The following is a 40,794-nucleotide window of genomic DNA, read 5'->3' as shown; positions in this document are numbered from 1 at the left end:
ACGGATTGGTCTTCAATCCGGTAGGTGGTTCGTAGTCTGCACAGCGACTTGACTTTTATCCCACGTTTTCACTATTTAGGTGCGTACATCAAAAAGAGAGTTTGGGACAAGATACTTATGTCCCAAACTCTTCCATCGTTAAGGAGATTAGATAAAAATGGGCATTCTACCTAAAGCGTTGAAGGTGAATGCATAGATCCATTTTGTAAGGACTCTGTATGCTGAATTCTGCTATCCCGTTCTACTATCTAAAACTGTTAAAGCGTGCCATATTCTGTCAAATCATAAAAAGAAAAACTCCTACCAAGCGGTTTATGACGCTGCTTGGCAGGAGTTGTCAATGATAGTAAGGAGAGTACAGGAATTGAACCTGCGCGCCGCTTATAAGGCGGTTCGACGGATTTCGAGTCCGTTGCATTACCACTCTGCCAACTCTCCATGGCATGTCGCAACTAACAGTATACCAAGCTAGAATTTGACTGTAAAGCGGTCAGCGGTTAAAGTTAACAAGGCACTATTGAATGCCAGACACACGTTAATGAGAAACCTTAAAAAGGATGATAAACATGACCATTGGAATCGATAAAATGGGGTTTTACACGCCTCACTATGTGTTGGACATGACAGATTTAGCAAATGCACGGGGGGATGATCCTGCCAAGTACCATATTGGGATTGGCCAATCTGAAATGGCTGTTGTGCCACCTACACAAGATGTGGTGACAATGGCAGCAAATGCGACAGAACAAATTTTAGATGCGACAGATCGTGACCAAATTGACCTCATCTTGTTTGCGACTGAATCTGGGATTGATAATTCAAAAGCTGGTGCGGTTTACTTGCAGCATCTGCTTAAATTATCAGAACATAGTCGTGCCATTGAGATCAAACAGGCTTGTTATTCTGCCACTGCGGCTTTACAACTAGGCAAAGATTATTTAAAAGCACATCCCGGCAAACGCGTCTTGGTAATTGCCGCCGATATTGCGCGGTATGGGTTAGAGACCGCTGGCGAAATTACTCAGGGTGGTGGTGCTGTTGCCATGATTATGAGTGAGAATCCGCGAATTCTTGCAATCAGCGATGAAAGTACTTACCTCACGCGTGATGTGATGGATTTCTGGCGACCTGTCTACGCAACTGAGGCGCGGGTGGACGGTCATTATTCGGCCAATGTTTATACGGATTTCTTCACAGATGTTTGGACTCGTTTTAGTGATACCTATCATCATGAAATCAGTGACTTCGATGCAATGTTATTCCATTTACCATTCTCAAAAATGGGGCTAAAGGCACTGCGTACAGTATTGCCAGAAGATCAAACTGTGGCTGATAAATTAACGAGCCAATTTGACCAGGCGCGTTTATGGAATCGCCATGTTGGGAATCTCTATACGGGATCACTGTACTTAAGTTTGCTATCGTTACTGGCTCACGGTGACTTACATGCAGGTAGTCAGCTTGGCTTGTTTAGTTACGGTTCCGGAGCTGAAGGCGAATTCTTTACTGGTACCATTCAAGCAGACTATCAAGAAGGCTTCGATAAAGCTGCCATTCAAACACTACTAGATAAAAGAACGCCGGTGTCCGTTGCTGAATATGAACGGATCTTTAAAGATTCACTGCCCACAAACGGACAAGATCGTGCGTTAGACATTAGCCATGATTCTGCGAAATATGTTTTAGGCGGAATTAAAAATGAGCAACGGCAGTACCTAGTTCAATGATTTTGGCTCACTTGTTCACTAGTTAAATCTTTAAATCAAGAAGCGTGTTTGAGAGATGACTGATGTCTCAAACACGCTTCTTTTTTGACGGTTGCTTATATTTAGGTGTACTGTGTACATACACACAAAAAGAAGGTATTAGTGATGAACAAAACATCTAAAACAATTATTATCACCGGAGCTACTAGTGGCATTGGCAAAGCAACAGCGATTGCAGCGGTTAAGCAAGGGCATTCGGTGATGCTTGCTGCCCGCCACGAAGCAGCGTTACAGAAATTGGCACATGATCTGACCGACTCATTTACTGGTGAAGTCGCTTATCAAGTCACAGATGTTAGCGACAAACAATCGGTGGCCAAACTAATAGCCGCAACGAGTGCCACATTTGGCCAGATCGACGTGCTGGATAATAATGCCGGTATCATGAAGTTTGGTCGGTTAGCAGAGACGCATTCGACAGACTGGGATACGATGATCGATATTAACGTGAAGGGTGTTCTATATGGCATCGAGGCAGTGTTGCCCATTATGCATCAGCAAGGTTACGGCCAAATCATCACCACTGATTCAACTGCAGGGCATCAGGTTGGTCAGAATAATGCGGTTTATTCAGCAACAAAATTTGCCATTCAAGCAATCATGACGGGACTTCGACTGGAAGAGGCAAGCAATCACATCAGATCGATGATGGTTTCACCAGCCTTCACCGACACAAATTTCTTCAACGAAAGTGATTCTGAACCGTTCAAAGATACACAACGGTTATCGCCAGATGATGTGGCTGCTGCAGTATTGTACGCGATTAACCAGCCAAATAACGTTGATATCAACGAAATTATCTTGCACCCGACGTTATAGGAGGCATGAAAATGGCACATACGTTTTATACAGATTGCTCGTATTTTACGGCGGCAAAGTATACACGGGAGATTACCCGTATTGCTAACCAGGATTTCAAACCGACTGGTATGCCGGCCGCGTATGCGTATATTTTATTGACGTTAGAGGATTACGACGAACTTTCGATCAACGACCTGGTAGATTTATTAGGATATGAACGTTCTAGTTTGATGCGTATGTTAGATAAATTGGCTAAGCAGCAGCTGATTGAAATTGATCAGGTGAGTCATAAAAATCGGATCCGTTTGGCGGCGGGGAGCGCGGACATGCTAAAACTGGCCAACGAATGTTTAACGACTTATTCCGCTCACAGTCAACAATTGTTAGGAGCAACGGTTTCCAAAGCATTAACGTCTGGGTTAGTTGCAGCAACCAGCCAATTGCAGAAATAAACCGAGTGGCATCTAAGTGTCGCTTGTCATCTGCACGGCAGAATTCATAAACGCGACAACATAATAAGGGTTCGAAACAAGCAGCGCGCTTGTCTCGAACCCTTATTAAAGTTCAAATTAAGTTAATTACTTTGTGAAATCGGTGGTTACATTGCCGTTTGTTGCGCTAAACAGAACCTTACCGTCTTGATCAGGACTTAACAGGGCGATGGTGTAGTCGGCCTTCAAAGATTGGCTGATATTCTTCGAGGATTTTTGTAAGTTGTCTGCCAGAGTTGACCAATGAGCCTCTTTGGCATCTTCCGGTGTCTGCTCGAGTTGCGTCAACGCTTTAACTGTATCTGAGTTGGTCGGATGTACCGTGTAAGTTTTTGTATCAGCATCAAAAGAGATGGTGCCCAAATTTTCAAAAGAGCTGGAAAGCTGCTTCGTCATTTCTGACTCAGCATTTGCGCGTGCGACTTTTTGTTCAGAAGCAGTTTGTCCGTTAATGGCACCTGCGTTTGGATTGAATTCAGAAGCTGCTTTAGCTAGTGAGGATTGTTCTGCCGCACTTTCTTTGGTGCCATGTTTAGGCGCACGTGGTTGTTTAGTGTTTTGTGGTCGTGTGGGGTGTTGAATCAAGTTGGTGACAGCGTAGCCGGTTAGAAGGGCAAAGACAATTAATAGCAAGCCTGCCAATTTCCAAGTGCCATAGTTTTGAATCGAATTAATTAAATAGAAGATGGCTAAGATAAGTGCGATACCACCAAAGACTGCAATGAAAATCATGAACGTTCTCCTTAGCTGTGTTTAGCTATCAGTGTACCATGGTCGTGCCATCGGAAAAAGTGACATCATTTATCCATAATGAAATTCAAATAGTTATTATAAGCTTTTATATTGATTTTGAAAAAGGTGTGCGTTACGATATTGGTACATTAAAAATGTTGTACATAACGAGACCAAGGAGGAACCGACCATGGAAAAAGAGGTAATACCAGGTGCTATTATTCGCTGTCAGCAGTGTGACGATTTACAGAAGCCTTTTTTAGGCAAAGTCTTAGAACGGTTACACCAACGATTGATCGTACAAATCATTAATTTTGATCCTGTCGATCGTTACATGGTCGATGTGCTCGGCGGTCAGGTTGCGGTCAGTACACAACAGATTAGTCCGCTACGAATGATTAAAATCAACGTTCAGAATAATCGGGAAGTTCGTTAATAAGTGAAAGATTCTGTGGCTGTGAATTTTGTGGTGGGCTATACTTGAGGTACTACATGAAGGAGGTCACCACCCGTGAAATCGATTTACTTAGCAAGCCCATTTTTTGATGAGGACCAATTAGACCGTGTGAAGCGCGTAGAAAAGGCGTTGGCAGACAACAAAACCGTCGGCAATGTCTTTAGTCCCCGGACATCCCAATTTCCTGAATTGACATTTGGTAGTCCTGAATGGCAAACGACCGCTTATGAACATGATTTGGCAGAATTGACTGCTGCCGATGTGATTGTGGCGGTAGCAGACTTTACTGAGGATTCAGTGGATAGTGGTACCGCCTTTGAAATCGGATATGCGGCTGCATTGAAGAAACCAATCGTGTTGTTACATGAGAAGGACAGTTTGGTAAACTTGATGTTAGCAAAAGGGGCCGTTACTTTCACAACGAAGGCAGAAGAGATTGCCGACTTTGATTTTAACGAGCTACCTGCTTTGCCATATCCTGGTGAAGTGCAGTAAAAAGCAAAAATCTACAGAGAGTGGGGCAAAAGTCGGGAAGTCGTGAGCACGATCTAGAACAATCGTACGGATTGGTCTTCAATCCGGTAGGTGGTTCGTCCTCTGCACAGCAACTTGACTTTTGTCCCACGTTTTCGCTATTTATATTTGTAAATCTAAAAGGGGCGTACGAACAAATTTATTTGTTCGTACGCCCCTTAAGTTTTGACTGTTTTAGTAGATTGAATCGCGATATAACCCAACGACTTTACCAAGAATGGTTACCTGGTTCAAGATAATTGGGGCCATCGTGTCATTTTCAGGCTGTAGTCTGAAGTGATCTGATTCCTTGAAGAATCGCTTACACGTGGCTTCATTTTCATCCGTCATCGCGATTACAATGTCGCCGTTGTCAGCATTTTGTTGACGGCGTACGATGACTCGGTCACCAGTTAAGATCCCCATGTTGATCATACTTTCACCACGAATGGTTAGCATGAATAGGTCACCATCATATTCGGTTAGCTCTGGCGGAATGGGGAAGTAGTCGGTAGCATCTTGAACAGCTAAGATGGGTTCACCGGCAGCAACGACCCCAAGCAACGGAATCTCGTTTGGCGTTGTGGAAACGCCCAGCATTTCCAAACCAGCATCTGTTAATTCAATGGCACGTGGCTTAGTAGGGTCCTTCACCAATAAGCCTTTCTTCTGTAAGCGATCGATGTGCCCATGGACCGTTGAAGTTGATGACAGGTCAACGGCTTCTCCGATTTCACGGACGGTCGGCGGATAACCTTTTTCATTAACACGTTCATGAATGAACCGTAAAACGGCCATTTGTTTACTTTCTGAGCTTCTCGACATGCCTTGTCCACCTCATTAATTATTTGTTCAGTAAGTCGCTGTCTGTAAAACCGGTTACTTTCCTTGTGCAGCACAGCTTTAATACTTAAAATTTAGCACAAGTGAGCGCCTCGGTCAAACAAATGTTCGCGTTTGAACCAATTTGTTCTCTTTTTTTGAAAAGTCCTGTATACTAATCACCGAAGTTCTTAATGGGAAGTGATTAGTTATGGATGCAGAAAAGTTGCGCGCTCGGATCAATGAGTTGGCGCATAAACAAAAAGAGACCGGTTTAACAGAGGCTGAACAAGCTGAACAAAAGAAACTACGTGCAGAGTTTTTAGCGAATTTCCGTAAAGCTTTCAAATCTCAAGTTGAGATGATGCAAGTGTTCGACAAAGAGGGTAAAGAAGTTACGCCTGAAAAGGTACGGGAAGTTCAACGTAAAAAAGGATTAAGAGACGATTAAGCAAGATCACGCTATTATTTGGGGATTTTTATTTTAGTAAAGGGTTTTCAAGCCCAGTGATGTTGTGTAATATAAGATAATGTAATTAATAAACCGTAAAGGAGGGTCTTTCGATGTCAACAGGGTTGTGGATTTTAATTGTCATCTTAGCGGCAGTGGCTGGCGTTGTCGGCGGCTTTTTCTTCGCTCGCCGTTACATGCAAAACTACCTTAAGAATAATCCTCCGATTTCTGAAGAAATGCTTCGGACGATGATGTTGCAAATGGGCCAAAAGCCTTCTGAAAAGAAGCTTAAGCAGATGTTAGCAACGATGCAAAGTCAAGCACGCAACAGTTAATCTAGAATTGCTAGCAAACGGGCGGGATTCATTCCAGCCCGTTTTTTGTATTCTCATAAATAATGAAAGTCGGTGAGCTTTTGTCAATTTTTCGAAAATTATCCTGGTACTTTAAAGATGAGTGGCGTGTGTATATGCGTGGTCTTTTTGGGCTGTTTATGACAGCTATCTTAGGAATTGTACCGCCCCGTTTGATTGGGGAATTAGTCGATATGATGAGCAAGCGGACGTTAACAGCCGTGAAACTTGCCTGGGCATTGGTCATCATGGTTGTCGTCGCGTTATTGGCATATGGGGCGCGCTATATCTGGCGAACGGCCATTTGGGGTGGCGCTGCCAAGCTTGAAAAAACGTTGCGGGCGCGGTTATACGAACATTTTATGCAAATGGACACTGCGTTTTACCAACGATATCGCACAGGAGATTTGATGGCCCATGCGACAAATGATTTAACAGCCATTCAACGGGTGGCCGGCGGCGGGATTCTGCAGTTTGCCGACTCCATCATTACAGGTGGCACCACGTTGATTGCCATGTTTGTTTTAGTTAATTGGCGCCTAACGATTTTAGCGGTTTTGCCGCTACCCTTGATTGCGGTCGTTGCACGCTATGTGGGCACGAAGATTCATGTGGCTTTTGGTGAGTCGCAGGCGGCTTTTTCTCGGTTAAATAATAAGGCACAGGAGAGTATCGAAGGTATCAAGGTCATCAAGACGCTTGGTCAAGAACGTCAGGATGAGGCTGATTTTGAGCAACAAGTAACGGAAACAATTAAAATCAATCGCTACACGAATTTCTTGGATGCCTTATTTGATCCGCTGATTACCTTAATCATTGGCTTGTCGTATGTAGCGACCATCGTTTTAGGTGGACGGTATGTTACAACAGGCGTTATCACATTGGGCCAATTGGTGACGTTTATCGCCTATGTTGGCATGCTCGTTTGGCCAATGTTTGCCATCGGCCTATTGTTTAACACGATGGAACGTGGGAACGCCTCGTATGATCGAGTCAACTTCTTGTTACAGGAAAAATCGAGCATTATTGAACGACAGGATGCATTGGCAACGCCTGCGCAGGGACCCATCAATTTTGACGTGACGAGCTTTAGTTATCCTGGTGACCAAACGGCGCGGCTGCAAAACGTTTCTTTTGAACTAAAGGCTGGGCAAACACTAGGCATCGTTGGTCGTGTGGGTGCTGGTAAATCTTCAATTATCAAGCTACTGCTGCGGCAATTTGATGATTATGATGGGCAAATCACGATGGGCGAGCATGATATCCGCGATTATCAATTGGATGCGTATGTTGGCCGAATCGGCTATGTCCCACAAGACAGCTTCTTGTTTTCGACATCCATTAAAGACAACATTGCCTTTAGTAATCCTGAAATGACACAAGCGGCCGTCACTGCAGCAGCGCACACAGCGGCCTTTGATAGCGAGGTTGCTAAAATGCCAGAAGGGTATGCAACTGAAGTCGGTGAAGAAGGCGTTTCGTTGTCTGGTGGTCAAAAACAACGGTTAGCGATTGCCCGAGCGTTAGTGATTGACCCCGAACTCTTGATTCTAGATGATGCGCTATCCGCAGTTGATGCTAAAACGGAAGCACAAATTTTAGAACGTTTGGGAAGTAATCGTGCTGGTAAGACGACAATCATTGCTGCCCATCGGTTAAGCTCGGTCGTGAACGCAGATCAAATATTAGTGGTTGATCATGGCGTTGTGACTGAGCGGGGGACACATGCACAGTTGATGGCGCAGCAAGGCTGGTATAAGCGAATGTATGATCAGCAGCAGCTCGCTGATGCGATTGGAGGTGGCAACAACTAATGGCAGAAAAACATGAGTCTGCGTGGGCCAAGAGTATGACCTTCAAGGAACAACGCACGGTTATTAAACGTTTGTTACCTTATGCAGCACCATATAAATGGGATTTTATTTGGGCCTTGGTTTTGGCCTTCTTGGTTAGTTTAATTAACGTAGGTTTACCACGGTTGATGCAGATTTACATGGATCAGTATTTACGTGTTCATAATGCTGGGCTACGCATCGTCCTATTTTTCGCTGGCTTTTACTTTTTAGGGACACTCATTAAAGCGATTTTTCAGTTTGGACAGGAGTTTCTGTATGCCATGGGTGGCGAACGCATGTTGGAAAACGTGCGGGTTAGGCTGTTTCGTAAATTGCACACTTTGGGGATGCGCTATTTCGATCAGGTGCCAGCCGGGTCGATTTTATCGCGGCTAACCAATGACACCATGTCGTTTCAAACATTCTGGTCATTATTTGCCGCAGCCATCGTCGCGTTGTTTTCGATTATTACGTCGTTTGTGGCGATGTATCGCACAAACGCACAAGTGGCATGGATGGTGTTGGCATTTTTACCGATCCTGATGTTTGCGATTTGGTATTACCAACACTTTAGTAGTCGGGTGTACCGTACGATGCGGGAGCGACTGAGTGAGTTGAATGCAAAATTGGCTGAATCCATTAACGGAATTTCTGTCATTCAAGAATTTCGGCAGGAGCACCGCATGAATCGTGAATTTGCGACAACTAATGATGCTTACTTCGAGACCCGGCAGGCAATGATTCATACGAATTCACTGCTGTTAGGGCCGATTATTAATTTGCTGTTTGCACTGGGTGAAGTGGGTGTTTTATGGCTGTTTGGTATTAATGCCATGAACCATTTTGTGTTAGCCGGGACGATTTATGCGTTCATTCAATACCTCAACAACTTCTATAATCCGATGTCGAACATGATGGATTCACTGTCTGATTTTCAAGATGGGGTCGTTGCTGGATCACGCGTTTTGCGAATCATGGATGATGAAACATATGCGCCGCAGCAGACGCCTGTTGACGGGGCAAAAATCACGCGCGGTGAAATTGAATTTCGTCATGTGAACTTTAGTTATGATGGCAAACATGATGTGCTACATGATGTTTCATTTACAGTGAAGCCAGGTCAGACACTAGCATTAGTCGGGCACACAGGGTCTGGTAAATCGTCGACAATTAATGTATTAATGCGTTTTTATGAATTTTCTTCTGGTGAAATTTTAATCGATGGTCGGGACATTCGTGAATATGACTTGGCTGAATTAAGACGCCACTTTGGGTTAGTTCTACAGGATTCCTTCATGTTTTATGGCGATATTGCGTCGAATATTCGCATGTTTGATGACAGCATCACAGATGAACAGGTGGAAGCTGCGGCAAGATTTGTGTCAGCAGATCACTTTATCGATCAACTACCTGGCAAATATCATGCTAAGGTACTGGAACGAGGTGCGAGTTATTCTGGCGGACAACGACAATTATTGTCCTTTGCCCGGACGGTTGCGCATAATCCAAAGGTGTTGATTTTGGATGAGGCAACAGCGGATATCGATACAGAAACTGAAGCCTTGATTCAGGATGGTTTGCAGAAATTGCGGCAAGGGCGTACGACAATTGCGATTGCACATCGGTTGTCAACAATTCGCGACGCTGACCAGATTCTGGTGTTAGACCAAGGTCGCATCGTTGAACGTGGCTCGCATGATGAACTATTAGCTCAGCGAGGGCGTTATTATGACATGTACCGTTTGCAAACCGCAGTTGATGCCGATAAACGTGAGGCGTTGCTAAAAGAAGAGAGCGAAGTATAAACTGGGAAGCCGCGAGCAAGACACGAAACGACCGAATGGGTTGGGGTTTAACCCAGTAGGTGGTTTCAGGTCGGCGTAGCGGTTTGGTTTATATATGAACGCATAAACAGGAAAAGGCACTCGCAATTTTTTTGCGAGTGCCTTTTTAGCGGACAAATGAGCTTAGTCTTTATGATCTGGTTCCTGTAGTTTCTTTAACCGTGTGGCTTCACTTTGTGCGATTTCTTTTTCAGCCGCTTGTTTAGCAACGTAGGCTTCGTGTTTTGCTTGATCGGGATCAACATAATGAAAATTTGGGTCAATGTCGTGATCCAGTGCATCAAAGGCGGCTTGCATTTGATCATCCAACTGCTTTTGACCGGCATCGTCAGTTTTGAATTTTCGATCGATATAAATGGGATCGCCAAAGCTGACGGTTACGCGCTTGCGTGATAACAGACCGCGAAAGGTAAGTGGCCCTTGATAAACAGTTGGCACTAAAGGCACACCAGCAAGCTTAGCGATGACTGCGGCGCCACCTTTCATTTCGCTGGAGTGACGCGTGCCGGAGGGAAAGATGATGGTGGATAACTCACCTTGTTTTAAAATTTTAACCGGCGTTTTAATTGCGGAAGGACCAGGATTGTCACGGTCTACTGGAAATGCGTTGGCATGAACTAAAACAAAACGAATAAGCGGGTTCTTGAATAATTCTTTTTTTGCCATGAATGAAAATTTACGTGGGGCACCGGCCAATGCATAATAGATTGGATCAAACCAAGTTCGGTGCGGACCAACTAAGATGTAAGTGCCTTCGGGTAGACGGTCGCGATGTTCGTAGTGAGGGCGACCGTTAACCACCCAAATGATGACGCGAACTAGGCCGCGCATAAATGAATAAAACACGTGTGTGCCTCCTAAATAATGTGGTTGAAATTAATGAGGCGGGTAAAAGTGAAGTACCCCCTTGATTAACACAATAGACTGAACGACTGTCGCAGGCGTAAATAACGTTGACTTAACTGCGCGTTCTCGCTCATAATGTCTGTTAGAATTATGACCAACTCACAAAATGAATGCAAGTAAATCACAGAGAAAAGGAGGTTGCTTATGGCTGAAGTTATGTTGAAACCTGGCGAGCGCATCGATCAGTTGTATGGTGCGGACATAAAAATTATTCAAAGTGCGAATGTGTTTTCCTTTTCTTTGGACGCGGTGCTGCTGGCCGATTTTGCCAAGCCAGATCGAACGCGACGTGGTCTGACTGTTGACTTATGTGCGGGCAATGGTGCCGTGGGACTTTTTTTCAGTCATCAAACAAAGGGACCAATTAAGTTGGTGGAACTGCAACCGGCGTTAGCTGATATGGCTGAGCGGTCAGTGTCGTTGAATGAACTGACGAATCAAATTGACGTCTTAAATATGGATTTAGCTGACGCACCAACAGTGATTAAACAAGACAGTGCCAGTGTTGTGACCTGCAACCCACCATATTTTGTAGATGAACCGCAATCACAGAAGAATCCAAATGATCACTATGCCATTGCGCGCCATGAATTGACCACCAATTTAGAGCAGGTCGTTGCTATCAGCGCAAAGTTACTTAAAATGACCGGGCACGCTTACTTTGTTTTTCGGCCAGATCGTTTTTTAGAAATGATGGCAACGTTGCAAAAACACCGCTTAATGCCAAAACGGGTGCAGTTTGTTTATCCAAAGCCAGGACGAGAAGCTAATATGTTTTTGGTAGATGCGATTAAAGACGGGAAACCAGGTGGCCTGAAGATTTTACCGCCATTGTTGGTGGCAGATGATCAAGGTGACTACATCGGGCATGTGCATGATTTGTTGTATGGAAATCAGGCGGCTAAATGAGTAAACCGTATTACTTTTATGTACTATTATGTGCAGACAATACATTATACGGTGGCTTCACAGATGATGTGGGGCGTCGGTTCGCAACGCACCAAGCAGGGCTGGGGGCAAAGTACACCCGACCGGCATCACGCCATCCGTTAAAGTTATTGTATGCAGAAGCATTTCCCGATAAGTCAGCCGCTCTAAAAGCTGAATATGCGTTCAAACATCAACCGCGTCCGAAAAAAATTGCGTTTTTACATGCGCATGGGATTACCCTCTGAATTTGTTGGCGAAAAATGTATGCAAAGCCTTGTCACGGTAAGGGACGTTTGGTATACTAATCAACGGCTCAAAACCAATTCACACCTCACTGGATGTGAGCCTAGGTGCCCAGGGATGGGTTAGGCGAGCAGATGAACGTGGGGGAGGAAAAAACACTTTTATTTGGAGGAATTAACACATGGCTGTTATTTCAATGAAACAATTGCTTGAAGCCGGTGTCCACTTTGGTCACCAAACGCGTCGCTGGAACCCTAAGATGAAGAAGTTCATCTTTACTGAACGGAATGGTATCTACATCATCGACTTGCAAAAGACGGTGAAGATGGCTGATGTTGCTTATAACTTTGTGAAGGACGAATCTGCTAAAGGTGCTAACATCTTATTTGTTGGTACTAAGAAGCAAGCTCAAGACTCAATCGAAGAAGAAGCAACTCGTGCCGGTATGTACTTCGTAAACCACCGTTGGCTTGGTGGTACGTTGACTAACTGGAACACCATTCAAACGCGGATCAAGCGGTTGAAGGATTTAAAGAAGATGGACGAAGATGGTACTTTCGACCGTTTGCCAAAGAAGGAAGTTGCTTTATTAACGAAGCAACGTGAAAAGCTTGAAAAGTTCCTTGGCGGTATCGAAGACATGCCTGGTATTCCTGACGTAATGTTCATCGTTGACCCTCGTAAGGAACAAATCGCTGTTCAAGAAGCACACAAGTTGAACATTCCGATTGTTGCTATGGTTGACACGAACACTGACCCAGACGACATCGACTACATCATTCCATCAAACGATGATGCAATCCGTGCTATTCGCTTGATCTCTTCTAAGATGGCTGATGCTATCATCGAAGGCCGTCAAGGCGAAGACCAAGGTGACGACCAACAAGCCGCTAAGTCAGGCGACTCAATGGAAGACATCGTTGAAGCCGTTGAAGGCGACAACACTAAAACAAACAACTAAGCATAAACCTTAGGCTGTCTATCAGTTAAGACCGTTGTGGCCTGAGATTGATAGGCAGTTTTTTTCTGGATTTGTGGTAGGATTTAATCATATAAAATATGAGGAGGCCATCAAACATGGCAGTTACAGCAGCTCAAGTTAAGAATTTACGTGAAAAAACCGGTGTCGGTATCATGGACGCTAAGAAGGCCCTCGTTGCCACTGATGGTGACGAAGCCGCAGCTTTGGATTTCCTGCGTGAAAAGGGAATTGCAAAGGCCGAAAAGAAGAGTGGTCGGATTGCTGCTGAAGGATTAACAGAAGTTGCCATTCATGATGACAGCGCTGCAATCGTTGAATTGAACTCTGAAACAGACTTTGTTGCCTCAAACGACACATTCAAAGACTTACTAAAGACGGTTTCTGACCAGATTGCTTTAGAAAAGCCAGCTTCTGTTGATGACGCTTTGAAGTTAAAGGCTAACGAAAACGAAACGTTAAACGATGCTGTTATCTCAGCAACACAAGTAACTGGTGAAAAGATCAGCTTACGTCGTTTCGAAGTTGTTTCAAAGACTGATGACCAAGTGTTTGGTTCATACTTACACATGGGTGGTTCAATTGCTTCATTGGTTGTTCTTGAAGGCGGCGACGCTGAAACTGCTAAGGACGTTGCGATGCACGTTGCCGCAATCAACCCTGAATATGTTGACCGGACAGATGTTCCTGCTGACCGTTTGGCTCACGAAAAGGAAGTTCTTTCTAATGAAGACGACCTTGCTGGCAAGCCAGACAACATCAAGGAACGCATGATCGAAGGCCGCTTGAACAAGTGGTTGGCTGAAATTTCATTGAATGACCAACCATTCGTTAAAGATGGTGACCAGACTGTTAACCAGTACGTTTCATCGAAGAATGCTAAGGTTGTTTCCTTCGTCCGTTACCAAGTTGGTGAAGGTATGGAAAAGAAGGGCAACGACTTCGTTGAAGAAGTTATGGGCCAAATCAAGTAATTAAACGGAGGCGTACTTTAATGTGCGCCTTTTTTGTGGATACCCATTAGTGGTTAATGTCAGGAGGAAATGACCAATGGATGATGTGAAGTATAAACGTGTCATGCTGAAACTGAGTGGTGAAGCATTGGCTGGTGAACAAGGATTCGGAATTTACCCACCTAAAATCAAAACTGTCGCTGAAGAATTGCGAGAAGTGTACGCTTTAGGGGTACAAATCGCGATTGTCGTCGGTGGTGGTAATATCTGGCGTGGTGAAGCTGGTTCCGAAATGGGTATGGAACGCGCCCAGGCTGACTATGTTGGGATGCTCGCAACGATTATGAATGCTTTGGCATTACAAGATAGTTTAGAAAGTATGGGGGTACCGACGCGGGTCCAAACCTCTATTGAAATGCGTCAAATCGCTGAACCATACATTCGGCGGAAGGCTGTTCGTCATTTGGAAAAAGACCGCGTGGTTATCTTTGCTGGTGGGACTGGCTCACCTTACTTCTCAACTGATACGACAGCTGCTTTGCGGGCTGCTGAAATCAACGCCGATGCAATCCTGATGGCCAAGAATGGTACGGATGGAATTTACTCTGCTGATCCTAATGAGGATCCAGCCGCTGTTAAATTTGATTCATTGACGCACTTAGACATCATCAACAAAGGCTTACACGTCATGGACACGACGGCAACGTCATTATCCATGGAAAACAACATTCCATTGGTTGTCTTCAATTTTAACGAACCTGGTAACGTACTGAAGGTTGTTAAGGGTGAGAACATCGGAACAACCGTTAAGGAGGACTAAAAATGGCTGTTAATGAACCTATTTTAAAAGATGCACAAGAACGAATGGCTAAAGCAGGCGACGCACTGACACGTGAGCTTGGTAATATTCGTGCCGGCCGTGCCAATGCGGGTCTACTGTCAGGTTTGACAGCTGACTACTATGGCGCACCAACGCCAATTAACCAAATGGCTTCAGTCACAATTCCTGAAGCCCGTGTGTTATTGGTAACGCCATTTGATAAATCAAGTTTGGATGCCATCGAACATGCGATTTTGACGTCTGACTTAGGGATCAACCCGGCCAATGATGGTTCTGCCATTCGGTTGGTGATCCCTCAGTTGACTGAAGAATCACGTAAGGACCTGGCTAAACAGGTGCATGCTAAGGCTGAAGAAGCTAAGGTTGCTGTGCGTAACGTCCGTCGTGATGCAATGGACTCATTGAAGAAGGGTCACAAAAATGGTAACTTCACTGATGATCAATTGCATGACTTAGAAGACCAAACGCAAAAAATTACGGATGCTGGCATCAAGCACGTTGAAGAAATTGCAGCAGATAAAGAAAAAGAATTAATGACAGTTTAGAACAGAGCGAAAGAAGACCCCGTTTTGAATGCACAGCATTCAAAGCAGGGTCTTTTTTTAACTCGCGCGTAAGTAAAAAAACGAGCCCACTTTTAAAACAAACATGTCGCTATGCAGCCAGTAGAAATTGAAAATGAGTGTTGCTTGGCGACATTGTCTGGTCGTTTTAATGTAAAACGATTGTGTTTTTGGTAAAATGAATGAATGTGAATGAACGGAAAGGTGGACAAAGTTTTGTTTGGACGAAAAAAAAGTGTACCGCAAACTTCTGAAGTGACCGTTGATGCGACTCGAGTTCCCAATCACATTGCGATCATCATGGATGGCAATGGTCGCTGGGCGCAGCAGCGTCATCTACCACGGGTTGCCGGACATAAAGAGGGCATGAACACCGTTAAAAAAATCACGATGGCAGCCAGTCATTTAGGCGTGAAAGTGCTGACACTGTATGCTTTCTCGACGGAGAACTGGAAGCGGTCAAGTACTGAAGTGAATTACTTGATGCAATTGCCAGTCGATTTCTTCGATACGTTTGTACCAGATTTGGTGAAAGAAAACGTTCGCGTGAACGTGATGGGTTACATTGATCAATTACCAGAAAAAACGCAACAGGCGGTCAACAATGCGATGGCAGATACAGCTGCCTGTACCGGAATGGTGTTAAACTTTGCGTTGAACTATGGCGGCCAAGCAGAAATTGTGACGGCAATGCAGACCATTGCGACGCGTGTCCAACAAGGCGAATTGCAGCCTACAGATATTAATCAGGAGACGGTTGCTGGGGCTTTAATGACAGCTTCACTTGCACCATACAATAACCCTGAATTATTGATTCGCACGAGTGGCGAAGAACGCATCTCTAATTTCTTGCTTTGGCAAATTGCCTATAGCGAACTTGTCTTCACAGATGCATTTTGGCCAGACTTCGATGAGACACAGTTAAAAGCCGCAATTAGTCAGTATCAACAACGTGACCGACGTTTTGGCGGCGTTAAGAAATAATTCAAACAAACGTAGGTGACTATGTTAATAAGGAGTTTTAAAGCATGCGTACACGAGTAATTACAGCAATTGTTGCATTATTGATTTTTATTCCCGTCATTATCTATGGTGGGTGGTTGATTCAGTTAGCAGCCATCGTCTTAGGCGGCGTTGCGATGGGCGAAGTTTTGGTGATGAAAAAGAAGCTAGTGGTTTCACCAGAAGCCTTTATTAGTTTTCTAGGCTTATTGGTTCTGTTAGTACCTGATGTTTGGCTCTCATTTATGCCAGCATTTTTAAACCGTCACTTTTTGTTCTTCATCATCGTGATGATGCTACTGTTGCACACGGTGTTTACCCGTAATCATTTTTCCTTCGATGATGCAGGGGTTTTGACGCTAGCAATGTTGTACATTGGAACAGGTTTCTACTACTTTGTACAGGCACGTTATGCCGGTTTAAGTACGCTGTTCTACATTTTATTTGTGATCTGGACAACTGATTCTGGTGCCTACATGGTGGGCCGGAAATTAGGGCGGCACAAGTTGGCACCCCAGGTCTCCCCAAACAAAACCTGGGAAGGTTCCATTGGCGGAACAGTTGTTGCAGTAATTGTCGGGACTGTGTGGGTTTACTTCTTCCCACAACACTATAGTTTGCCTGTAATGGCTGTTTTGACCTTGTTATTTAGTATTGCTGGGCAATTGGGTGATTTAGTTGAATCATCATTGAAACGTTTTTATGGTGTTAAGGATTCCGGTAAAATCTTACCAGGACATGGTGGCATTTTAGATCGGTTCGACAGTTTACTGTTTGTACTGCCATTGTTACATCTTGTTGGTCTATTTTAGGCTTCTGTTAACAGCGTACAGAAAGGATGCATGTGAATGCTGAAAACTATTCTTGCTTTTATTGTTGTTTTTGGGATTTTAGTGATTGTTCATGAATTTGGACATTTTTACTTTGCCAAACGGTCAGGCATCCTTGTGCGTGAGTTCTCCATCGGGATGGGTCCCAAATTGTTTTGGACGCGTCGTAACGGCACGCTATACACCATTCGATTATTACCATTAGGTGGCTACGTACGAATGGCCGGCGCTGCTGAAGATGAAGATGACCAGCTGCAGCCAGGCACCCCCATCAGTATCATGACAGGAACGGATGGAACCGTTAATCGCATTAATGCTAGTGATCAAACTACATTGTTTAACGGCATTCCCGTGATTGTTACGAAAGCGGATCTGGTCGATGAGCTGGTGATTGAAGGTTACGAAAATGGTGACGAATCAGAAGTGCGTCGTTACCCAGTTGATCATGATGCGACCATTATTGAACGAGATGGCACAGAGGTGTTGATTGCACCGCGTGATGTGCAATTTCAATCAGCAACGTTATGGAATCGAATTTTAACGAACTTTGCTGGCCCGCTGAATAACTTTATTTTGGCATGGTTGGTATTTGCGATTATGGGCTTTACGATGGGTGGCGTGGCTAGTAACCGTAACGTTATTTCGGGCACGCTGGCAGATACCCCGGCGCGTGCAGCAGGATTACGCAGCGGTGATCAAATTACAGCTGTGAACAACCATCGCACCGATACCTGGCAGTCTGTGACGACCGCGATTACGGGTACTGATAAAAAGACCCTGACGCTAGCCGTTAAACGTGCTGGTGGCACGCATAACGTGACAGTCAAACCTAAAATCAGTCAAGTGAATGGTAAAAAAGTGCGGACAGTTGGGATTAAACGTGGTTTGGATACCAGTCTAGCGGCTAAGTTATTCGGTGGCTTCTGGAGCACGACAACGATGCTGTTTGCAGCGTTGGGGCATTTGTTTACACACTTTAGTCTGAATGATTTAGGCGGTCCAGTGGCCATTTATGCAAATACTGCAACGGCAACGCAGGCTGGCTGGAGCGGCATCTTATATTGGTTAGGATTCTTATCCCTTAACCTGGGGATCGTTAATCTGTTGCCAATTCCCGCATTAGACGGTGGTAAACTGTTATTGAACCTTGTGGAAGCCATTCGCAGAAAGCCAATTTCACAACGAACAGAAGGGGTCATTACCATTATTGGTTTTGGTTTCGTCATGTTCTTGATGATTCTGGTTACCTGGAATGACATCATGCGGTACTTTATTCACTAAATTTAGCAATTAAGAGAAAATCGGGGGCACTTGTCCCAAAAACTGAGGAGATCGTATCCATGAAACAAAGCAAAATGTTGATTCCTACTTTAAAGGAAACGCCAAGTGACGCAGAGGCATTAAGTCACCAGATGATGCTGCGGGCCGGCTATATTCGGCCCGTTGTTGCTGGTGTGTATGCTTATCTGCCATTAGCATTTCAAGTAATGCGTAACATTGAAAACATCGTTCGTGAAGAAATGGCAAACATCGATGCTGTCGAAATGTTAGCACCTGCGTTATTACCAGCTGACTTATGGAAGCAGTCTGGCCGTTATGATTCATACGGACAAACGATGTATAAGTTGAAGGATCGTCATGACCGTGACCTGATCTTAGGACCAACCCATGAAGAAACTTTTACGAGTTTCATTCGTGATGAAGTTAAGTCATATAAGCGGTTGCCACTGGTTATGTTCCAAATCCAACAAAAGTATCGTGATGAAGATCGCCCTCGTTATGGTTTGCTACGTGGTCGCGAATTTATGATGCTCGATGTTTACTCATTCCACAGCGACAAAGACAGTTTGGATAAGGTCTTTAAGCAGATGGAAGTTGCCTTCCGTAATGTGTTCAACCGTTGTGGCTTGGATTATCGGGAAATTTTAGCTGATTCTGGTGCCATGGGTGGTAAAGAATCACGGGAGTTCAATGCGATTGCTGCCGTTGGTGAAGATACGATTGCTTACTCAGATGGCAGTGATTATGCGGCTAACATTGAAACGGCAACGAGTTTGTATGTTCCAAAGAAGTCACATGAAGAAGTGCATGACTTAGAAAAGATTGCGACACCAGGCGAGAAGACAATTGAAGAAATTGCGACGCGTCTAGATATCGATCCAGCCAAAACGTTGAAGTCAATGTTGTACATGGCCGATGATGAACCAGTCTTAGCGCTGATCCGTGGTGATCATGAAGTCAACGAAACGAAATTGACCCATGTGGCTGAAGCAACTGAATTAGTAATGGCAACAACTGAACAGGCTGAGCAATTCTTAGGTGCTGACTTTGGGTCACTGGGACCTGTTGGTGTTGGGGAAGATATTAAGATTATCGCTGACCAAGATGTTGCTGATTTGAAGAATATGCCAGTCGGTGCCAATGAAAATGGTTTCCATTACATTAATGCTAACTTGGATCGCGATTTCCGCGTTGATCAATATGCTGATATTCGCTTAGTTTCAGAAGGGGATGTTTCACCGGATGGCCAAGGTGTCTTGAAATTCACTCGCGGGATTGAAATCGGTCATGTGTTCAAATTAGGAACACGCTACTCGAAGTCATTAGGTGCACAGGTCTTGGATGAAAATGGGCGTCAACAAGATGTCATCATGGGCTCATATGGGATCGGGGTTAGTCGCTTGCTGTCTGCGATTGCAGAACAGTCAGCTGACGAGAACGGTTTAGCATGGCCGAAGTCGATTACGCCATTTGATATTCATGTCATTCCAGTTAATAGTAAGAATGACGAACAACGTGAATTAGCTGATGAACTAGAAGCAAGCTTGACCGAAGCAGGGTATAAAGTTCTGCTAGATGATCGGACTGAACGTGCTGGTGTTAAATTTGCTGATTCAGATTTGATTGGCTTGCCACTGCGCGTAACGGTTGGTAAGAAAGCTGCCGATGGGATTGTTGAAGTGAAGTTACGTAAAACTGGTGAAACAGTTGAAGTTCGTAAAGAAGAATTAACTGAAACACTCGGGATTTTATTTAAGGGGATTGCTTAGTCATTTTTTGACAGCGGCAATGCCCTTTGTCGCGCTTTATGTCGCTTAAGTATTTACAGATGGGGAGGCCGCATTCACGTGGCGCTGAATCAACACGAATTATTTCAAAAGCTGCTGGAGCAACTTAATTTAGAAGAACAAACACAAACAGCCGCTTTTGCACAAGGCGAGATCCGCAATTTAACGGTTCATGAACAGCGTAAGGCCTGGAGCTTTGTGTTTCATTTTGCAGATATCTTACCGTTTGAGGCTTTCAATGTTTTTGCGCAACATTTAAACCAGGCGTTTGCTGAAATTGCTGCTGTAGAATTCACTATCGAAACAGATCATCCTGCAACTGACATTGAAAACGTTGATCGTTATTGGCGTTGGGCGGTTAGTCATAGTGGTTTGAACGAGCAATTTGCCCGTCAACTGTGTGAAGGTGTGGAACCTGCGCTAAATGGGGATCAGGTCGTCATTACAGCGCCTAATCAGGTAGTCGCTGACTTTTTGAGCGGCGCAACTTTGGATGCGTTGACCAGTACTTACCGCCGTCTCGGATTTGGCAGCTTGGCGTTCACGACGACAGTTGATGAGGCTGCGTCAGCTGAGCGATTAGCAGCGTTTCAGGAAGTCAAAGCAAAACGTGACGAAGAAATGGTGACGAAGGCTGCAGCTGTGATTGCGAAAAACAAAGCCAATCAGTCGAGTGCACCAACTGTCAACGGTCCAGTTTCGATGGGGCGCAAAATCAAAGATGACGAACCCACTCGGCGGATGGACGAAATCACTGAGGAAGAACGAAGTGTGACCGTTTCTGGATATGTATTTGCCAAGGAAATCCGGGTCTTGCGTTCAGGACGGCAGTTATTGACCTTAAAGATCACGGACTACACCTCTTCATTTTTAGTGAAGAAATTCTCACGTAATGAAGACGATGAAGCTAACTTTGCGGCAATTCCCGAAAAGGCGTGGGTTAAAGTTCGCGGTTCTGTTCAAGAAGATAATTTCTCCAGAGATTTGGCCATTATCGCCAATGACCTGCAGGTAATTACGCATACTGAACGAGAAGACACTGCGCCAGAAGATGGTAAACGAGTCGAACTACATTTGCACACACAGATGAGTACCATGGACGCCACCAATAATATCGGTGACTTTGTGGAACGCGCTGCAAAATGGGGACATAAAGCATTAGCCATTACTGATCATGCTGGGCTACAAGGCTTTCCGGACGCCTTTCATGCTGCTGAAAAAGCAGGCATCAAGATGTTATACGGGGTGGAAGTTAACCTAGTGGATGATGGGGAACCCATCGGTATCAATGATGCACATGAGGAACTAAAGGGTCATGAGTATGTCGTCTTTGACGTGGAAACCACGGGATTATCCGCAATTTATGATAAAGTCATCGAATTATCAGCGGTGAAGATGCGCGACGGTAATGTCTTAGAGCAATTTGAAGAATTTATCGATCCAGGATTCCATTTATCAGAGACAACGACTAATTTGACGAGTATCACCGATGCCATGGTGGCCGGTTCAAAGACGGAAGAAGAAGTCTTTAAACTGTTCCGCGAGTGGTATGGTGACGCAATTCTGGTTGGTCATAACGTGACGTTTGATGTCGGCTTTATGAATACTGGGTATGTCCGTCATGGCATGCCTGAAATCAGTAATCCGATTATTGATACGTTGACGCTGGCACGATTCTTATACCCAACCTTGAAGGGGTATCGGTTAAACACATTGGCTAAAAAATTCAATGTGTCTTTGGAACACCATCACCGTGCCATTTTTGATGCAGAATCAACTGGTTACCTGGCAATGATTTTCTTGAAAGATGCTGAGAAGCGTTACGACATTGTGTACCATGATCAATTAAATGAGCACATGAGCGATAACGACGCTTATAAACATGCCCGTCCATTTCACGCAACTGTGATCGCCCAAACGCAGACTGGTTTAAAAAATCTGTTCGAGCTGGTTTCCTTGTCGAACATTAAGTATTACTACCGGGTACCGCGGGTGCCGCGTAGTGAACTGAATCGTTTACGAGAAGGACTGTTGGTTGGTTCGGCTTGTTCTTCTGGTGAAGTGTTTGAAGCTGCGATGCAAAAAGGTAAGGAAGAAGCTTTGAAGCGGGCGAAGTATTATGACTACCTGGAAGTGCAACCTAAGCCCCTTTACAAGCCTTTAATCGAAGGCGAATTGATTCATGACAACGCCAAGTTAGAAGAAATCATTCAAACCTTGGTTGAGGTAGCTGATGAGTTGGACAAACCGTTGGTTGCGACCGGGGATGTTCATTATTTGGATCCACATGATGCTGTTTATCGAAAGATCCTAATTAGCTCTCAAGGTGGTGCCAATCCACTGAACCGTCATTCCTTACCTGATGTCCATTTTCGGACGACTGATGAAATGCTAAAGGAATTTAGCTTCCTAGGCGACGAAAAAGCGACTGAATTAGTGGTGACGAATCCGAATAAGATCGTTGATATGGTCGATGATGTGCATCCGCTGAAAGATAAGCTGTACACACCACGAATGGAAGGTGCCGAAGATGAAATGCGGTCGCGGACAATGAACCGTGCGCATGAGTTATACGGTGATCCATTGCCAGATCTTGTTCAAAAACGTGTTGATCGTGAGTTGAAGTCAATCATTGGGAACGGGTTCTCCGTTATTTACCTGATTGCGCAACGGTTGGTGCATAAGTCTAACAAGGATGGGTACTTGGTTGGGTCGCGTGGATCAGTTGGGTCTTCTGTGGTTGCCACTTTTGCTGGAATCACGGAAGTTAACCCATTGGCGCCGCATTATCTGTGCCCAAATCCAGAATGTAAACACAGTGAATTCTTTACACATGGGGAATACAGTTCGGGGTATGATTTGCCCGATAAAAAATGTCCCGAATGTGGTACGGAATTGACTAAAGATGGTCAAAATATTCCGTTTGAAACGTTCTTAGGATTCAAAGGGAATAAGGTGCCCGATATTGATTTGAACTTCTCTGGTGACTATCAACCCATTGCCCATAATTACACCAAGGTCTTGTTTGGTGAGGACAATGTGTATCGTGCCGGAACCATTGGTACCGTGGCAGATAAAACAGCCTATGGTTATGTCAAAGGTTATGAACGTGATCATGAAGTGACCTATCGACAGGCTGAAGTAGATCGACTTTCGAGTGGTGCCACCGGGGTCAAACGGACGACGGGTCAACATCCAGCCGGGATTATCGTTGTGCCAGACTATATGGATATTTACGATTTCACGCCGATTCAGTATCCGGCGGATGATCAGGATGCGGCTTGGAAAACGACGCACTTTGATTTCCATTCGATCCATGACAACATTTTAAAAATCGATATTCTGGGACATGATGATCCAACCATGATCCGGACATTGCAAGATATGTCTGGTATCGAACCAAAGACCATTCCAACCGATGATCCTGGGGTTATGCAACTGTTTTCCGGCACCGAGGTCTTAGGTGTGACCGAAGAACAGATCTTCAGTAAGACAGGGACGTTAGGGATTCCGGAATTCGGAACGCGGTTTGTCCGGGGGATGTTAGAAGAAACACATCCGAAAAACTACTCTGAGTTACTACAAATTTCCGGATTATCACATGGGACTGACGTGTGGTTAGGAAACGCGGAAGAGTTGATCAAAGACGGTACGGCGACGATTGCCAACGTGATCGGTTGTCGTGATAATATCATGACCGATTTGATCAACTACGGCCTAGACTCCGAAATGTCCTTCCAAATTATGGAACACGTGCGTAAAGGTCGTGGGATTCCTGATGAATGGCAAGATGCCATGCGGGAAGCAAACGTACCACAGTGGTACATTGATTCATGTTTGAAGATTAAGTACATGTTCCCACGGGCCCATGCGTCAGCGTATATTTTGATGGCATTGCGGGTGGCTTACTTTAAGGTTTACTTCCCAATGCTGTATTACGCTGCCTACTTCTCTGTGCGGGCGGATGACTTTGATTTAGTTTCCATGTCTCGGGGTAAAAATGCGGTTAAGGCTGCCATGAAGACAATCATGGATAAAGGGAATGACGCTTCCACGAAAGAAAAGAATTTGTTAACCGTCCTTGAGTTAGCAAACGAAATGTTGGAACGTGGTTACTCATTTAAGATGATCGATGTCGAACGTTCTGATGCGCAAAACTGGATTATTGATGGCGAGACATTAATCGCACCGTTTAATGCCGTTCCAGGACTTGGGGATAACGTTGCTAAACAAATCGTTGCTGCTCGTGAAGAAAAGCCATTTCTGTCAAAGGAAGACTTGAGTAAGCGTGGTAAAGTTTCAGCGACAATCATTGATTTCCTAACTGAGAATCATGTGCTTGATGATCTACCTGATGAAAATCAGTTGAGCTTGTTCTAACATTTGTGCCTGCGATAGCGCAGAGACAAACTACTCAGTGCCCAAAAAACTTAGTAAAGTTAAAATCGTCGTTGCTTCAGCCTGTATTCAGGTTGAGGCAGCGACGATTTTTTATATGTGAGAAGAAAATGCGCCTGCAATGCGTATGTACTTATTGACGAGACTAAAAGTTGATGAGGTGCAGTGCGATGGTAACGTGGGTGGTGGTCGAAGGTTTAGTAACAAGCGGCTGGGAACAATCCATTAAGGATGATTCTGAGTCATTTGAAGTAACGGATTTTGAAACACGGCGGAAAAAACATCGCTTGGATGCTGAACAGTATGTTGATCAGTGTTTGAAGTATGTATTTAGTGACATTAAAAAAGGCCAGGGTCACAAAAAGGTAGCGATTTTTTCGGCCGGTACGCCAGGATCAGGTAAAACAGAGTTGTTAGACTACTTGTATCCACGGTACCAACATATTTATGCACGCTTGGATCCAGATGATTTTAGACATTATTTTTCAGAATATACGGGTGATAATGCTGCTGAGTTTCAGCCGGCAATTGGTTATTTGCTAACGAAATGTTTCAACTATGCGAAGAAACATAAGTATAATTTTATTTACGACTCTACGTTTGTTGCCCATAGTTCACTTGAACGTGTACAGAAAGTTATCAATGCTGGCTACGTGGTTAAAATTGTGTATACTTATAGCCAACCTCGCGACGCATGGAATATTATTCAAGGCCGCTATCAAGTTATGTACCTAAAACATTTTTGATTCATTCTTATGAGTCAATAAATGTGAATTTAACGTATTTGACAAATTGGCATATCAGTCACCTAGGCATGGCATCTGAGAAAATAAGCTACTTGCTGGTTCTTTGGGAACAGCAACAACGTAAAATGACTGAATTCATCAGTGCTCAGGATTTTGCAGACAAACGACCCTTAGTTCCAGATACGACTCATTTGGAGGATTGAGAATGACGATTAAAAATAGTGAAGAAATGCAGATAATGAATGAACTTTGGCAAAAATATGATAATAATTCACTGCTTTTCGAAAAAACAGCGTCTTTAGAAGAAAAAAACAGAATGCTACGAGCTGCTGCACTTGCAGCACGTCGCGATCAAATTGCCATGCTTGGACATAATCTCGAAAGCGAAGCAGCACGTGTAAGAATGACTAAACAGTTGGAAGAAGCAAAGAAGGAATATGGTATCTAAGGCAAAGTGATTTTGGCTCGGATTCCGTTTCAATTATTTGTGGATTTAAAAACGTAGTGACATTCGAGACTCATTTGGAGGATTGAGAATGACGATTAAAAATGGCAAAGAAATGCAGATAATGAATGAGCTTTGGCAAAAATATGATAATAATTCATTGCTTTTCGAAAAAACAGCGTCTTTAGAAGAAAAAAACAGAATGCTACGGGCTGCAGCAATTGCCGCGAGTCGCGATCAAATTGCCATGCTCGGACATGAACCGGCAGATGAAGCAGCACGGTTAAGAATGACTAAACAAATCGAGCTAGCGCAAAAAGAGTACGGCATCTAAATCTAAAGAGCGTGGGATAAAATTCGGAAGTCGTGAGTCAGACCTAGAACTGCCGTACGGGTTGGGCTTCAACCCGGTATCACTCGTCCTCTGCACAGCGACTTGACTCTTGTCCCACGTTTCCGCTATTGAAAATCAGAAAACAACATCAAAGAGGCACCTAAGACAAAGTAACGTTTGTCTTAGGTGCCTCTTTAGTTTTGGTTGTACTTTAGTTCATCGGTGCGCCGCCAAAGCGGGCCACTTCGTCAAAATGGACGTCATGGTCGGCGTACCATTTTGTGACCGCGGCGGTTTGGTCAGCAAAGTGTGGCGGTAAGGACAATTGATTACCCATTGTTTCAGCTGGTTCTTCTAGGTTAAAACCAGGTGTGATGGTGGCGAGCTCAATCCGGTTATCGGCAGCATCACGCACGTAAATACTTTGGAACCAGCCACGGTCACGATACATTTCAATGTCTAAGCCAAGCGCTTGGGCTTTTTTATAGTAAGCAAGTAACGTATCGCGGTCGGGTACCTGCAAAGCAATGTGATCGACACTGCCACGACCCATTCGCGAGCGATGTTTCGGATCAGGCGCATCAGCGAAACGCAGCTGCGCATTTTCAGCTGGCAATGTAATTTTGTGATCAGTTAAATCTAGTCCGAGCCAGTCGTGATAAAAGGCGATGCTGGCTTCACGGTCAACGTCGACCACGGTGGTCCCTAATAAACCGGTTAGTTGATAATCAGCGGGGATGTCATTATTAACGACTTGATTGCCAACAAGGCGTTTTGCAGTTTCGGTAAACCGAAGGGGGGTGTCATCGGGATCGTTTACGGTGAGTCCGTTGTCGACACGCACAGGCGTATAACCAAACGACCGTAATCGGTCAGCCCAAAAATCTGTGGTGCCAGTAGGAATCCCTAATTTGATGCCAATCAGGCCATGATTTTTATCCTGGCGTTGACCCAGTAGACCGAGTACAAAAAAGGTCACGACGCTGCCAGGCTCGCCAAGATTGTTTCCATAGTATAGATGGCGAATATGGACATTTTCTTGGTTGACTGAATTTTTGACCAATCGCAGGCCTAATACCTGGATGTAAAATTGAGCATTTTTAGTGGCGTTGCCAGTCAAAAGTGAAATGTGATGTGGTGCAAACATAAGAACACCTCCGGAGACACTTTAATTAGCTACAGTGTACGACACTGTCGTTAAAAATGCAGACATTTGTGCCAGCAGTTAAGATGGCGAACCTGCACCGGTGCCAGGACTGTCCTGACAGTTGCGCTGACGCTTGTAGCATGCTACAATATTAACTGTAATTTAAGACTCTTAATCTAAGAGTGAGCCGGTTTCCGGCTCGCTCTTTTTTCAGGACAAAATGAGGAGGTGGACAACTTGAGCAACGTGACAGAGACGGTCACCGAAATGGTGCAACCCATCGTTAGCGAACATGATTTCCAATTAGTAGATGTCGAGTTCGTTAAGGAAGGCAAGAGCTGGTACCTGCGTGTCTACGTTGATAAGCCTGGTGGAATTACGATCGATGATTGTGTCATCGTGAATGATGCCCTGAGCGAAAAGTTAGACCAAGCGCAGCCGGACCCCATTCCCCAAGCGTATTACCTGGAGGTTTCCTCACCGGGAGCTGAACGGCCGCTGAAAAAAGAGGCGGATTTTCAAAGTGCTGTGAATCAGTACATTCACATTTCATTGTACCAACCAATTAATAAAGTGAAGGTGTTTGAAGGCACCCTTGCAAAGCTAACGGACACTGAACTCACTTTGGACTACAAAGTGAAAGGTGTCGCTAAGACATTGACGATTGCACGAACAGCGATTGCCAGTGCACGGTTAGCAATTGATTTTAGTGGGATGTAATTTCAGTGCACGTAAGCGTGACTAAAGGAGTACGAGGAAATGAGTAAAGAACTAGTCGGAGCGTTGGATGCTCTGGAACAAGAAAAGGGCATCAAGAAGCAAGTTGTGATCGATGCTTTGGAAGCAGCGTTAGTGTCTGCCTACAAGCGCAACTACAATCAAGCTGCTAATGTGGATGTTGAATTCAACGATAAAAAGGGTGACATCAAGGTTTATGCAGTTAAAACCGTTGCCGAAACAATCGAAGATCAACAACTACAAATGAGCTTGCAGGATGCTGTGGCAATCAACCGGGCCTACGAAATTGGCGATGAAATCAAGGTTGAAGTAACGCCGAAGAACTTTGGTCGGATTGCTGCCCAAACAGCCAAGCAAGTAATCATGCAACGGGTTCGTGAAGCAGAGCGTGGTTTGGTCTACGACGAATACAGCCAGTACATGGATGATGTCGTGACTGGTGAAGTTGAACGTCAAGACACGCGCTACATGTACGTGACATTAGGTAGTGGCGCCAACACGGTGGAAGCCGTCATGGCACCTTCTGACCAAATGCCAAACGAAAGCTACAAAATGCATGACAAGATCAAAGTCTATGTGGCGCGTGTTGAAAACAACGCCAAGGGCCCACAAGTGTTCGTCAGTCGGACACATCCTGAATTATTGAAGCGTTTGTTTGAAGACGAAGTTCCTGAAATTTATGACGGAACTGTCGAAATCGTTTCAATTGCACGGGAAGCCGGCGATCGGGCAAAGATCGCAGTTAAGTCTAACGATCCTAACCTGGATCCTGTTGGTACCTGTGTCGGCCCTCGTGGGCAACGTGTTCAAACCATCGTGAATGAACTTGGTGGTGAAAACATGGATATCGTCGAATGGGTTGATGATGAAGCACAGTATGTTGCTAACTCATTGAATCCAGCAGAAGTCGTTGACGTTGTGTTCGATTCTGAAAATGATCGTGCCTGCACGGTGGTTGTTCCTGATTACCAATTGTCATTAGCAATCGGTAAGCGTGGACAAAATGCCCGTTTAGCAGCTAAGTTAACTGGCTTTAAGATTGATATCAAGTCAGAAACAGAAGCTGCTGGTCTCTTTGAAGATGCTGACGACGAAGAATACGTTGAAGCAGGCTCTGACGTTGAAGTGACGAAGCCCGACTTTGAAAAGACTGAAGACCAGTAAGCCAACGGTTTTTCTATAGAAAAGGGGGAGTTATGATGCACCAACGTAAAGTACCCATGCGAAAAGACATTGTGACCGGTGAGATGTTACCCAAGAAGGATTTGATTCGGGTGGTTAAGAACAAGGAAGACGAAATCACCATTGATCCAACTGGGAAACAAAACGGCCGCGGTGCCTATGTCGGCATCAACGTTGAAACGGCTAAAAAAGCGCAGAAAGAACACAGTTTAGATAAGGCGTTTGGGATGAAGGTGAGCGACGAATTTTATACCGAATTGGTTGAATTCGTGGATCACCAACAAGCAAGACGTGAACTGTTCGGTGACAACGCTAAATGACACCTGAGCAGCGCCTACTAAACCTACTGGGCTTGGCCCAACGAGCAGGTAAACTTGTGTCTGGTGAACCCATGGTTCTTGCTGCAATTAAGGAACAAAAGTTAAACCTATTGTTTCTAGCAAGTGACATGGGTGCCAGCTCAATGAAGAAGTTATCAGATAAAGCAACATACTATGAGGTCCCGCTTAACACGACATTAACTGTCGAACAATTAAGTCAGGCGACCGGCCGCCAGCGGTTCGCAATCGGTGTCAACGATCGCGGGTTTGCACGTAAAATGCAGACACTGCTGGACAATATGAAATGAGGAGCGTGAAAGGATGGCCAACAAGCGAATCTACGAGCTCGCCAAAGAACTGAACGTATCTAGTAAGGATCTTTTGGCAACCGCAAATGCTAAGGGTATGAATTTTAGTAACCACATGGCAACGGTTAGCGACACGCAAGAGCAACAGTTACGTGGTAAAGCTGCACCTAAAAAGGCAGCTGCCACGACTGAAAAAACAACAACACCAACGACAACCGATGCTGAACCAGCTAAACGGAAAGTCGTACATCATTTAATTAACCATAATAAGAAACCTGATCACCGGCACACGAACTTTGGCCGTAACGGTGGGGCAAATCTTCATGGTGAAGGGCGGATTATGAATTTGAACAACCCACGGTCTAACAACCGACCTGCTAAACAACAGCGGTCGGAAGCACAATCCAGTGCGCCTAAGTCAGCTGCTGCGCAACAAAGTGCTGCAGCAACGAGTCAGGCAGCTAGTGTTGCACCTAAGTCAGCTGCAACGAGTGCCTCAAAAGTAACGTCAACGGCGGCTAGTCAAGCACCTAAGACGGCTACGAATTTAGCACCTCGTTCAACTAACAACAACCGACCAGCAGCTAGTCATAACAATTCGACTAGTCGTCCTGCCAGCTCGACCAACAACCGGTCAACAAGTAGTAATGGTAACCGTTCAAATAACAACGGTAGCCGTAACACGACTAGCAGTACGAACCGGTCAAATGGCGGTTACAACAGCAACCGTAGCAATGGTCAGTCATCCAGTAACAACCGTCCTAATAACGGTGGTAACCGGAGCACCAGCCAAAACCGCGGTACCAGCCAGAATTCACGTAACAATACGAGTTCACGCCCAAGCAACAACAGCTCACGGCCAACGAATACAAATTCACGGCCAAGCAGCAGTAACAATAGTTCACGTTCAAGTCAACCATCAACCACTGGTTCAACGAACAACCGTGGTGGGAACACGAACAACAACCGCTTCGGACCAAATGCAACCAGCAGTCGTGGTCGCGGTGGTAACCGTCGTGGTGGGCAACAACAATATGGTCAAAAGCATCAAAAGCGTAACAAGCGTAACCAACGGATTAAACAGACAACGCAGGCTGTGCCAGCACCAACCCGTAAGGATCGGCCATTGCCAGAAGTTCTGATGTACACCGTGGGGATGAACGCTCAGGATCTGGGAAAGATCTTGCATCGCGAACCAACAGAAATCATCAAGAAGTTGTTCATGTTGGGGGTTATGGTTAACCAAAACCAAAGCCTTGATAAGGACACCATCGAAGTGTTAGCTGCTGATTACGGCATTAACGCTGAAGAAAAACCTCAAGAAGATATTGCTGATATCGATAAGTTCTTTGAGGAACAGGCACAAACGGATCCAACTAAGTTAGTTGCCCGGCCACCTGTTGTAACAATCATGGGACACGTTGACCATGGTAAGACGACATTATTGGACCAATTACGGAACTCACACATTACGGCTGGTGAAGCTGGTGGGATTACGCAAAAGATTGGTGCCTACCAAGTAGAATTAAAGGATCGTAAGATTACCTTTATCGATACACCTGGACATGCTGCCTTTACTGCAATGCGTGCCCGTGGTGCTGACATCACTGATATCACAATCTTAGTGGTTGCTGCTGATGATGGGGTTATGCCACAAACCATCGAAGCCATCCACCATGCGCAAGCAGCGAAGACACCAATTATCGTTGCTGTGAATAAGATTGATAAACCAGGTGCCAACCCGAACCACGTAATCGAACAATTGGCAGAATACAACTTGATTCCTGAAGCTTGGGGTGGTGAAACCATCTTCGTTGAAATCTCAGCTAAGTTCGACAAGAACTTGGATGAATTGCTCGACATGGTTCTATTACAAGCTGACTTGATGGAATTGAAAGCTGATCCTGATCAACGAGCACTTGGTTCCGTTATCGAAGCCCGTTTGGACAAAGGTCGCGGTCCTGTTGCGACTGTCTTAGTTCAAGAAGGGACGTTACGTATCGGTGACCCAATCGTTATCGGGAACACGTACGGTCGGATTCGGACGATGAACAATGACCGTGGTCAAGATGTTAAGGAAGCCACACCAGCAACTCCAGTTGAAATTACTGGGATGAACGATGTGCCTGAAGCCGGTGACAAGTTCGTTGTCTTTGCAGATGAAAAATCAGCTCGTGCAGCTGGTGAAGAACGTGCTAGTCGTGCCTTGGTTGAAGAACGTTCACATGGTAACCATGTCACGTTGGACAACCTGTTTGACACGATGAAGGAAGGCGAAATGAAGGAAGTTGATGTAATCATCAAGGCCGATGTCCAAGGGTCTGTTGAAGCATTAGCTAACTCATTCCAGAAGATTCAAGTTGACGGTGTGCGGGTTAACATTATCCATAAGGCCGTTGGTGCCATTAACGAAAGTGATGTTACCTTAGCTGAAGCATCTGATGCGATTATCGTTGGGTTCAACGTACGTCCAACAGTCCAAGCTAAGTCACAAGCTGACGGCGATGGCGTGGACATTCGTCTCCACAACGTTATCTACAACGCGATCGATGAAATTGAATCAGCCATGAAGGGGATGCTTGAACCAGTTTATGAAGAACAAGTAACTGGTCAAGTTGAAGTTCGTGAACTGTACAAGGTTTCTAAAGTCGGAACAGTTGTCGGTGGATTGGTTACTGAAGGTTACATTAGTAGTGACGCCGGTATCCGTTTGATTCGTGACGGTGTGGTTATCTACGAAGGTAAGCTTGGCTCACTGCAACGGTTCAAGGACCAAGTTAAGCAGGTCAAGGCTGGTTTCGACCTTGGGTTAACAATTGCCGGGTACAACGACATCAAGGAAGGCGACGTTATTGAAGCTTACGTGATGAAGGAAGTTCCTGTCGAATAAACAGCAAAGGCGGTAAAACATTATGCCAACAAATAAACATTATCGGGTTGGCCGGCTAGAGCAAGAAATTCAACGTGAAGTGACGGACATTTTGTTAAAACGTGTGCGTGACCCACGGGTGGCCGGCGTAACCATTACGGGTGTTGAAGTGACCGGTGACTTACAGGAAGCAACACTGTATTACAGTATTCTTTCTGATAAGGCTAGCGATAACGAAAAAACGGCAACTGGTTTGGAAAAAGCCAGTGGGTTGATTCGTGGTGAACTAGGCAGTCGCCTGAGCATTTACAAGACACCTGAAATTACGTTCGTTCAAGATCGTTCCGTTCAATACGGCAGTCACATTGATGATTTAATCAACAGTCTGCATAAACAAGAACGCGATCAATACTAAACGTGCAACTTGCTTTAAGTGAGTACGCACAAACAAAGCGACTGCCATGTGCAGTCGCTTTTTATTTTGGGCTAGGTTATAATTAGCAACGTTATTAATGAAGAAAGCGGTGTCTGACCGCAGTAAATAAAATGGAGAAACGGTCATGGAAGGCATCTTACCAATTAACAAACCACGCGGCATGACGAGTCACGATGTGGTATTCAAGTTACGTAAAATTCTCCACACCAAAAAAATCGGGCACTCTGGCACGTTAGATCCAAATGTTGATGGCGTTTTGCCAATCTGTATTGGTGCGGCAACCAAAGTGGTGCCGTACTTGATGGACTCTGGAAAAGTTTATAAGGGAACCGTGACACTTGGCTTTGCGACTGAAACTGAAGATTTAGACGGCGAAGAGGTAACCCGCACACCTTTGCGTCAACCATTCACCGATGCACAGATCTTGATTGGCATGGATGCATTGATTGGTGACATTGAACAGATTCCACCAATGTACTCAGCTGTTAAAGTTAACGGTCGCAAGTTGTATGAATATGCGCGTGCCGGTGAGACCGTGGAACGTCCAGTGCGGCGTATTCACGTGGACTACTTTAAACAAACCGGTGCTAGTACATTTGATGAAGCGGCTGGTACGCAGACGATTCCTTTTGAAATTGGCTGTGGCAAAGGCACCTATGTCCGTACGCTATCCGTTCAGCTAGGTGAACAACTCGGTGTCCCTGCTGTCATGAGTGACCTGACGCGGTTGAAAAGTGGCGGCTTTGACCTGACACAGACAGCCACCTTGGAAGAAGTCACGGCGGCCATGGATGCAGGCACGATTAACCAGTTGCTACGGCCCATTGATGTTGCGTTAGCACATTATCCGGTGGTTGAATTGGACCGGGTTCAGTGGCAGATTGTGACCAACGGCGGTTTTCTGCCCAGCAGTATCCTAGCAGGACATGATGTGGTGGCAGTCAAATACGCCGATCACATCAAAGCGTTGTATCAGCAGCATCCAATTGAGAAGTCGTTGGCTAAACCATTAAAAATGTTTTCGAACCATCTCTAAAAATTGTTGTATTGAAGGTATGTCATTGTGAAAGTGATTTATTTACGGCACCCATATCAAACTGAACAAATTCCCGAAGGACCAGTGGTACTTGCCATGGGGTTCTTTGATGGCGTACATGTTGGTCATCAAGCGGTGATCAAACGTGCCCGACAGATGGCTGATGAACGCGGCGTGAAGCTCGCGATTCTAACGTATACGCATCAACCATCACTGGTCTATAAAAATACGGCCGAAGGATTTCGGTATTTGTCGTCATTTGATCGGAAGCTAGCATTATTAGAAGCGTTAGGTGCTGACATTGTGTACGGTATTAGCTTCACGTCACAGTTATCAGCGTTACATCCACAGAAGTTTGTCGATCAATACATGGTCGGCTTACATGCGGTGGCAGTTGTGGCTGGGTTCGACCACACATATGGGAAGGAAGATGTGGCCAATATGGCGCTACTTTCAGACTATGCGGCCGGTCGCTTTGATGTTGAAACGGTTAGTGAAGTGGCCATGGACAATGAGAAGGCCAGCTCCACACGAATTCGTGCCGCTATTGATGACGGGGATGTTAGTCTGGCGAATCGCTTGTTAGGCTACACCTACCAGACAACTGGCATCGTGGTTCATGGTGAAGCGCGCGGACGCACACTCGGTTATCCAACTGCTAATATCAGCGGTCCGTCAACGGAACGTCTGCCAGCAATCGGTATTTATGCGGTCTGGGTGAAAATAGGTCCAACTTGGTATCAGGGGATGGCTTCCATTGGCCGAAACGAAACCTTTGGTGATAATCGTCCAGTGACAATTGAAATTAACCTGTTAGATTTCAGTCAGGAAATCTACGGGGAAGAAGTGCAGGTTGCCTGGGGTGGTTATTTACGTGGTCAAGTGAAATTCACCGGCGCCGATGCGCTAGTTGAACAGTTAGACCAGGACGTGGAAGCAACACGTGCATTTATGAAAGACCATGCAGATGGTCCACGAATGCTGTAAGTACCAAAGTGGGACAAAAGTTGGGAAGTCGTGAGCAAGACCTAGAACTGCCATACGGGTTTGGCTTCAACCCGGTAGGTAGTTCGTAGTCTGCACAGCGACTTGACTTTTGGTCCACGTTGCAGTTATTTAAATACAGAAAGCAATAGGGAGTCTGTGAAACATAATTCATTATGTTCGCAGACTTTTTTCCATAGAGCAGAATTCTGCACAGCGCTTTGATTATCATTCTAATGCTTCTAAATTAGGAAGTATTAGCTAGCGGATGGTTTACTGAGACATTCCTCGGGTTTTCGCGGTTGCCTCCGCGCAAGCGCAGGTAACCGCGCTCCACACGAATAAAAGTCAGCAATTTTTCCGCAAAAACCTTTGATTTTGTTTGACTTTCTTTGACCAAGTTGTTATATTAATAACTGTTCTTAGCACTCAAATAGCTCAAGTGCTAAAAGAGGTGATTAAGACGTTAACAGATCGACAAAAATTAATCTTACAAGCAATCGTTCGTGAGTACACGGACACGGGTGCGGCAGTGGGTTCAAAAGCGCTGACCAACCGGTTACCAATCCATGTTAGTTCCGCCACCATTCGTAATGAAATGGCGGCATTGGAAGAAGCAGGGTATGTGCAAAAAGAGCACACGTCTTCTGGGCGCGTGCCATCATTAGCAGGGTACCGATATTACGTTGACCACTTGGTGAACGATGATCCGGTCGCTAATAATGACATTGCCTTGATTCAAAGTGAACTGGGTGGCTCTTTCAGCAAGATTGATGAAATCGTTGAGGAATCAGCGAACTTATTATCAAAGCTCACGTCATATACAGCGTTTACGCTGCGACCTGAGCAAGCTGATGTACAACTGAGTGGTTTTCGGTTAGTGCCGTTAGGTAATCATCAGGTCATGGCCATTTTGGTCATGGACAATGGTGATGTTGCCAACCAGACGTTCAGCATTCCACGTAGCATGGAAAGTGATCAACTAGAATCAGTCGTGCGTTTGATTAATGATCAGCTGGTCGGCTTGCCGTTACCAGAGGTCATGCTCAAACTAAACACGGAGATTCCAGCACAGATCAAGCAGTACATGCAGACGCCGGATGGCTTTTTGGGCTTGTTCAACCAAGTGTTGGATCAGGCTGCTGCTGAACGGTTCTTCGTTGGTGGTCGGTTGAACTTACTGAATTTCTCAGTCAACCGTGACCCACAGGATTTGAAATCACTGTACCAGTTGTTTGATACGTCAGACGACATCGCCAGTGTATTGAGTCCGCCAGACAACCAGGTTCGTGTCAAAATCGGTGATGAGATCAGAAATGACCTTTTGAAGGATTACAGTCTGGTCACTGCGACCTATGATGTTGGCCAACATGGCCGCGGCATGATTGCGGTGCTAGGACCGACCCGGATGCCGTATTCACGGATGATTGGGCTAGTTGGGGCATTTCGTCATGAACTAGCAGCGAAGTTGTTAGATTACTACCGACACCTTGATGAATAATCGAGTGTCTAATTAAGATGAATGGAGGTGGCAAAATTGGCTAAACAAGAAGATGTTCAACCAACTGATGCAGATCAGGCAGCCACTGAGCCTGCCAAGGACCCAACGGCCAAAGACATTAAGAAGCCAGTGGACAAAGCAGCGACTGCAGAAGATACCAACGAAGCAGAAGCAAAGGTGACGGAATTGACCGCCCAACTGGCTGCCATGGAGGATAAATTCCTTCGCGGCCAGGCGGAAATCGCCAACATTCAACAACGTAACCAAAAAGAAACGGCTTCATTAATGAAATACGACGGCCAACAGTTGGCCCATGACATTGTTCCTGAGTTGGATAACTTGGAACGTGCTTTGCAGGCACCAGTTGAAGATGACGCTGCTAAACAGCTACAACATGGCGTGCAAATGGTTTATGATCATTTACAAGCTGCGTTGAAGCAAAACAACGTGACGGAAATTGACGCGTTAAATCAACCGTTTGATCCAACGCTACACCAGGCTGTTCAAACAACGCCAGTGAGCGATGGGCAAACCGCTGACACAGTTGTGAGTGTTCTGCAAAAAGGTTACATGCTTAAAGATCGTGTGCTGCGCCCAGCAATGGTCGTTGTGGCACAATAATAATTATAAAAATAAGGAAGTACTGAATCATGGCTAAAATTATCGGAATTGACTTAGGGACAACGAACTCAGCAGTTGCTGTGCTTGAAGGTGGTCAACCAAAGATCATCGCTAACCCAGAAGGTAACCGGACGACACCATCTGTTGTGTCATTTAAGAATGGTGAAACACAGGTCGGTGAAGTTGCCAAACGGCAAGCAATCACTAACCCCAACACAATTCGTTCAATCAAACGTCACATGGGTGAAGATGGTTTCACCGTTGACGTTGAAGGTAAGAAGTACACACCACAAGAAATCTCTGCAATGATCCTGCAATACATCAAGGGCTTTGCTGAAGACTACTTGGGCGAAAAGGTTGAACAAGCAGTTATTACGGTACCTGCTTACTTTAACGATGCCCAACGTCAAGCAACTAAAGATGCTGGTAAAATCGCCGGTTTGACGGTTGAACGGATCATCAACGAACCAACTTCTTCTGCCTTAGCTTACGGCTTGGACAAGAAGGACAAAGACGAAAAAATCTTAGTTTATGACCTTGGTGGTGGTACTTTTGATGTTTCCATCTTGGAATTAGGCGATGGTGTCTTTGATGTTCTGTCAACTAATGGTGACACACGTCTTGGTGGGGATGACTTTGACCAAAAGATCATCGATTGGTTAGTTGAAAACTTCAAGAAGGACAATGGTGTTGACTTAGCTGCTGACGCCATGGCGATGCAACGCTTGAAGGATGCTGCTGAAAAGGCTAAGAAAGACCTTTCTGGTGTTAACGAAGCCCAAATTAGTTTGCCATTTATCTCAAGTGGTGACGCAGGTCCATTGCATTTGGAACAAACACTTTCACGTGCACAGTTCAACCAAATGACCGCTGACTTGATCGAACGTACCAAGACACCTGTTCAAAATGCTTTACGTGATGCTGACCTAACCATGGACGACATCGACGAAGTGATCTTGAATGGTGGTTCAACACGGATTCCAGCCGTTCAAGAAGCTGTTAAGGAATTAGCTGGTAAGGAACCTAACCACTCAATCAACCCTGATGAAGCCGTTGCCTTAGGTGCTGCTGTTCAAGGTGGGGTTATCACTGGTGATGTGAAGGACGTTGTTTTACTTGACGTTACGCCATTATCATTAGGGATTGAAACCATGGGTGGTGTATTCACGAAGTTGATCGACCGTAATACAACAATCCCAACTTCAAAGAGTCAAACCTTCTCCACGGCTGCTGATAACCAACCAGCTGTTGATATCCATGTCTTACAAGGTGAACGGCCAATGGCTGCTGACAACAAGACGTTGGGTAACTTCCAATTATCAGACATTCCTGCCGCACCTCGTGGTGTCCCTCAGATCCAAGTTACGTTTGATATCGACAAGAACGGTATCGTCAATGTATCTGCTAAGGATATGGGCACGAACAAGGAACAAAAGATTACCATTAAGAGTAATTCTGGTCTTTCCGACGAAGAAATCGAAAAGATGAAGAAGGATGCTGAAGCAAATGCTGATGCTGATAAGAAACGTAAAGAAGAAGTAGACTTGAAGAACGAAGTCGACCAGTTATTATTCCAAGTTGATAAGACTTTGGAAGACCTTAAGGGTAAGGTTTCTGACGACGAAGTTAAGAAAGCAACCGATGCGCGTGATGCCTTGAAGAAGGCACAAGACGACAACAACATCGAAGACATGAAGACCAAGAAGGACGAATTAAACAAGATCGTTCAAGACTTGACCGTTAAGTTGTACCAGCAAGCACAATCACAAGAAGGTGCAGAAGGTTCTGCAGCTGCTGGTGATGGTAGCCAAGCCGGTTCAGCCGATGGCGAAACAGTCGATGGTGACTTCAAAGAAGTCGATCCTGACGACAAAAAGTAGGCATAAGTCATAAAAAAAGTGAATCAGCGTGCTCAGATTAAAGACTGGCAAACGCGGTTCCACTATATAGCAGCACAGAAAAGCCACCCTGCGTCTAGGTCTGGCTTTTCCCTGCTATTTATGCCACAATTTGCATTGACGATTACACGAGCAACACTGGTTTTCACACCAGGAAGTTGATTTGGTTTAGAACAATGGGGGATTTAGCATGTCTCAAGGAAGAGACCCGTATGACGTACTTGGCGTTGGTCGCGACGCCTCACAAGACGAAATTAAAAAGGCCTTTCGGAAGCTTTCGAAGAAGTATCATCCTGATTTAAACAAGGCTCCGGATGCGGAGGACAAGTTTAAAGAGGTTGCCGATGCCTACGAAAAGGTTGGCGATCCCCAAAAGCGGCAACAGTATGACCAATATGGTGATGCTGGACAGCAATTCGGCGGTGGCGGACAAGGTTTCGGTGGTCAAGGATTTGGCGGTCAGGGCTTCGGTGGTTTTGACGATATCTTCAGCCAAATGTTTGGTGGTGGCGGTGGTTCACATCGTAATCCGAATGCGCCTCAACCGGGGCAAGATCTGCAGTACTCTATGTCATTGAAGTTTGAAGAAGCCATCTTCGGTAAAACGACAACGATTAAGTACAACCGTGAAGAAACATGTGGCACGTGTGGTGGGAATGGTGCCAAGCCTGGTACGTCACCAGTAACGTGTCACAAGTGTGGTGGAACTGGTTATGTTGATACAGTTCGCAACACACCACTTGGTCAGATGCGGTCACAACAAGTTTGTGATGTTTGTGGCGGAAGTGGTAAAGAAATCAAAGAAAAGTGCCCAACTTGTCACGGTGCTGGTCACACTAACGAAAGCCATGAAATCGAAGTTAAGGTTCCAGCCGGAGTTGATGATGGTCAACAGATGCGGTTACAAGGTCAAGGGGAAGCCGGTTCTAACGGTGGCCCTTACGGAGACTTGTACATTGTCTTTACGGTTCAAGTAAGTAAGGACTTCCAACGTGATGGTTCCGATATTTACTTCGAACAACCATTGTCCTTCACGCAAGCAGCGTTAGGTGATGAAATTGAAGTGAAAACTGTTCACGGCAACGTTAGCTTGAAGATTCCTGCTGGTACACAAACCGGCACGATCTTCCGGTTACGTGGCAAAGGTGTACCGCGCTTACGCGGTAACTCAAACGGTGACGAACGTGTCACGGTGAAAGTTCAAACACCAAAGGGCTTAAACAAGGGACAAAAAGAAGCATTGAAAGCATTCGCGAAGGCGAGTGGGGAAGATGCACCTCGTGGCGGCGGAATTTTTGGTCACCACTAAGCGAGAATTGAAAAGCGGCGTTAGAAATCTAAATGATTTCTAACGCCGCTTTTTGTGTAGAGCCATTTTTATGAAAATGAACAGATTAGTGGTCAGTTCCTGCGTGAATAGGTAAAGAAAGTTAATGTTAAAAGCAAAG

40 protein-coding genes and 1 tRNA gene are annotated in these 40,794 nt (G+C 45.1%); 36 read left to right on the top strand and 5 right to left on the bottom strand.

The window, feature by feature from the left end; genetic code table 11:
* Positions 1–349: 349 nt before the first annotated feature.
* Positions 350–438, bottom strand: a tRNA-Ser gene (locus tag IV55_RS07340).
* Between the two features lie 128 nt (positions 439–566).
* Here IV55_RS07340 and IV55_RS07335 point away from each other — a divergent pair.
* The 3 genes from IV55_RS07335 to IV55_RS07325 all read left to right on the top strand — a co-directional run bounded on the left by IV55_RS07335 (position 567) and on the right by IV55_RS07325 (position 3,019).
* The gene (locus tag IV55_RS07335) at positions 567–1,727 is read left to right on the top strand and encodes a hydroxymethylglutaryl-CoA synthase (RefSeq protein WP_057810848.1); all 1,161 of its coding nucleotides are present in this window, start codon (positions 567–569) and stop codon (positions 1,725–1,727) included.
* 144 nt (positions 1,728–1,871) lie between these two features.
* Positions 1,872–2,585: an SDR family oxidoreductase gene (locus tag IV55_RS07330; protein ID WP_057810846.1), complete on the top strand. Its 714-nt coding sequence runs from the start codon at positions 1,872–1,874 to the stop codon at positions 2,583–2,585.
* Positions 2,586–2,596: 11 nt separating this feature from the next.
* Complete coding sequence (locus IV55_RS07325) at positions 2,597–3,019, top strand: MarR family transcriptional regulator (RefSeq protein ID WP_057810844.1); 423 nt, start codon at positions 2,597–2,599, stop codon at positions 3,017–3,019.
* A gap of 126 nt (positions 3,020–3,145) precedes the next feature.
* On the opposite strand, the gene IV55_RS07320 is transcribed toward IV55_RS07325, so the two are convergent.
* Complete coding sequence (locus IV55_RS07320; RefSeq protein ID WP_057810842.1) at positions 3,146–3,790, bottom strand: DUF308 domain-containing protein; 645 nt, start codon at positions 3,788–3,790, stop codon at positions 3,146–3,148.
* 190 nt (positions 3,791–3,980) lie between these two features.
* Between IV55_RS07320 and IV55_RS07315 the strand changes: the two genes are divergently transcribed.
* Both IV55_RS07315 and IV55_RS07310 read left to right on the top strand, forming a co-directional pair.
* Positions 3,981–4,226, top strand: coding sequence for a hypothetical protein (locus tag IV55_RS07315; RefSeq protein ID WP_057810840.1), 246 nt, complete (start codon positions 3,981–3,983; stop codon positions 4,224–4,226).
* A 75-nt stretch (positions 4,227–4,301) separates the two neighbouring features.
* Positions 4,302–4,742 (top strand): nucleoside 2-deoxyribosyltransferase, encoded by a 441-nt coding sequence (locus IV55_RS07310; protein WP_057810837.1) that lies wholly within the window; start codon positions 4,302–4,304, stop codon positions 4,740–4,742.
* Positions 4,743–4,955: 213 nt separating this feature from the next.
* Here the strand turns inward: IV55_RS07310 and lexA are convergent, their stop codons facing one another.
* A complete protein-coding gene (gene lexA, locus IV55_RS07305; protein ID WP_057810835.1) occupies positions 4,956–5,585 on the bottom strand; it encodes a transcriptional repressor LexA in 630 nt (209 codons plus the stop codon).
* A gap of 208 nt (positions 5,586–5,793) precedes the next feature.
* On the opposite strand from lexA, the gene IV55_RS07300 reads away from it, so the two are divergent.
* The 4 genes from IV55_RS07300 (at position 5,794) to IV55_RS07285 (ending at position 10,029) form a co-directional block, all read left to right on the top strand.
* Positions 5,794–6,033, top strand: a complete 240-nt coding sequence (locus IV55_RS07300) for a DUF896 domain-containing protein (RefSeq protein ID WP_057810833.1) — start codon at positions 5,794–5,796, stop codon at positions 6,031–6,033.
* Between the two features lie 113 nt (positions 6,034–6,146).
* Positions 6,147–6,371 carry a YneF family protein gene (locus IV55_RS07295; protein ID WP_057810831.1) on the top strand — a complete coding sequence of 75 codons (225 nt, stop codon included), beginning with the start codon at positions 6,147–6,149 and terminating at the stop codon, positions 6,369–6,371.
* 80 nt (positions 6,372–6,451) lie between these two features.
* Positions 6,452–8,203, top strand: a complete 1,752-nt coding sequence (locus IV55_RS07290; protein WP_057810887.1) for an ABC transporter ATP-binding protein — start codon at positions 6,452–6,454, stop codon at positions 8,201–8,203.
* A complete protein-coding gene (locus IV55_RS07285; RefSeq protein WP_057810829.1) occupies positions 8,203–10,029 on the top strand; it encodes an ABC transporter ATP-binding protein in 1,827 nt (608 codons plus the stop codon). The genes IV55_RS07290 and IV55_RS07285 overlap by 1 nt, the downstream gene beginning before the upstream one ends.
* A 162-nt stretch (positions 10,030–10,191) precedes the next feature.
* Here IV55_RS07285 and IV55_RS07280 read toward each other — a convergent pair whose 3' ends face one another.
* Positions 10,192–10,914: a lysophospholipid acyltransferase family protein gene (locus tag IV55_RS07280; RefSeq protein WP_057810827.1), complete on the bottom strand. Its 723-nt coding sequence runs from the start codon at positions 10,912–10,914 to the stop codon at positions 10,192–10,194.
* 204 nt (positions 10,915–11,118) lie between these two features.
* Here IV55_RS07280 and IV55_RS07275 point away from each other — a divergent pair, with 204 nt between their 5' ends.
* From IV55_RS07275 to IV55_RS07205, 15 genes are all read left to right on the top strand, one after another.
* Complete coding sequence (locus tag IV55_RS07275) at positions 11,119–11,883, top strand: tRNA1(Val) (adenine(37)-N6)-methyltransferase (protein WP_057810824.1); 765 nt, start codon at positions 11,119–11,121, stop codon at positions 11,881–11,883.
* Positions 11,880–12,149, top strand: a complete 270-nt coding sequence (locus IV55_RS07270; protein WP_057810822.1) for a GIY-YIG nuclease family protein — start codon at positions 11,880–11,882, stop codon at positions 12,147–12,149. The genes IV55_RS07275 and IV55_RS07270 overlap by 4 nt, the downstream gene beginning before the upstream one ends.
* A gap of 179 nt (positions 12,150–12,328) precedes the next feature.
* Positions 12,329–13,108 (top strand): 30S ribosomal protein S2, encoded by a 780-nt coding sequence (gene rpsB, locus IV55_RS07265; protein WP_057810820.1) that lies wholly within the window; start codon positions 12,329–12,331, stop codon positions 13,106–13,108.
* A gap of 116 nt (positions 13,109–13,224) precedes the next feature.
* The gene (gene tsf, locus IV55_RS07260; protein WP_057810818.1) at positions 13,225–14,100 is read left to right on the top strand and encodes a translation elongation factor Ts; all 876 of its coding nucleotides are present in this window, start codon (positions 13,225–13,227) and stop codon (positions 14,098–14,100) included.
* 76 nt (positions 14,101–14,176) lie between these two features.
* Entirely contained in the window at positions 14,177–14,899 is a 723-nt protein-coding gene (gene pyrH, locus IV55_RS07255; RefSeq protein ID WP_057810816.1) for a UMP kinase, read from the top strand.
* Positions 14,900–14,901: 2 nt separating this feature from the next.
* Positions 14,902–15,465, top strand: a complete 564-nt coding sequence (gene frr / locus IV55_RS07250) for a ribosome recycling factor (RefSeq protein WP_057810814.1) — start codon at positions 14,902–14,904, stop codon at positions 15,463–15,465.
* 210 nt (positions 15,466–15,675) lie between these two features.
* Entirely contained in the window at positions 15,676–16,467 is a 792-nt protein-coding gene (locus IV55_RS07245; RefSeq protein ID WP_057810812.1) for an isoprenyl transferase, read from the top strand.
* 44 nt (positions 16,468–16,511) lie between these two features.
* Positions 16,512–17,297 (top strand): phosphatidate cytidylyltransferase, encoded by a 786-nt coding sequence (locus IV55_RS07240; RefSeq protein WP_057810810.1) that lies wholly within the window; start codon positions 16,512–16,514, stop codon positions 17,295–17,297.
* 36 nt (positions 17,298–17,333) lie between these two features.
* A complete protein-coding gene (gene rseP / locus IV55_RS07235) occupies positions 17,334–18,596 on the top strand; it encodes an RIP metalloprotease RseP (RefSeq protein ID WP_057810808.1) in 1,263 nt (420 codons plus the stop codon).
* 59 nt (positions 18,597–18,655) lie between these two features.
* Entirely contained in the window at positions 18,656–20,365 is a 1,710-nt protein-coding gene (locus tag IV55_RS07230; protein ID WP_057810806.1) for a proline--tRNA ligase, read from the top strand.
* A gap of 78 nt (positions 20,366–20,443) precedes the next feature.
* Complete coding sequence (locus IV55_RS07225) at positions 20,444–24,763, top strand: PolC-type DNA polymerase III (RefSeq protein ID WP_057810804.1); 4,320 nt, start codon at positions 20,444–20,446, stop codon at positions 24,761–24,763.
* Between the two features lie 188 nt (positions 24,764–24,951).
* Complete coding sequence (locus tag IV55_RS07220) at positions 24,952–25,527, top strand: zeta toxin family protein (protein ID WP_057810802.1); 576 nt, start codon at positions 24,952–24,954, stop codon at positions 25,525–25,527.
* Positions 25,528–25,550: 23 nt separating this feature from the next.
* Positions 25,551–25,730 carry a hypothetical protein gene (locus tag IV55_RS07215; RefSeq protein ID WP_057810800.1) on the top strand — a complete coding sequence of 60 codons (180 nt, stop codon included), beginning with the start codon at positions 25,551–25,553 and terminating at the stop codon, positions 25,728–25,730.
* Between the two features lie 2 nt (positions 25,731–25,732).
* A complete protein-coding gene (locus tag IV55_RS07210; RefSeq protein ID WP_057810798.1) occupies positions 25,733–25,975 on the top strand; it encodes a hypothetical protein in 243 nt (80 codons plus the stop codon).
* Between the two features lie 88 nt (positions 25,976–26,063).
* Positions 26,064–26,306 carry a hypothetical protein gene (locus tag IV55_RS07205; RefSeq protein ID WP_057810797.1) on the top strand — a complete coding sequence of 81 codons (243 nt, stop codon included), beginning with the start codon at positions 26,064–26,066 and terminating at the stop codon, positions 26,304–26,306.
* A 211-nt stretch (positions 26,307–26,517) separates the two neighbouring features.
* Here the strand turns inward: IV55_RS07205 and IV55_RS07200 are convergent, their stop codons facing one another.
* Positions 26,518–27,453 (bottom strand): VOC family protein, encoded by a 936-nt coding sequence (locus IV55_RS07200; RefSeq protein WP_057810795.1) that lies wholly within the window; start codon positions 27,451–27,453, stop codon positions 26,518–26,520.
* Positions 27,454–27,690: 237 nt separating this feature from the next.
* On the opposite strand from IV55_RS07200, the gene rimP reads away from it, so the two are divergent.
* The 12 genes from rimP (at position 27,691) to dnaJ (ending at position 40,655) form a co-directional block, all read left to right on the top strand.
* The gene (gene rimP / locus IV55_RS07195) at positions 27,691–28,173 is read left to right on the top strand and encodes a ribosome maturation factor RimP (protein WP_057810793.1); all 483 of its coding nucleotides are present in this window, start codon (positions 27,691–27,693) and stop codon (positions 28,171–28,173) included.
* Between the two features lie 39 nt (positions 28,174–28,212).
* On the top strand, positions 28,213–29,355 hold the full coding sequence (gene nusA, locus IV55_RS07190; RefSeq protein ID WP_057810790.1) for a transcription termination factor NusA: 1,143 nt from the start codon (positions 28,213–28,215) through the stop codon (positions 29,353–29,355).
* Between the two features lie 35 nt (positions 29,356–29,390).
* Positions 29,391–29,693, top strand: a complete 303-nt coding sequence (gene rnpM / locus IV55_RS07185) for an RNase P modulator RnpM (protein WP_057810788.1) — start codon at positions 29,391–29,393, stop codon at positions 29,691–29,693.
* On the top strand, positions 29,690–30,001 hold the full coding sequence (locus IV55_RS07180; RefSeq protein ID WP_057810786.1) for a YlxQ-related RNA-binding protein: 312 nt from the start codon (positions 29,690–29,692) through the stop codon (positions 29,999–30,001). Before rnpM ends, IV55_RS07180 begins: the two co-directional genes overlap by 4 nt.
* A 13-nt stretch (positions 30,002–30,014) precedes the next feature.
* On the top strand, positions 30,015–32,891 hold the full coding sequence (gene infB, locus IV55_RS07175; RefSeq protein WP_083483970.1) for a translation initiation factor IF-2: 2,877 nt from the start codon (positions 30,015–30,017) through the stop codon (positions 32,889–32,891).
* Between the two features lie 22 nt (positions 32,892–32,913).
* Complete coding sequence (gene rbfA, locus IV55_RS07170; RefSeq protein WP_057810784.1) at positions 32,914–33,285, top strand: 30S ribosome-binding factor RbfA; 372 nt, start codon at positions 32,914–32,916, stop codon at positions 33,283–33,285.
* Between the two features lie 145 nt (positions 33,286–33,430).
* Positions 33,431–34,342 (top strand): tRNA pseudouridine(55) synthase TruB, encoded by a 912-nt coding sequence (gene truB, locus IV55_RS07160; protein ID WP_057810780.1) that lies wholly within the window; start codon positions 33,431–33,433, stop codon positions 34,340–34,342.
* 27 nt (positions 34,343–34,369) lie between these two features.
* Complete coding sequence (gene ribF, locus IV55_RS07155; RefSeq protein ID WP_057810778.1) at positions 34,370–35,329, top strand: riboflavin biosynthesis protein RibF; 960 nt, start codon at positions 34,370–34,372, stop codon at positions 35,327–35,329.
* Between the two features lie 454 nt (positions 35,330–35,783).
* A complete protein-coding gene (gene hrcA / locus IV55_RS07150; protein ID WP_057810883.1) occupies positions 35,784–36,827 on the top strand; it encodes a heat-inducible transcriptional repressor HrcA in 1,044 nt (347 codons plus the stop codon).
* Positions 36,828–36,848: 21 nt separating this feature from the next.
* Positions 36,849–37,448 (top strand): nucleotide exchange factor GrpE, encoded by a 600-nt coding sequence (gene grpE, locus IV55_RS07145; protein WP_083483969.1) that lies wholly within the window; start codon positions 36,849–36,851, stop codon positions 37,446–37,448.
* Positions 37,449–37,477: 29 nt separating this feature from the next.
* Positions 37,478–39,328, top strand: coding sequence for a molecular chaperone DnaK (dnaK, locus tag IV55_RS07140; RefSeq protein WP_057810774.1), 1,851 nt, complete (start codon positions 37,478–37,480; stop codon positions 39,326–39,328).
* Positions 39,329–39,536: 208 nt separating this feature from the next.
* Entirely contained in the window at positions 39,537–40,655 is a 1,119-nt protein-coding gene (gene dnaJ, locus IV55_RS07135) for a molecular chaperone DnaJ (RefSeq protein WP_057810772.1), read from the top strand.
* Positions 40,656–40,794 lie beyond the last annotated feature (139 nt).

It is taken from the genome of Furfurilactobacillus siliginis (assembly GCF_001437435.1).
Classification (GTDB): domain Bacteria; phylum Bacillota; class Bacilli; order Lactobacillales; family Lactobacillaceae; genus Furfurilactobacillus; species Furfurilactobacillus siliginis.
This window is presented reverse-complemented; position numbering and strand designations above follow the sequence as displayed.

Bases quoted from the DNA above. Each gene is read 5' to 3' on its own strand.
- IV55_RS07335 (WP_057810848.1), top strand. From the start codon at position 567: ATGACCATTGGAATCGATAAAATGGGGTTTTACACGCCTCACTATGTG.
- IV55_RS07330 (WP_057810846.1), top strand. From the start codon at position 1,872: ATGAACAAAACATCTAAAACAATTATTATCACCGGAGCTACTAGTGGC.
- IV55_RS07325 (WP_057810844.1), top strand. From the start codon at position 2,597: ATGGCACATACGTTTTATACAGATTGCTCGTATTTTACGGCGGCAAAG.
- IV55_RS07320 (WP_057810842.1), bottom strand. From the start codon at position 3,790: ATGATTTTCATTGCAGTCTTTGGTGGTATCGCACTTATCTTAGCCATC.
- IV55_RS07315 (WP_057810840.1), top strand. From the start codon at position 3,981: ATGGAAAAAGAGGTAATACCAGGTGCTATTATTCGCTGTCAGCAGTGT.
- lexA (WP_057810835.1), bottom strand. From the start codon at position 5,585: ATGTCGAGAAGCTCAGAAAGTAAACAAATGGCCGTTTTACGGTTCATT.
- IV55_RS07300 (WP_057810833.1), top strand. From the start codon at position 5,794: ATGGATGCAGAAAAGTTGCGCGCTCGGATCAATGAGTTGGCGCATAAA.
- IV55_RS07295 (WP_057810831.1), top strand. From the start codon at position 6,147: ATGTCAACAGGGTTGTGGATTTTAATTGTCATCTTAGCGGCAGTGGCT.
- IV55_RS07285 (WP_057810829.1), top strand. From the start codon at position 8,203: ATGGCAGAAAAACATGAGTCTGCGTGGGCCAAGAGTATGACCTTCAAG.
- IV55_RS07275 (WP_057810824.1), top strand. From the start codon at position 11,119: ATGGCTGAAGTTATGTTGAAACCTGGCGAGCGCATCGATCAGTTGTAT.
- IV55_RS07270 (WP_057810822.1), top strand. From the start codon at position 11,880: ATGAGTAAACCGTATTACTTTTATGTACTATTATGTGCAGACAATACA.
- rpsB (WP_057810820.1), top strand. From the start codon at position 12,329: ATGGCTGTTATTTCAATGAAACAATTGCTTGAAGCCGGTGTCCACTTT.
- tsf (WP_057810818.1), top strand. From the start codon at position 13,225: ATGGCAGTTACAGCAGCTCAAGTTAAGAATTTACGTGAAAAAACCGGT.
- pyrH (WP_057810816.1), top strand. From the start codon at position 14,177: ATGGATGATGTGAAGTATAAACGTGTCATGCTGAAACTGAGTGGTGAA.
- frr (WP_057810814.1), top strand. From the start codon at position 14,902: ATGGCTGTTAATGAACCTATTTTAAAAGATGCACAAGAACGAATGGCT.
- IV55_RS07245 (WP_057810812.1), top strand. From the start codon at position 15,676: ATGAACGGAAAGGTGGACAAAGTTTTGTTTGGACGAAAAAAAAGTGTA.
- IV55_RS07240 (WP_057810810.1), top strand. From the start codon at position 16,512: ATGCGTACACGAGTAATTACAGCAATTGTTGCATTATTGATTTTTATT.
- rseP (WP_057810808.1), top strand. From the start codon at position 17,334: ATGCTGAAAACTATTCTTGCTTTTATTGTTGTTTTTGGGATTTTAGTG.
- IV55_RS07230 (WP_057810806.1), top strand. From the start codon at position 18,656: ATGAAACAAAGCAAAATGTTGATTCCTACTTTAAAGGAAACGCCAAGT.
- IV55_RS07220 (WP_057810802.1), top strand. From the start codon at position 24,952: ATGGTAACGTGGGTGGTGGTCGAAGGTTTAGTAACAAGCGGCTGGGAA.
- IV55_RS07210 (WP_057810798.1), top strand. From the start codon at position 25,733: ATGACGATTAAAAATAGTGAAGAAATGCAGATAATGAATGAACTTTGG.
- IV55_RS07205 (WP_057810797.1), top strand. From the start codon at position 26,064: ATGACGATTAAAAATGGCAAAGAAATGCAGATAATGAATGAGCTTTGG.
- IV55_RS07200 (WP_057810795.1), bottom strand. From the start codon at position 27,453: ATGTTTGCACCACATCACATTTCACTTTTGACTGGCAACGCCACTAAA.
- nusA (WP_057810790.1), top strand. From the start codon at position 28,213: ATGAGTAAAGAACTAGTCGGAGCGTTGGATGCTCTGGAACAAGAAAAG.
- rnpM (WP_057810788.1), top strand. From the start codon at position 29,391: ATGCACCAACGTAAAGTACCCATGCGAAAAGACATTGTGACCGGTGAG.
- IV55_RS07180 (WP_057810786.1), top strand. From the start codon at position 29,690: ATGACACCTGAGCAGCGCCTACTAAACCTACTGGGCTTGGCCCAACGA.
- infB (WP_083483970.1), top strand. From the start codon at position 30,015: ATGGCCAACAAGCGAATCTACGAGCTCGCCAAAGAACTGAACGTATCT.
- rbfA (WP_057810784.1), top strand. From the start codon at position 32,914: ATGCCAACAAATAAACATTATCGGGTTGGCCGGCTAGAGCAAGAAATT.
- truB (WP_057810780.1), top strand. From the start codon at position 33,431: ATGGAAGGCATCTTACCAATTAACAAACCACGCGGCATGACGAGTCAC.
- grpE (WP_083483969.1), top strand. From the start codon at position 36,849: ATGGAGGTGGCAAAATTGGCTAAACAAGAAGATGTTCAACCAACTGAT.
- dnaK (WP_057810774.1), top strand. From the start codon at position 37,478: ATGGCTAAAATTATCGGAATTGACTTAGGGACAACGAACTCAGCAGTT.
- dnaJ (WP_057810772.1), top strand. From the start codon at position 39,537: ATGTCTCAAGGAAGAGACCCGTATGACGTACTTGGCGTTGGTCGCGAC.